Source organism: Micromonospora parva, assembly GCF_040649675.1.
Lineage (GTDB): Bacteria > Actinomycetota > Actinomycetes > Mycobacteriales > Micromonosporaceae > Micromonospora > Micromonospora parva.
The window spans coordinates 1-57,671 of record NZ_JBEZFX010000020.1 but is presented as its reverse complement, the minus strand read 5'-3'; the positions used below and the strand labels follow the sequence as shown (position 1 = coordinate 57,671).

Here is a 57,671-nt window from a genome sequence, read left to right as displayed (position 1 = left end):
GATCCGGAGCTGGGCGGACGGTCAGATCGCCCTCATCTGGGGGCAGCCCGACCCGGCCGAGCAGGTACGCCTGGCGCAGGGCCTGCTGGAGTTCTGGCACTACTGTGAAGAGCTGGTCCGCCGACGGGTGGACAGTGGACAGCAGGGCGACGACTTCATCAGCCGGGCCCTGACCTACCGCGACGACGACGACAGCGTCCTGACGGTGCCCGAGGTGGCGAGCCTTGCCTTCAACCTCCTGGTCGCGGGGCACGAGACCACCGCCGGGTTGCTCGCCCACACTCTCGACCAGGCCCTGTCCGACCCCCGGCGGTGGTCGGCGATCGCCGAGGATCCGGGGCTCGTCCCCGCCTTCGTGGCCGAGACGCTCCGGTTCGCGCCGGCCATCGACGGCTGGCTCCGGGTGACCACCCGCGACGTCACAGTGGGTGCGGTGACGATCCCCGCCGGGGCACGCTGCCTGCTGTTGATCGGCGCGGCGAACCGGGACCCGGCGGCATTCCAGGACCCGGACCGGTTCGACCCACACCGACCCGATGTGGGCAACCACCTGTCGTTCGGTCACGGTCCACATTTCTGCATCGGCGCGGGATTGGCACGACTTGAGGCCGGCATCGCCATCAGCCGACTCGCCCAAACCATTCCCGGCCTCCGACTGTCGCCGGAGCAACATCGTTCATACAAACCCAATGTCGCGTTTCGTGCGCACCGCAGACTGCTCGCGACAATCGATATCCCGGCGTCCTCGGACGAGCCGGTGGCACGCGGTGGCGCGACGGCCGAAGTGCGCGCCGGCTGAGCGCCGGCGATGTCGACCTACCGACGGGTCGAGGGGTGGGGACGTGCGAGGGTTGTCCGCTCCGCCCGGCGCATCTCCGTGCCGGCACCGGTCCGGCCCGCGCCGTTCGCGCTTTGCCCGACGATCCATGCCGGTGAACGTCTTCACACCCACCGCATCATGGGTTAAGAATTGCTCTCTGCGAATGTCCCGCTCATTGGCCGGCCTCGATCCCTCATCGGTCGCTGAATGTCCGTTCCACGAAGGTGAGCGCATGGAGCACACGTCCCCGTCGAGCTCGGCTCACTCCGCGGCCAGTCAACGGTTCCGGTGGGAGTTGCGCAACTGTCGCGTCAAACGGGGCCTGACCCAACGGGCCCTGGCGGATCTGGTGCGGTTCAGCCGGGAGACGGTCGCCGCGGTCGAGTCAGGTCGCCGGTTCGGCAGCCACGAGTTCGCGCTGCGCTGCGACGACGTGCTCGGCACCGGCGGACGACTGGCCGCGCTCTGGCCGCAGGTCGCGGCCGAGCAGTTGGCAGCCGATGGTCGCCGGGGCCCGCGCGGGCCGGAGCCGGCCCGGCTGGATCGGCGGGTGCCGCGTCAGCGTGGGCGGCGCGACGCGCGGGACCCGGAGGCCGTCGTGGACGCGATCGACGAGTTGCGCGAACTGATCGGCCAGGTGCTCAACGGCCAACCCGAACCGGACGACCCGCAGCGGCGGCACCCACCGGTCGGGCCCCCCGACAACCAGCGCTGACCCGGCGGATCCGCCACGACCGCGCGGCGTCACCGGTCGCTGACGTTGGGTACAGATGCTGGTACGGGCAGTTTGTACCACGGCCAGGTCTGGTCTACGAGCGCGGCTTCCGGCCGAATGGGACTTGCATTCGGCAACGTGCGGATAGACCGTCATCGACGAGTCGTGGGAGTCAATCTTGGCGTCGAGCACCCGGTCCCACGCGGCCAGACCCTACCCGACGCGCCGACGCGGCTGGAAGATAGCCGGTCGGATGCGCCTCATCGTGGCAGCCCCGCTCATCGCGGTGATCGGCTTCGCCGGTCTCGCACTGACCGAGAGCGCACGCCAGACGGCCCGTGCCAGCGACCTCCAGCTCCTGACACAGGTCGGTGCCGAGGCCGGCGACCTGGCCCACCGGCTGCAACGCGAACGCATCGCCGCCGCCGACCTGCTCACCTACGCCCGGCCGGAGCAGCAGGACGCCTTCGTCGCGGAGGTGGCCGCCACCGACGAAGCCGTCGCCCGCTACCGCGCGCAGCGAGGCCGGCTGTCCGCCGACAACGACGCCAACCCCGAGCTGATGCGGCGCATCGACGCGGCGCTGAACGGCCTCGCCCCGCTGCGCACCCAGGTCCGCACCGCCACCCACGCGTCGGTGTCCGCGATGACCTTCAGCTACCGCATCGCCATCGCCGACCTCATCAACCTGCGGGAGAACGTCTCCCACGGCGTGGTGGACGCCCAACTCGCCGACGGGATCCGCGCCTCGGCAGCACTGTCGAAGACGGCCGAGGCCATCGGTCAGCAGCAGGTGGCGGTGCTGCGCGCCGTCGCGGGCGGCGAGCTGACCCCGGCCATGCAGCAGGACATCACCGCGGCCCGCACCAGCTACACCGAGTCGAGCCTGTCGTTTCTGGCGCTGGCCCCACCCGAGTGGAGCCTCTGGTGGGAGCAGGCCGGCACCGGCAAGGAGGCGCTCGCCCTGCAACGGATGCAGGACGAGGTGTCCCGGGCACAGCCGGGTTCGCAGCTGAAACTGGAGACCGACGACTGGGTGTCCACCACCCAGACGCGCGCCACCCGCCTGGCCGACCTGCGCGCCCGGGTCGACGACGCGGTCCGCGACGACGTCCGGGCCGCGCACGCCGACCAGCGCCGTCGGGCCGTGGCCGAGGCGGCCGGCGTCATCCTGGCCCTGATCCTGACCGCGTTGGTGACCTGGGCCGTCGCCCGGCAGATCACCCGACGGCTACGCCGCCTACGGGACGCGGCAAACGCCGTGGCGTTCGAACAGCTTCCCGCCGTGGTGGCCCAGCTCCAACAGCCCGGCAGCGCCACCGTCGACCCGCAGAAGCTGGCCCACCAGCAGTCCAGTGCCGCCCTCGAACCGTCCAGCGACGACGAGATCGGCGAGCTGGGCCAGGCCTTCAACGCCGTGCACCAGGCGGCTGTGCGGACCGCCGCCGAACAGGCCGTCATGCGCGCCAACACCGCCGACATCTTCATCCACCTGAGCCGCCGCGAACAGCGGCTGGTCGACGCCGTCCTGGCCCAGGTCGACCTGGTGGAGCGGGACGAGACCGACCCCGACCGGCTCGACCAGCTGTACACGCTGGACAACCTGGCGACCCGGATGGGCCGGATCAACGCCAGCCTGCTGGTGCTCGGCGGTGTCGGCGTGGGTCGTGTACGCCAGCGCGACGTCCCACTGCAACAGGTGCTCCAGGCGGCCCTGTCCCAGATCGAGCACTACGCGCGGGTCCGGCTCGGCATGATCGACGGGGACGTCGCGGTGGCCGCCAAGACCGTCGACGAGGTCGTGCACCTGCTCGCCGAACTCATGGACAACGCCACGACGTACTCGCCACCGGGCAGTGAGACCTGGGTGAGCGGTCGGAGCCTGGGCGACCGCGTCATCGTCCAGATCAGCGACGAGGGCGTGGGGCTGTCCGCACAGCGGATGCAGCAACTCAACGAGCTGCTGGCCCACCCACCGGCCATCGACGTCGCCGCCGTACGGGCGATGGGGCTGGTCGTGGTGGGTCAGCTCGCGGCCCGGCTGGGCGCCACCGTCCAACTGCGACGCGGCCCCCGACGCGGCGTCCTCGCCGAGGCGACACTGCCCGCGGCGATCATCCGGTCCCTGCCACCGGAGGAGTACCTGCTCGCACCCGGACGCCTGTCGCGGCGAGCGGCGCGCACGGCCAACCCGCCGCCGCCGTACCAGCCGCGCCCCGAACCCACCGCCGGACGCCCGGCGGCGGAGCGGACCCTGCCGGCGGCGCCGGTGTTCCGGTCGGCTCCCCCACCGCCGGACCGGGGTGACGCACCCACCGAGGAGCTCCTCATCTTCGAACAGGTCAACCACTGGTTCCAGAGCGACGTCGTCGACGTCCCGAACGGTCAGAACGGCCGGCAGTGGTCCAGCCCCGCCGACGACGCCTGGCGTACCGCCGCCCAGGCGCAGACCCCCGAGGTCGCCACCACCACCCACTCCGGCCTGCCCAAACGGCAGCCGCAACGGCACCTCGTGCCCGGCGGTGTGACAGTGCCCCAGCAGCAGCAACGGTCCGAGTACCGCGACCCGGCGCAGGTGGCGACAGCGATGGCCGCGTACGCGCGGGGCGTGGCGAACCGACGGCGCACCCCGATCAACAGCGGCAACTCATGACGCGACAGGAGAGCACGTGAGCGACCAACAGGATCTCGGCTGGCTGCTGGACAACTTCGCGGCGCGCGCGGCCGAGGTCAGCCACGCGATCGCCATTTCCAGCGACGGCCTGATGGTGGCCGCCACCCGCGACCTGCCACCGGACCGGGCCGACCAGTTGGCGGCCACGGGTAGCGGGCTGGTCAGCCTGCTGCGCGGGGCGGCGGCCTTCTTCGACGCCGGCGCGGTGATCTCCAACGTCACGCAGCTCGAGGGCGGGTTCATGTTCTCGATGGCTTTCAACGACGGCGCCTCGCTGCTGGTGCTCGCCGCCCCCGAGTGCGACGTGGGCAAGGTCTCCTACGAGATGACCGAGCTGGCCAACCGGATCGGGGACGCACTGACCCCGGCTGCCCGAGCGGCGCTCGCCCGCACTCGCTGACCACCCCGGCACCCCCCACGCCGGAGACCCCTTCCCCTTCCTCTGGAGTCAGACATGCCTCTCACCACGCCTTGGCGCAGCCGTGCCCTCACCGCCGCGCTGCTCGCGGCCGTGCTGACCACCGGTACGGCCTGCGGCGACGACGCGCCGGGCCCGAGCGCCGGCGGCTCGATAAAGATCGGCCTGCTCGCGTCGCTGTCCGGGACGTACCAGGCCGTCGGTACGGAGATCCGCGACGGCTTCCAGCTCTACCTGGACACCCACGACGGCAAGTTGGGCGGCCGGCAGGTCGACCTCATCGTCGCCGACGAGGGCAACGGCGCCCAGACCGCCGTCCCGGCGGCGACCAAGCTGCTCAAGCAGGACCGGGTGTCGGCGCTCACCGGCATCGTCGGCGGCGGCTCGGTCGCCGGAGTCACCCCGGTGCTCAACGAGACCAAGGTGCCACTGGTCGGCTCGAACGGTCGGCCGGAACTCAAGGACGTCTCCCGCATCTGGCACACCTCGTACCTGTCCGACGAGCCCGGGGCGGCGATCGCCCAGCACGTCCGCGACAACGTGAAGGGCTCCGTGTACGCGATCGGCCCGGACTACCAGGGTGGTTGGGACGAGCTGCGCGGTTTCACCGACGCGTTCAGCAAGATCGGCGGGAAGCTCGCGAACGCCGACGGCAAGACGACCTTCACGCCGTTCCCGGCCACCACGAACTTCCTCCCGTACTTCGCCCGCATCAAGGCCTCCGGCGCGGCGGCCGTCTATACCTTCTACGCCGGCAGCGCCGCCGTCGACTTCGTCAAGCAGTACGCGCAGTCCGAAATCAAGGACATCCCGTTGTACGCGGCCGGGTTCCTCACCGAGGGCGGGGTGCTCAACGCGCAGGGCGACGCCGCCCGGGACATCTACTCGGTGCTCAACTACTCGCCGGACCTGGACAACGCGGAGAACCGCGCCTTCGTGGCGGCGTGGAAGGCGAAGCACGACGGTTCACCGACGACCTACGCGCTCGCCTCGTACGACGCGGCGGCGGTGCTGGACCGGGCGATCGGCGCGGCCGGAAGCGACCCGACCCCCGAGGCCATCAACACGGCCATCGGCCAACTCGGCCAGATCGCCAGCCCGCGCGGCACCTGGCAGTTCTCCACCACCACGCACTCCCCGGTGCAGAAGTGGTACCTGCGGCAGGTCCGCCAGGACGGCCGGGCGCTGTCCAACACCGTCGTGGGTGACCTCGCGACCGTCGGCCGGTGACAGCGGTGGCGGTCGGCACGAACCGGATCGACCCGTACCTGATCCCGGCGTTGGACGGAGTCGCCTACGGGCTGCTGGTCTTCGTCGCGGCGTCGGGCCTGGTCCTCTGTTTCGGCGTCGCCAACATCCTCAACCTGGCGCACGGCCTGCTCTACGCGATCGGCGGGTACACCGCCGCGGCGCTGCTCGACGGTGGTTGGGCGAGCCTGGCGTTGGCGTTGGCGGTCGGGGTGCTGGCCGCCGCCGCGGCGGGGGTTCTGTTGGCCGGTCTGCTCACACCGGTCGCCACCGGCAGTCACCTGAGTCAGGCGCTGCTGACGTTCGGGGTGGCGCTGGCCGGCGGCAGCCTGCTCGTCGCCGGCTTCGGGCCCGACGACCCGCAGGTCCAGGTGCCCGCCACGCTGGAGGGGTCGGTGATGGTCGCCGGTCACCGCTACGCCGCGTACCGGTTGGTGTTCATCGTCGTCGCGGCGGTGCTCGCCGCCGCGCTCTACCTGGTGGTGCGACGCACCAGGGCCGGGATGCTGGTCCGGGCGGCCGTCGACGACCCGGAGATGGTCGCCTGTCTGGGCGTGAGCCCGGCGCGGATCCGGGCCGGTGTGCTCGCCGCCGCCGGTGCGCTGGCCGGCGCGGCCGGGGTCCTCGGCGCGCCCATCATCGGCCCCGGCACGGACACCGCCGACACCGTGCTGCTGCTCTCCCTGGTGGTCGTCGTCCTCGGTGGTCTCGGGTCGATGGCCGGCACCCTGCTGGCCGCGCTCGCGATCGGCGAGATCCAGACGCTGGGCGTGGCGTTGCTGCCGGCCGCCGCACCGTTCCTGCTGTTCGCCGCCATGGCGGCGGTGCTGGCGGCGCGGGCGCGCGGCCTGGCCGTCAGGTGGCGGACGGCATGAGCGGCGAGGTGATCCGACGGGCACGCGGTGCCGTCGCGGCGCTCGTCCTGGTGGGCCTGGTCGTGGCGCCCTGGGTGGTCGACGACTACACCACGGCGCTGCTCGCCCGGACGCTGGCGCTGGCCCTGGTCGGGGTGAGCGTGGCGCTGCTCACCGGCGTCGCCGGCATGCCCACCCTCGGGCAGACCGCACCGTACGCGGCGGGCGCCTACGCCTGCGCCGTGGTCGGCAGCCGGGTCTCCGACGTCGGCGTGGTGCAGCTCGTCGTCGCGGCGGGCGCCGGGGCGCTGTTGGCCGCGCTCATCGTGCCGCTCGTCGTGCACGCCCGGGGGGTGATCGTCCTGATGATCACCCTGGCCATCGGCGAACTCGTGGTCGTCGTCCTCGGGCGCTGGCGGTCGGTGACCGGTGGCACGGACGGGCTGGCCGGTGTCCCCGCGGTCCGCCCGTTCTGGGGGCTCCCGGCGCTCGCCAGCGACCAGGGCCGCTACCTGTACGCCCTGGTCGTCGTGGCCACGCTTGTCGGCGCGGTGCTGGTGCTGCTGCGTACCCGCGCCGGGCTGGTACTGCGGGCCGGCCGCGACGACGAGACGCGGTTGCGCGCCAGCGGTCACCGGGTGGCGGTGCACCTGTCCGGCGCGCACATCGCGGCCGGGGCGATCGCCGGAGCCGCCGGGTCGGTCCTGGTCGTCGCCCAGCAGTACATCTCCCCCGCCGATTTCGGCTTCGACACGTCGGCGCTGCTGCTGCTCGGTGTGGTCATCGGGGGCACCGCCTCGGTGGGCGGCGCCCTGGTGGGCGCGGCGCTGGTCATCGCCGTCCGGGACTGGTTGTTCGGGGTGCTGCCCGGCCACGCGCCACTGGTGCTGGGCGCACTGTTCGTGGCGACTGTCTACCTGCTGCCCACCGGGGTCAACCGGGCCCGGTCTCGGCTGTCGGAGGCCGCTGCGCCACAGCCGGACCCGCCCGCCGCCCAGGAGCGGGCCACCGTCGGGGAGGTGGGCGGATGACCGGCCTGCTCGACGCCCAGGAGGTGAGCGTGCGGTACGGCTCACTCGCCGCGCTCGACGGCGTGGACCTGTGCGTCCACGACGGTCAGCGGCACGCGCTGATCGGCCCGAACGGGGCCGGCAAGAGCACCCTGCTCGACGTGCTCGGTGGGTCCACGCGGCCGCAGCGCGGCACGGTGCGGTTCGCCGGACGGGACATCGGTCGGCTCGGCCCGGCGGCCCGGGCGCGGCGGGGCATCAACCGCATCCACCAACGACCGGCGGTCTTCGCGACGCTGACCGCGGCGGAGAACGTGGTGGTGGCCGCGCTGCCACGGGTCATCCCCCGCCGCCGGTGGTGGCCGGCCGGACGTCGGCGCGCCGCGCAGCAGCTGGCCGGTCCGTTGCTGGAACAGATGGGGCTCACCGCCGTCGCGGCGGTGCCCGCCGGGCACCTCGCGCACGGGCAACGACGCCAGTTGGAGATCGCCATGGCCCTGGCCGGTCGCCCCCGCCTGCTGCTCCTCGACGAACCGGCGGCCGGGTTGTCCGCCGTCGAGGTCGGCCGACTGGTCGAGCTGCTCCAGGCGTTGCCCCGGGCCGTCGCCGTGCTGCTCGTCGAACATCGACTGGACCTGGTGTACGCCCTCTCCGACACGGTCACGGTGCTGCGCGACGGTCGGACCCTGGCCGCCGGCACACCTGACGAGATCCGTACCTCGCCGCTGGTGCGGCAGGCCTACGCGGACGGGGTGGCGTAATGCTCACTGTGGATCGTCTCTGCGCCGGCTACGGCGGGGGAACCGTCCTGCACGAGGTCACCCTGCGGGTGCGCCAGGGCAGCATTCAGGCCGTGGTGGGCCGCAACGGGGCGGGCAAGAGCACGCTCGTGCACACCATCGCCGGGCTGGTCCGCCCGTCCAGCGGTCGCATCGAGGTCGGCGGGGTGCACGTCGCCGGCCGGCAACCGCACCGCATCGCCCAGGCCGGCGTCGGTCTGGTACCGCAGGGCCGGCGGGTCTTCTCCCGGTTGACAGTGGCCGAGCACCTGCACCTGGCGGCCGCGCCGTGGCGGGCCCGCACCTCCGGCGGCGAGGGCTGGACGGTCGCCCGGACCCTGGACCTGCTGCCGAGGCTGGCGGCGCGGCTGCGACACCGCGGCTGCGAACTCTCCGGCGGCGAGCAGCAGATGCTGGCGATAGCCCGTGCGCTGCTCGGCCAGCCCCGGGTGCTGCTGCTCGACGAACCGTGCGAGGGCCTCTCGCCCGATCTGGCGGCGCGGGTCCGCGAGCTGGTCAACAAGCTCGCCGCCGACGGCCTGACCGTGCTGCTGGTGGAGCAGCAACTCCAACACGCCATCGAGATCGCCGACCGGGTGGCGGTGCTGGAGTACGGCCGGATGGTCTACGACCGGCCGACAGTGGAGGCCCGCCGCGATCCGGCCCCGCTGGCGGCGATGGTGAGCATCGCCGCCGTCGCGCCGCCCCCACCCAACCGACCGACCCCTCGGCTGTGGGCCGACACCCCGTAGGCACCCGACAGTGCTCGAGTCACCCGACCCTTCTCGGAGAGGTAGACACCGATGACAACCGTCACGAGCGACGACACGTACACGTTCGACAACGGCGCACCGGACGCCGTCGCGCAGATGCACGCGCTGGAGTCCTTCCTGGATCCGATCACCACGCGACGGTTGGCCGGCCCGGTGCTGCGACAGGGCGCGAGCTGCTGGGAGGTCGGGGCGGGCGGCGGCTCGATGGCCCGACGGATCGCCCGCGCGGTCGGCGACGACGGTCACGTGCTGGCCACCGACATCGACCCCACCCACCTGGTGGCCGAGGGCAACCTGCGGGTACGCCGGCACGACGTGCGCACCGAACCGCCACCCGGTGACGCGTTCGACCTGATCCACGCCCGGCTGGTGCTGCTGCACCTCCCCGATCGCCGCCGGGTCCTGCGCACCCTCACCGGCGCGCTGGCGCCGGGCGGGTGGCTGGTGGTCGAGGAGTTCGACTGCACCGCACCGCAGCGGGTGCTCACCGCACCGACCGACGACGCCGCGAAGCTCTTCGCGCAGGTCATGGACGCCATGATGGGTGTCCTGGAGGAGCACGGCGCCGACCTGGGTTGGGCGCAGGACGTGCACACCGAGATGGCCCTCGCCAATCTGACCGACCTGGACACCATCACCCACTCGCAGAGCTGGGCCGGCGGGTCGACCGGAACGTCGCTGTACGAGACCAACTCCCGCCAGTTGGAACCGGACCTGCTGGCCGCCGGGCTGTCGCCCCAGCAACTGAACGCGTTCCGGCGGCTGCTGCGTGACCCCGGGTTCGCCGTCATGTCGTACCACTTCGTCTCCACGCGGGGCCGCCTGCCGAGCTGAGCAGGTGAACCACCGCGCGGAGCGCGGTCGCGCCGTCCGTACCTCTCCCGCCGCAGCACCCCCCGACTGCCGGCCGGACAGCCCGCCGACGGCCTCGACCGCACCGGCCGGGCTCCCCCGCGAGGGAGCCCGGCCGGCCCGCCCCCGCGCCCCCGCGCCCCCGCGCCCCGCGCCCCGCGCCCCGCGCCCCCGCGATCTTGCAGTTTCGGTTGCCGAGAGGCGTGGAATGACCCCTATGTCGGGACAGAAAGTGCAAGATCGCGGCATGGGGGTGGGGTGGCCTCGTGGGGCCGGGGCCTCGCTCGCTCAGCGGGGGATGGTCTCCTGGTCGGCCAGGACAATCAGGTCGTCGGGGCTGGCCGACAGCGGCGCCGTCGCCCCGTCGAGCCACACGAGATAACCCACCGGCGGACCTGACCGACCCCACCGGGCACCGGTGATCGTGGCCGACTTCCCGTGATGTGGCTGCGGAAGCAGGCGTACCCGGGTGCCCGGCGCGTGTCCGTCGTCGGCGACGATGAGCAGCGCGTCGAGGATCTGCCGGGCACCGGCGACCGGCAGCCCCGGAACCCACGGCTCGCCCGCGTGTCCCAGACGCGGCGTCATCATCGTGCTCAACAGCGCGGTCTGCCGGACCGCCTCCTGGCGGACCTGCCCGTCCACGCTCCGTTCGGCGGTGGTCAGCGCCCTCTGGATGCGCGACCAGAGGGCCATCGGCTCCTGGTCGAGCAGGCGACGGGCCTCGCGGTCGATGTCGGCGCAGGCCGTGTCGAGCGCGGTGTCCTCGCCGAGTTCCGCGATCCAGGCGAGGTCCCCCACCTCGGGTAGCAACCCTGGCGACTCCGCCACGACCACTATGTACAGCATCGCGAGCAGTTCCTCGCGGCCCTCGCCGTGATAGAGCGGGCCGACTCCGCTGCCGGTACGCCCCCGGCTGGGCGGGAACCGCTCGACGAGATGCCGCGCCCGGCCGTGTGGCAGGATCGCGGCCCGCCTGCTGTCCGACAACCGCTCCGCGAACGACCGCCGCTCACGACGTTCGACGAGCAGTTGGCGATGCGGGTCGAACCCGATCGGATAGATCGTCCGCCCGTACCTGGAGAGGGTTTCGCCGGGCCGGAGGCCGACCGACTCCAGTTGCCGGGCGGCCTCCGAGTAGGCGACGCCGGCCCGGACGGCATGTTCGCGGATGGCGCGCTTGCGGGCGCGTCCCGGGGCTGGGGTCCGTCGGGGGATGGAATCAGACATGACGCCTCCGGTGCAGCCCCACGCACTCCACCGAACAGGCGGCGCGACCGGCACGCCGGGAGTCGACAGATCGGCGCGGAGTCGGAGACTCTTGGCCCCGGGCATGCGGTTGGGCGTGGGCCACCACATCGGGCGCTGGCAGGCGCTCTGCCGTCGTCAGCATATCGTGCCGCCGACCGTCGGCGTGGCGGTGCGGGCCCCGGCCGCCCTCACCCGCGCGCCCGATGTCAGCCCATGTCGGTGGCGTGTCAGGGCGGTGTCAGCCGGCCCGCGCAGACTCGGCGCATGACAGCTGACCTGGTGATCGAGGCCGAGGGCCTCGTGAAGACATTCGGGAAGACGAGGGCGCTTCAGGGCGTGGACCTCGCCGTACCCCGCGGGACGGTGCTCGGGGTGCTCGGCCCCAACGGCGCCGGCAAGACCACCGCCGTGCGCATCCTCTCCACCCTGCTCACCCCGGACGGCGGAACCGCCCGGATCAGCGGTTTCGACGTGGTCCGGGACGCCGAGCGCGTTCGGCAGAGCATCGGCCTCACCGGCCAGTACGCCTCGGTCGACGAGGACCTGACCGGCCGGCAGAACCTGGAGCTGTTCGGCACCCTGCTGGAGCTGGGCCGCTCGGGTGCCCGGCGACGGGCCGCCGAACTGCTCGACTGGTTCGACCTGACCGACGCCGCGAACCGGCCGGCGAAGACCTACTCCGGCGGCATGCGGCGGCGGCTGGACCTGGCCGCCAGCCTGGTCGGCTCCCCCGACGTGATCTTTCTGGACGAGCCGACGACCGGGCTCGACCCGGCCAAGCGCGAGGACATGTGGGACGTGGTCCGGTCGCTCGTCAACAATGGCTCGACGGTGCTGCTCACCACCCAGTACCTGGAGGAGGCCGACGCGCTCGCCGACGCGATCACGGTGATCGACCACGGCCGGGTCATCGCGCACGACACCCCGGAAGGGCTCAAGCGGGTGGTCGGCGGGCAGACCCTGGAGGTTCGCCCGTCCGACCCGGCGCACCTGCCCCGTACCGCGGAGATCCTGACCCGGGTCGGTTCCGGCGCGCAGGCCGACGAGATCCGCAAGGGCGTGCTCGCGGTGCCGGTCAGCGACGACGCGGCCCTGACCGAGAGCGTCGCGCGGTTCGCCACCGCCGGCATCGCCGTCACCGAACTCTCCCTGCACCTGCCGAGCCTTGACGAGGTGTTCTTCACCCTCACCGGGCGTACGGCGTCCGACGACGACACCACCCGCCCCACGGAGGTCGCGGCATGAGCACCCTCACCGACACAGCGCCCACGACCCGCCGCGGGCTGTCGACGACCGCCCCGAACCCACGGCCGTTGCGGCTGGTCCGGCACTCGTTGGCGCTCGCGAAGCGCAGCCTCATCAAGACCTGGCGTACGCCCGAGGCGCTCATCGACGTCACAGTGCAGCCGGTGCTGTTCCTCGTCATCTTCGTGTACATCTTCGGCGGCGCGGTCGCCGGCTCGACCCACGACTACCTGCAGTTCCTGCTGCCCGGCATCCTGGCGCAGACGATCGCCACCGGCGCCATCGCGATCGGCGTCAACCTCAACACCGACATCGCCAAGGGCATCTTCGACCGGTTCCGGTCGTTGCCGATCCCCCGCTCCGCGCCACTTGTCGGCGCGGTCCTCGGCGACGTCGTCAGGTACGTCATCGTCACCGTGTCGACCCTCGCGATCGGCTACGTGATGGGTTTCCGGATCGAGACCGACCCGTTCCGGGCGGTCGCCGGATGTCTGCTCGCGGTGCTGTTCGCGCTCTGCCTGAGCTGGTTGCCGGTGCTGGTGTCGATGAAGGTGCGCACGCCGGGCGCCGTCCAGGGTCTGATGTTCGCGCTGATCATGCCGCTGAGCTTCGCGTCGAACGTGTTCGTCGACGCGGACACCCTGCCGGGCTGGATGCGGACGTTCGTGGACGTCAACCCGATGACCCACCTGGTGGCGTCGGTACGCGGGCTGTTCCTCGGCACCCCGCTCGGCTCACACGTGTGGTGGACGCTCGCCTGGTGCGCCGGCTTCGTGGCGCTGTTCATGCCGTTGGCGCTGCGGGCGTACCGCAAGAAGATCTGAGTCAGGCGAGCAGGTCGTCCATCAGTTCGCGGATCCGGTTGACGGCCGCGGCGGGCGGCCGCTCGCGCCACCCGGTCAGCAACGGCTCACGCTGCTCCTCGTCCCCGAGGATGGCGTTGAGCCGTTCGCTGATCCCGGTGGGGAAGAACATCTCGATGTGGGTGCCGATCCGCTTGGCGAGGACTGACAGTTCGCGGGCGGTGTCGGCGTCGCCCCGGTACGCCGCGAGTTCCGCGCCGCCCGACGCCCACGCCCCGATCACCGGCAGGTCCCGTGAGTTGAGCGCGTCGTCGCGGGTGAGCGACAGCATCGCGGTCGCCTGGACGGCCGGGTCGTCACCCGACGCCGGTCGCGCCTCGGCAACCCGCAGGCAGAGGACGGCCGCCGCGGCCCGGAGCATCGCCCGCGGCTGTGGCTGCGGCCCGGCCCAACCGGCGAGGATGCGGGTCATCTCGTCGACGTGGGTGAGCGCCTCGTCGTAGCGCCCGCGCTGCCAGGCGAGGTGCCCCAGGCCGAGCACCGCCTGCGCGGCGTCCATCTGGTCGGCCTGGCCCGGTGTGGCGGTCTCGCCCAGTCGCCGTTCCGCCTCCGCGTCGCCGGTGAGGGCGAGCTGCACGTCCAGTCGGAGCCGGATCGACCGCGCGTCCTGCGCGGCGCCGACCAGCTCCATGTGGTGCACGCTGCGCGTCAGCCACTCGGCCGACCGGGCGTCTCCGCCCGGGACCAGGAACTGCCCGACGGCACCTGCCGCCATCGCCATGCCCCAGTGGTCGCCGACCACCTCGAAGCGGTGGTACGCCTGCTCGGCGTCACTGATCGACGCTTCCGGCTGGCCGCCGTTCTCGCGTACCGCCGCGCGTGCGAACAACCCGAGCCCCTGCACGTACGGGTCCGGGTGGGCGACCAGCTCGGTCGCGTTCTTCAGGCTCTGCTCCAGGTCGGACGTGTCGAAGCCGGGCAGCGCCGCCGCGAGGGCGGTCAGCCGGGAAGACACCTCGGCGGGTCGTTCGGCCTGGACCAACCGCAGGGCCCGGCGGGCGAGCACGGCGGGCCGCAGGTCGGCGCTGATGCCGGCGTTCACGCTGATCACCACGCACGTCCAGGCCAGCCGGTCGGCGTTGGGCAGTGGCCGGCCGCTGGCCGCACCCCGCAGGATCGCCGACCGCAGCCGCCGCCGGGGGTCGTCGATGTGCAGCAGTCCGCGCGCCCAGCCCAGGACCTCAAGGTGCAGGCCGCGCACCGACCAGAGGTGGAACAGCGCGGTGGCGACGTCGACCGAGGCGGGCTCGTCGTCCTCCCGCATCGCCCAGCGCAGGCCCGCGACCAGGTTGTCCTGCTCGGCGGCGCACCGGTGCAGCGCCTCCACCTGGTCAGGTCCGATGAAGCGGCCGGCGAGCGCGACGGCCTGTTCCCGCGCCCAGCCGACCAGGCCGGCCATGGCCCGGCCCCGGTCGCCGGCCGCGTCCAGCCGGGCTTCGCCGTACTCACGGACCGTTTCGAGCATCCGGTAGCGGGGCGGACCGTCCCCCTCGACCAGGGTCAGCAGGGACTGCTCCACAAGGGTCGCCAGGCCGCGACGGACGTCCGGGACCTGCGCGACGGCGGCGGCGAGGTCCGCGGTGAACGGCGCGGGAATGACAGCTACCCGCTGGAGCAGGTCGCGGTCGTCCTCGGCGAGCAGTTCCCGGCTCCAGTCGACCAGCGCCCACAGGCTGGCGTGCCGCTCGGGTAGACCCCGCAGGGCGTCGTCGAGCAGCGCGAACCGGTTGGTCAGCCCGGCGAGCACGTCGTCGATCGGCATGTGCCGCAGTCGCGCGGCGGCCAGTTCGAGCGCCAGCGGCAGGTTGTCGAGCCGGTGGCACAGGACGAGCGCCCGTTCGGTATCCCAGGTGGGCACGGCGCCGCCGGCCCGTGCCCGCGACTCGACGAGCGCGAGCGCGTCGGGGTCCGGCAGCGCGGTCAGCCGGTGCACCAACTCGCCGACCAGGCCCAGTGGGGCGCGGCTCGTCGCGAGCACCGCGACCTCCGGCGAGGCCGCGGCCACCAGGTCCGCGACGACGACGGCCACCGCGTCGAGCACGTGCTCGCAGTTGTCCAGCACCAGCAACCCGTCCAGGTCCGGCGCGACGGCACGCAGCCGCTCCCCGGGGTTGAGGACCCGACGTTCCAGACCCAGGTTGCCGCCGGTCGCCGTGGTGTCCGCGCCACCGAGCGCGGCGAGCACAGTGGGCAGCACCTCGTCCGGCGAGCGCAGGCCGGCGAGTTCGATCACGCGCACCGCCCGTCCGGCCGCCGCCGTACGCCTGGCCACCTCGGCGGCGAGCCGGGTCTTGCCCGCCCCGCCGGTCGCCACGATCGTCACGACGGGTGCCTCGGTGAGAGCGCCGGTGATGGTCTCGACGTCCCCCTCCCGCCCGACGAGGGCTGCCATCGGACGACGCCACGCGGCGGGCAGCGTGATCCGCGCCGGTTGCCGGGGTGGCGTGGCGACGGGCGGGGCGGTGAGTTCCCCGCGCAGCAACGCCAGGTGGGCGGCGGTGATCACCGGTGACGGGTCGGTGCCGTACCGGTCGGCCAGCTCGGCGCGCAGCCGCTCGACCAGCTCCAGCGCCTCCGCCTCCCGCCCCTGGGCGGCCAGCACCCGCACGAGCAGGGCGGCGGACGGCTCGTCCGGTGGCGTACGCGCGACGAGCCGGCCCAGGTCGGCCTCGTCGAACGGGCCCACGCCGGCGAGTGCCGCCTCGGCGCGCAGCGCGGCGACGTCGGCGAACAGGCGGGTGTCCTCGGCGCCGACCAACTCCGGCACCTCGGGGAACAGGGCACGGGCCTGATCGGCCAGGCCCCGGGCGGCCCGGACGTCACCGCACCGGAGCACGGTGCGCGCCTGGTCGGTGAGCGCGCGCGCCTCGACCGCGTCGACGGTGATCTCCTCGGCGGGCAACCGGTATCCGCCCGGCACCGCGACCACTGGCAAGCCGAGGCGGCGTACCCGGGACACGAGCGCCTGGACGGCGCCTGTCGCGTCGTCGGGTGGCGCGCCGTCCCAGACGGCGTCCACGAGCAGGGTGACGGAGACCGCCCGCCCGCGCGCGTCGACGAGCGCGCGGAGCACCGCCGCGAGCCGTTCACCCCGAACGGGCTGGCCGTCGACGGCCAGGGGGCCGAGGGTCGCGATCTGCACGGACCCAGCATCCCCCACGTGCGCACGGACCCGATGACCACCGGTGCGCCCGGCTGGTCACGCGCCCACGACCGGCTTGACAGGTGATCGTTTGGTTAGGTTAGCCTAACCTCATGCAGAACGAGTTGGCGTCGGCCAACGGAGCTTGCCGCCTGTCCGGCGTCGACCTCCGTCTGGGTTATCACGGTGTGCCGGTGGTGCACGGTGCCGTGATCGACCTCCGCGAGGGCGCCGTCACCGCACTCGTGGGGCCCAACGGCAGCGGCAAGTCCACCCTGCTGCGGGCCCTGGCCCGGCTGCACCCGATCGAGGCCGGCACGGTGCACCTCGCCGACGGCGTCACCGCCGCCGGTCTCGCCGCCCGGGAGTTCGCCCGGCGGGTCACCCTGCTCGCCCAGAGCCGGCCGGTGCCCAGCGGGGTCACCGTCCGCGACGTCGTCGGCTACGGCCGCCACCCCTACCGGGGGCGCTGGCGCACTGAGGACCCGGACGGTCCCGCCGCCATCGCACGTGCCATGGACGTCACCGGCGTCGCCACGATGGCCGATCGCCCGGTCGACGAACTGTCCGGAGGCGAGTTGCAGCGGGTGTGGTTGGCCACCTGCCTCGCCCAGGACACCCCGGTCCTGCTCCTCGACGAGCCCACCACGTTCCTCGACCTGCGGTACCAGGTGGAGATCCTCGACCTGGTCCGTGACCTCGCGGACGATCACGGCGTCGCCGTCGGCGTCGTGCTGCACGACCTCAACCAGGCGGCGGCCGTGGCGGACGAGGTGGTCCTGTTGCACCAGGGCCGGGTCCGCGCCACCGGCACCCCGGCCACCGTGTTCACCGAGGACGCCCTCACCGAGACCTACGGCATCCGCATCGAGGTGACCACCGATCCGGTCAGCGGACTGGTCACCACCCGCCCCGTCGGGCGGCACCAGATCCGCGCCCTGGTCTGAACACCCCTCATCCCCAGCAGAGAAAGACCGTCATGACCCGTACCCGTTTCACCGCCCTCATCGCCGTCGTGGCCGCGCTGACACTCGGCGCCTGCGGCACCACCGAGAACGCCGCCGCCCCCGAGGCCTCCGCCCCGGCGTCCGGTGGCCCGGTCACCGTCACCGACAGCCGGGGTAAGGAGATCACCCTCAAGGCGCCGGCGACCAAGGTCGTCGGCCTTGAGTGGGGCGAGGTCGAGCTGCTGGTCAGCCTGGGCGTCATGCCCGTCGGTGTCGCCGATCCCAAGGGCTACGGCACCTGGGTCACCTCCGCGAAGCTCGACCCGACCGTCAAGGATGTCGGCGTCCGCGGCGAGCCCAGCGTCGACTCGATCGTCGCCCTCCAGCCCGACCTCGTCGTGATGGAGGACGACCGGGGCGGCGCCATCGTCAGTCAGCTGGAGAAGTTCGTGCCCGTCCTGGTCGCCAAGGGCAGTGACGCCACCGACAACCTCGGCCGGATGCGCACCGACCTCAACATGATCGCGAAGGCGGTCGGCAAGACCACCGAGGCGCAGAAGCTGCTCGCCGACTTCGACACGGCCATCGCCGACGGCAAGAAGAAGATCGCGGACGCGGGGGCCGCCGGCCGCCCGTTCGCCATCGCCGACGGCTGGAAGGAGGGCAGCACCGTCAGCATCCGGATGTTCGGCCAAGGTGCGCTGGTCTCCCAGATCGGCATCCAACTCGGCCTCACCAACGCCTGGACCGGCAAGACCGACGAGGTGTGGGGTCTGGGCCAGACCGACGTCGAGGGCATGACCGTCCTCAAGGACCCGAACACGCACCTGTTCTACAACGCCTCCGACGGCGAGGACGTGTTCGCCGACGGGCTCGCCGGCAACGCCATCTGGACGTCGCTGCCCTTCGTCAAGCAGGGCAACCTGCACAAGATGCCCAACGGCATCTGGACCTTCGGCGGTCCGCTCTCCGGCAAGCAGTACATCGACGAACTCGTCAAGACGTACGCGGTGTGAGCGTGCTGAACGCGCCCCCACGCCCGGAGCCGGCCACCCGGCCGGCTCCGGGCGGACGCCTCGCCGCGCCCCGCGTCGCCGGTGTCTTCGTCGCCGCGGCCCTGCTGCTGCTCGTGGTCGCCGCGGTGCACCTCACCCAGGGCACCTCGAACGTCGGCGCACTCGACCTGCTGCGGCTCGCCACCGGCGCCGACGACGAGGCGGCCCGCGTCCTGGTCGCCTCCCGGTTGCCCCGGCTGCTCGCCGGGCTGGCCATCGGGGTGGCGCTCGGTTTCGCCGGGGCGGCGTTGCAGTCGATCGCCCGCAACCCGCTGGCCTCCCCGGACACCCTCGCTGTCAACGCGGGCGCCCACCTGGCGATCGTCGCCTTCGCCGCGTTCGGCGTCTCGCTGCCCGCGCTGCCCGCCGGCGGCCTCGCCTTCTGCGGCGGGCTGGCCGCCGCCGGCCTGGTGATGGCGATGTCCTCCGGTGGGCAGGCCGGCACCACCCGACTGATCCTCGCCGGCTCGGCGACCGCGCTGGCGCTCGGGTCGGTGACGACACTGCTGCTGCTCCTGTTCGAGCAGGCCACCATCGGGCTGTTCGCCTGGGGGAACGGCTCGCTGGTGCAGAGCGACCTGACCTCGCTGACCCAACTCGCCCCGGTGATCGTCGGCGCCGTCATCGTGCTCGTACTGCTCGGGCACCGCCTCGACATTCTCGCCCTCGGCGACGACACCGCCACCGTGCTCGGCCTCGACGTGCGGCGCACCCGAGTCACCGTGCTGGTCCTCGCTGTGCTGCTGTCCGCCGCGGCCGTCACCCTCACCGGCCCGGTCGGCTTCGTCGGCCTGTGCGCCCCGGTGATCGTCCGGCTGCTCGCGCCAGTGGTGCCGGGGGTGCACCGGCACCGCGTCCTGCTGCCGCTGTCCGGCATCGCCGGGGTCATCATCGTGCTCGGCTCCGACGTGCTGCTGCGGGCCGTGCTGGGCGGGCAGGCCGGTGTCGACATCCCCACCGGCGTGGTCACCACAATGCTCGGCGCGGCGATCCTCATCTGGCTGGCCCGCCGGCACCGCGACGCGGGTCCCACCCGTCGTCCGCCCGGTGGGCACGCGGCGGTCCGCTCCGCCACCTTCCACCGCGGCGTCGTCGCCCTCAGCGCCGTCCTGACCGTCGCCGCCGTCACCGTCGGCATGCTCGCCGGGGACACCTGGGTGCTGCTCGGCGACGTGCTCAACTGGGTCAACGGCAGCACCGGGCCGGCGTACACCTTCGTGCTGGACCAGCGGTGGCCGCGCGTCGCCGCGGCGGTCCTGGCCGGCGCGGCGCTCGCGGTCGCCGGCACCACGGTGCAGGCGGTCTGCCGCAACCCGCTGGCCGAGCCGGGCATCCTCGGCATCACCGCCGGGGCCGGGCTCGGGGCGGTCGGGCTGCTCACCTTCGTGCCGTTGGCCGGTGTGTGGGCCGTCTCCGGCGTCGCCGGGCTCGGCGCGATGGTGGCGTTCGCGCTGGTCTACGGCCTGGCCTGGCGCGGCGGGCTGAGCTCCGACCGGCTGGTGCTGATCGGCTTCGGCGCCTGGCAGGGCGGCCTGGCGGTCATCACGTACCTGGTCGTCGCCTTCGACCCGTGGAACACCGGGAAGGCGTTGACCTGGCTGTCCGGCTCCACCTACGGCCGGATGCCCGCCCAGGTGCTGCCGGTGCTGATAGCCCTGCTGGTGTTCACCCCGGCCGTGGTCGCCGCCCGCCGGGAACTCGACCTGATGGCACTGGACGACGACACCCCCCGGGTGCTGGGTGTCCGCCTGGAACGCACCCGGTTGATCGCGCTCGGCGCGGCGGCACTGCTCACCTCCACCGCCGTCTCGGCCGTCGGGGTCATCGGCTTCGTCGGCCTGGTCGCCCCGCACGCCGCACGGGCACTCGTCGGCGGCCGACACTCCCGGGTGCTCCCGGTGGCCGCCCTGCTCGGCGCGGCGCTGGTCAGCATCGCCGACACCCTCGGCCGGACGGTCATCGCTCCGGCCCAGATCCCCGCCGGCCTGGTCACCGCCATGATCGGCACCCCGTACTTCATCTGGCTGCTGTGGCGCTCCCGCGCCGTGGCGAGCACCACCCGGTAGCACGCCGACCCGAGTCGAGAGAGGCACCATGACCGAGACCCTGCCCATCGCCCCGTGGCGCGTGTTCACCGTCACCGTCCGCGCGGTACGCCGACTCAGCCCGTCCTTCACCCGGGTGACCTTCACCGGGGCGGACCTGGACCGTTTCGCCGACAACGGCTACGACCAGCGGATCAAGTTGGCGCTGCCGCTGGCCGGTCAGCGCGCGGCGACCCTGCCCCACGGAGCGGACTGGTACGCGCAGTGGCGGGCCCTGCCGGAGCACCTGCGCAACCCGATCCGTACCTACACGGTGCGGGCGGTCCGACCACACCTGGCCGAGGTCGACGTCGACCTGGTGCTGCACGGCGACGGTGGCCCGGCGACGCGCTGGGCCCGGCGGGCCACCGTCGGCGACGAGATCGCACTCGTCGGGCCGGACGCCGGCTACGACGGCAACCACGGCGGGGTCGAGTTCCGACAGTCGGCCGGCAGCACCCTGCTGTTGGCCGGGGACGAGACCGCCGTGCCGGCGATCAGCGGCATCTGTGCCCGGCTCCCGGTGGACGCCCGCGGCACTGTTGTGCTGGAGGTGCCGGAAGCGGCCGACGTGTTGCCGCTGGTCGCGCCGCCCGGCGTCGAGGTCCGCTGGCTACCTCGGGGCACCGGCGGGTACGGCAGCCGGCTGGTGCCCGCCGTCACCGCCGCGGCCGGGGAGCTGCTGGCCAGCGAGGCGTCGAGGGCCGCCCAGCCCGTGCCGGACGTGGACGTGGACACGGAGATCCTGTGGGAGGTGCCGGAGGAGGTGCCCCCGGTGCCGCTGTACGCGTGGCTGGCCGGGGAGGCCGGCGTCATCCGTACCCTGCGCCGGCACCTGGTCGCCGAGCGGGGGCTGGACCGGCGGGCGGTGGCCTTCATGGGCTACTGGCGTCTCGGCCAGGCCGACGTCAGCTGACCGCGCCGCGCACCGGCCGGGCAGGCGCGAGGTGCGTCGGAGGCCGTGAGGCGCGTACCGTTTCGGGTCGGACTTGGGGCGGGCCGGCTGGAGCCGGCACGGGATACGGGACGAGACAACGACGCATGACGGTGGACAACATTACCGAAAACGGTCAGCACGGTATTGACCGGAGCCGGCTGGAGGCCTGCCTCAGCGTCTTCGATGAGTTGGAGGCACTTCCCTCCGACCATCCCGACGTGGTGCGGGTGCAGCGGGCCACCGCCCGGCTCTACAAGGTGATCAAGCAGCGGCGGCGGGAGGAGCGGCGCGACGCCATCCTCGCCGCCGACCGGGCGGTGACGGAGGCCACCGCCACCGGCGCTCCCGGGCGGATCGACGACGAGACGCAGGGCATTCCGTTGGCGTCCTCGGTGGCGGGCGAGACGGCGGGCTTCCTGCACAACCCGCGCGGGTGCTACGTCTGCAAACAGCGCTACCGCCAGGTGGACGCGTTCTACCACCAGCTCTGCCCGTCCTGCGCCGCGCTCAACCGGGAGCGCCGCGACGCCCGTACCGACCTGACCGGCCGGCGCGCGCTGCTCACCGGCGGACGCGCCAAGATCGGCATGTACATCGCGCTGCGGCTGCTGCGCGACGGCGCGCACACGACGGTGACGACCCGGTTCCCGCACGACGCGGTCCGCCGCTTCACCGCGATGCCGGACAGCGGGGACTGGCTGCACCGGCTGCGCATCGTCGGGATCGACCTGCGTGACCCCGCCCAGGTGATCGCCCTCGCCGACGACGTCAGCAGCCAGGGCCCTCTCGACATCCTGATCAACAACGCGGCGCAGACCGTCCGCCGGTCCCCCGGGGCGTACGCGCAACTGATCGCCGCGGAGGCGGCGGCCCTGCCGGACGGTCCGCTGCCGGAGCTGCTCACGTTCGCCAAGCCGGACGGCCCGGGCGGCCCGGTGGGCAGCCTGACCGCCGGGCCCCAGTCGACAGCGCTCACCCCGCACGCGTTGACCGCGCTGGCACTGACCAGCGGCTCGGCCTCACCGGACCGGATCGCGGCGTCCACCGCCATCGACGCCGGCGGGCTGGTGCCCGACCTCGACTCGGTCAACAGCTGGGTCCAGCGCGTGCAGGAGGTCGATCCGGTCGAGCTGCTCGAGGTGCAGCTGTGCAACGTCACCGCGCCGTTCGTGCTGGTCAGCCGGCTGCGCCCGGCGATGGCCGCCGCGTCGGCCCGGCGCAAGTACGTGGTGAACGTGTCGGCCATGGAGGGCCAGTTCGGCCGCGGTTACAAGGGGCCGGGGCATCCGCACACCAACATGGCCAAGGCGGCGTTGAACATGCTGACTCGCACCAGCGCCGAGGAGATGTTGACCGACGGCATCCTGATGACCAGCGTCGACACCGGCTGGATCACCGACGAACGCCCGCACCCGACGAAGATGCGGCTGGCCGACGAGGGCTTCCACGCCCCGCTGGACCTGGTCGACGGCGCGGCCCGGGTGTACGACCCGATCGTCCGCGGCGAGCAGGGCGAGGACCTGTACGGCTGTTTCCTGAAGGACTACGCGCCCTGCGCCTGGTGATCGACCGATGATCGCCTCTGCACCATGAGGAGAAGAGACATGTCAGCTGACAGTGCATCGTGGCCGACGCTTGACGAGCTGCTGCGCGAGGAGAGCGAGCTGGAGCTCGCGGGCCTGTCCGAGACCGACGCGTACGAGCTGGGGATGCTCGCCGTCACCGCCGCCACCGAGCAGCGGCTGCCGGTCTCGGTGGGCGTGTGGCGGGCCGGACGGCAGCTGTTCCACTGTGGTCTGCCGGGGTCGACGGCGGACAACGACGCGTGGCTGCGCCGCAAGGGCCGGGTGGTGATGCGGTTCGAGCACTCGTCGCTCTACATGGCCCGACTGTGCCAGGACAAGCAGGTGACGCTGGCCGAGCGGTTCGGCCTGCCGGCCTCGCGGTACGCGGCGGCCGGGGGCGCGCTGCCCCTGCGGGTGCGCGGCACCGGCGTCGTGGGCTGGGTCGGTGTCTCCGGGCTGCCGCAGCTGGACGACCACCGCTTCGTGGTCGACATCCTCCGCAAGCTCCCCCGCTAGGGCCGTCCCGGCGGCCTCGCGACGAGGCCGCCGGGCACCATCCAGCGGCCTCGCGACGAGGTCGCTGGGCACCGCTCAGTGGGCGCGACGGTTGGCCCGCAGTGCGCCCAGCAGCACGCTCGGCCGGGCCAGTGAGCTGGGGTGCTCGCGCATGGAGACGACGTCGTTGAACCGTCGCGCGGTCGGCACGTCGGTGACTGTCGCGGCGATGACCTGCCGGCTGGCCCAGCTGGAGAGCCGGTGGCCGCGAGGGTAGGGCCCGTCGACGTGGGGCAACGCCAGGTCCGCCGAGGTCGACAGTGACCAGGCGGCGTCGACCACGACCTTCTGGAGCGCGAGGTAGTGGCGCGCGGGCGCCCGCAGGTCCGGGTGGGACCGGAGGTACGTCGACAGGCACGCCGCGTGCAGGGCCGCCGCCGTCATGCCCTGCCCGTACACCGGGTTGAACGACGCGACCGCGTCGCCGACGCTGACCAGGCCGGCCGGGAACCGCTTGAGCGCGTGGAAGTCCCGTCGCCGGCTGTCGGCGTGGTGGTAGGTCTGGACGTCGCCGATCATCTCCTGGTCGGCGACCTCGCCGAACTCCGGTGGGAACTGCTCCCGCAGGCGGCGGACGAAGTCCTCCGCGGTGCGGCCCGGACGGTCGTCGCCGTAACCGGCCATCATGGCCATCCACCGGCCGTCCTCGATGGCGAAGAACGCCGCCCCGGCCACGTCCAGCCCCGTTCCCGGTGTGTTCAGGGCCAGCACGACGGTGGAGGCCGGGGTGGGCTCCGGACGACGGAACAGGGCGGTCGCGTAGTTGAGGTGCACTGTCATCCGCCGGGTGACCGGTCGCTCCCAGTCGGCCCGCTCCAGCCAGTCGGACAGTTTGCTGGACCGCCCCATGGCGTCCACCACGAGGTCGCCGCGCTCGACACCGGGCACCCTGGCGACCTCGCACCGGACCCCGGTGACCGCGTCGTCGTCGAACGTGAGGCCGGTCGCACGGGCGGTGATCGTCTTGACGTTGGGCAGTCGGAGCACCTGCTTTCGGATCAGGCCCTCCAGCAGCGGCCGACTGCCCGCCAGGCTGTCGGCGTCGTCGGGGACGACGACCTTCAGCCGCCCGTCGAGGTAGTTGCGTCGGGCCGTGGGCGGCGCCTCGATCGCGCCGCGTGCCAGTGCCTCGTCGCGGAAACCGGGAAACAGCCGCTCCAGCTGGAAGAGGCCGCCGGGCAGCAGCGCGTGCAGCTGCGTCCCCTGGGGTACGCCGGGACGCGCGCCGGTCACCTGCGGGTCGTCCCGGTCGATGATGACGACGGTGTCGGCGTGGTCGGACAGCACCCGGGCGGCGAGCAGACCGGCGACGCTGCCGCCGACCACGACGGCCCTTCCCATCGTCGGTGCCGGCTGGTCAGGGGGTCGAGCCGCGTTCAGCTCAGCGAAGACCCGGGATGGGGAGAGGGACATCGTGCTCTCCAAGGGGGTAACGAGGTGTGTGCCCTCCCCGGTCACTGCCCGCGTCCGTGCGCGGGGCAGGCCGGTGGACGGTCGTTCGACGTGATGCCCGCCGATCGTCGCACAACCAAACGAACGGCAACGACCTGTGTCTGCCAGCTGACGCCGTGTCGACCGACGCGTCCAGGGGCTCGGTGTACGGACGGGGCGTCCGACCCGGGTCGGCGGACCGTGCGGTGTGGACCATCGCGCCACACCCTGACACGATACTTGCGCTAGCAGTGCAAATACTTCGTCCGTCAGGTGGAGGATCGATGCACACATCTCGCCGGAGACTGCTCTCCGTGCTGGTCGGGGTCGGGGTGGCCCTCGCCGCCAGCCTGTCCGCCGTCGCCGTCCCCCGCGCCGCCGAAGCCGCCGCCGCACCGACGTACCGTCCGGTGATCTTCATCCACGGCAGCGCGGGGTCGGCGGCCCAGTTCGAGTCCCAGGCCAAACGGCTGGCCAGCAACGGCTACCCGATCGACATCATCGAGGCTCACGAGTACGACTCCCCGAACGTCGCGGCGGTCCTGCCCCAGCTGTACGCGGGACTCGACGCGCGGATCTCCCGCCTGCTGGCGGCCAGCGGCGCGGACCGGGTCGACCTGGTCGCGCACTCGCTGGGCACCTTCGTCACCCAGGGCTACCTCACCAGCTCGCCGGAGCGCGCCGCCCGGGTCGCGCACTACGTCAACCTGGACGGTCGCACCGCCGCCGCCCCGCCGGGTGGTGTGCCCACCCTGGCGATCTGGGGCGAGGGCGACCCGACCCGCGCCATCGTCGGCGCGACCAACGTGCACCTGCCGGACCAGTCGCACACCCAGACCGTGTCGTCGGCGGAGTCGTTCTCCGAGGTCTTCCGGTTCCTGCGGGGCCGCGCGCCGCACACGACGCGGATCGTGCCCCAGCTCTTCGGCACCGCCCTGGTCTCCGGACGCGCCGTGCTCTTCCCGAGCAACGTCGGCGTCACCGGTGCCACGCTTGAGGTCTACCCGGTCAGCCCGCTGACCGGCGGCCGGCTGTCACACCGGCCCGCGCATCGGCTGTCGCTCGGTGGCGACGGCTCGTTCGGCCCGCTCCCGGTGCTCGCCACGGCCCGCTACGAGTTCGCCATCGTGCGCCCCGGCGCGGCGACGCACCACTTCTACTTCCAGCCGTTCCTGCGCTCGGACTCGTTCGTTCGCCTCGCGACCAGCGTGCCGGGCGAGGGCCTCAGCGCCCTGGTCGACACCAGCGACCGGCACACGGCGCTCACCATCCAACGGCAGAAGGAGTGGTGGGGCGACCAGGGCGACGCCGGTGACCGGCTCTGGATCAACGGCAGGGATGTCCTGAACGCGGCGAACACCCCGCGCGCCAAGCGGACGATCGGCATCTTCGCCTTCGACGACGGCAGCGATGGCGTGACGGACCTGACGGCCCCGCTGCCGGAGTTCTTCAGCCAGACCTTCATCACCGGCATGGACGTCTTCATCCCGGCGACGCCGGCACACCTCGGCCTGGTGCGGATCACCGTGGGTCAACGCGGTGGTGGCCATGAGGTGATCAACGTGCCGAACTGGAAGTCGAGCACCGACCGGGTGACGGTCACGGTGGACGACTTCTGACGGCGTCCCCCGGGGCGGCCCGGCCACCTCGAACCGCGAGGATGGCCGGGACCCGCCCGGGGGGTTGTCAGACGGTGGCCGGGACGCGCACCCGCTGTCGTCGTCCGACGGCGAAGCTGACCAGCCCCAGGACCAACCCGACGACCGCCAGGACGACGCCCACCCGGGCCGGCGCGAGGTAACCGAGGCCGGCGGCGATGGCAACGCTGCCCAGGGCGGCGCCGAGGCTGTTCGCGATGTTCATTGCCGACTGGTTGAGCGCCGCGCCCATCAGCTGCGCTCCCGGTGCGACGGTGATCAGGCGCGCCTGGAGGACCGGACCGAGATAGAGGCTGGTCGCGCCGACCAGGAACGCGCCCACGAACAGACCGACGCGGGTCGACGCCACGAGGCTGAACACGGCGATGCTCACGATCATCGCCACGAAGCCGATGACCATGCTGCGCCGCAGGTCGCGGTCCGCCAACCAACCGCCCAGGGCATTGCCGACGGTCATCCCGAGACCCACCGCCACCAGGGCCCACGGCACCGTCGCGGCGGAGAGACCGGTGACGTCGGTGGTGACCGGCGCGATGTAGGTGTTCACCGCGAAGAAGCCGGCGAAACCGACAGCGCCGGTCGCGGCGACCAGCCAGACCTGCGAGGTCCGCAGCGCCCGCAGCTCGGCCGCCGGCGAGCCGTCGACCGCCGCGGCGACCTCCGGCACGACCGCCAGCACCGCCAGCAGGGTGAGCAGGAAGAAGCCGGCGATGACCAGGTACGCCACCCGCCAGCCGGCCGCCTGCCCGAGCCGCGTGATGAGGGGTACGCCGACCAGGTTGCTCACGGTCAGACCACCGAGCACCGTGGCGAACCCACGGGCCTCGTTGCCGGGGCCCATCAGGGTCGCCGCGAGCAGACCGGCCGCACCGAAGTACGCGCCGTGCGGCAGCGCCGCCGCGAACCGTGCCACCAGCACCAGGTCGAAGGTGGGGGCGAGCGCGGAGGCGACGGTGCCGACGGCGAACAGCACGAGCAGCCCGAGGACGAGCTTCTTGCGGGGCAGGCGCGCGCTCAACGCGGCGATCAGCGGCGCGCCGACGACCACACCGAGCGCGTACGCGGTGATCATCCATCCGGCGCGGGCGACCGCGTCCGACGACGACTGCGCGTACTCGTGCGGAAGCAGACCGCGGGCGATGTCGGGCAGCAGCCCCATCGCCACGAACTCGGTCAGGCCGACCGCGACGCCACCCAGTGCCAGCGCGGCCAGTGCCGCCAACCGCCGACCTCTGCTCAATTCGATCACCGAAAAAATTTAGCAACAGCGTTGCGTAATAGGGTGGTGAGATGACTCGCGTCACTGCCGACGTCACCTTCCTGCGCGGCTACAACCAGGCACTGGTCATGGCGGTGGGGCGTACCGCCGGCACCTTCGAGCGCGCCACGGTGGTCGAGGCCACCGGCCTGACGCCACAGGCGGTCTCCAAGGTCATCGCCCGGCTGACCGCCGACGGCCTGATCCGCCCCGCCGGTGTCCGACGTCCGGGCATCGGCAAGCCCGCCGTCGTCTACGAACTCGTCCCGGACAGCCGGTACGCCATCGGCGCGCACGTGGCCCGGCGCACACTGCGGCTCGTCCTGGTCGACCTGGCCGGCACCGTGCACCACTCGGCGGTCAGCCCACTGCCCCGCGACTTCACCCCGGAGCAGCTCCTCGACGCCCTGGCCACCGGCGTCGACACGATGGCCGGCGTCGGCGACCTACGGGGCCGGCTCACCGGGCTGGGCATCGGCATGATCGGCCCACTCGACCACGCCAACGGCCTGGTCCGCGACGCCCACGGCCTACGGCACTGGCACGACGTACCGCTGCGCGAGATCGCCGAGAAGCACCTGGGCCTCCCCGTCCACCTGGACAAGGACGTCACCGCCGGGATCACGGCGGAGGCCTGGCGGCACGGCGCGACGTTCGGCGACGCGGCCCTCATCATGGTCGAGTCCGGCATCGGCGCGGGCTTCCGGCTGGGCGGCGCGACCCACCGTGGGGCGCACACCAACGCGGGCGAATTCGGCCACACCGTCGTCGACCTGACCGGGCCCCGCTGCGTCTGCGGCCGGCACGGGTGCCTGGAGATCGTGCACCAGCACGCCGCCGAGGCCGGGGACGTCGCACACGCCGCCCGGGTGCTGGCCGTGGGCGTGGTCAACCTGCTCCAGACCCTCGACCTCGCGCACGTGGTGCTGGCGGGCGCGGACCTCCTCCGGCACCCGCAGACCTACCTCTCGGCGGTCACCGGAGCCGTGCAGGCCGACGCACGGCGTGCGGCCTGGCTCAGCACGAGGGTGACAGTGTCCAGCCTGGGCGCGGACGTGATCGCCGCGGGAGCCGCGATACAGGTCCTCGACCAGCACTACGGCATCCCGGCGCTGGCAGCGAGCTGACCGCCGACCACCGGCGCCGCTACGAGTCCGGTGTACCGGTGTCCGTGTAGGCGCAACCGCTGGCCGGGCCCTCGCTGAGCGCGATGACCCTGTCGAGCCGCTCGCGCGCCTGCTGGAGTTGGGTGATCTGCCGCTCGATGCGGTCGCGTTCGGCGCGGAGCATGGCCCGCGACTGCGGTGTGTTGACCTTCGCGTCGACGCAGGGCAGCAGGTCCAGGATGGTCCGGCTGGACAGGCCGGCGGCGTACAGCATCTGGATCAGGCGTACCCGGTCGATGGCCTCGTCGAGGTAGTGGCGCTGGCCGCCACCGCTCCGGGCGGCGGTCAGCAGGCCCTGCTCCTCGTAGTAGCGCAGGGCTCGTACCGACACCCCGGTCTTCGTGGCGAGTTCCCCGATCCGCATGGACCCCTCCCCCGGCTGGTGACGCCAGTCACCCAACCTCGCCCCTCACATGAACGTCAGGTTTCACCGTAGCTCGCGTACGGCTCGTCCCCAACCGGCCCGGAGGCCGTCAGGTGGACCCGCGACGGCGCGGTGCCTCACTGGCAGACGCGCCACTCGCCGTTTTCCTTGACCAGCGTCATCACCTGGCTGAACTGCGCGCCGGTGACCTCCTGGACCGCCTCGATGTGGGCGGTCGCGGTGACCCGACCGTTGTAGTTGCTGACGTTCACCCCGGTGATCTCATAACTGCGGACCTTCAACTGCGCGCCCTGGACCCGGGCGAAGTAACGCAGCACACCGCCGGCAGGGCGCCGACGACGATCAGGACGGTTCGAAGCGTCCGGTTGGGCCTCGGGCCGGGCACCATCATCGGCTCGTACGTCATGGCCCGGAGGGTAGAGCCGCCGGACAAGCGGTGCGTCCGCCGCCGGACGCCGGTTGGTTCAGCCGCCGGCGGCGGACGGCCCCGGCGTCGGTGCACCGTCCGCTACCGCGCGGGCCGGCGGCGCCGCTCGAAGATCCGTGGGTACGGGTAGTGCGCTGCCCTTGATGAACTGGGCCCAACTGGTGTTCCAGGCCGTCCAGCCGTTGCCCGGCTGGAGCCGGACCTCGGTGCCGGTGACGGTGACCAGGTCACCGACCTGGGTGACGCCCATCAGCCAGTCGGCGTTGGCCGGCGAGATGTTCGTGCAGCCGTGCGAGACGTTCCGGTGTCCCTGATCCGACACCGACCAGGGCGCCCCGTGGATGAACTCGCCGCCCCAGGTGAGCCGTTGGGCGTCAGCGACGTCCACCACGTAGCCGCCGTTCGGCTCGCCGCGCGTGTCGAACGTGGTCTGCTGGTGCTTCTCCATGATCACCATCTTGCCGCTGGACGTGGGGGTGCCCCGCTTGCCCAGGCTGACCGGGATCGTGCGGATCAGCTTGCCGTCGCGCAGCACGCGCATCTGCTTGGTGGCGTTGTCGATGTCGAGCGCCACCTGCCGTCCGATCCGGGACGTCGCGGTGCGGTCGGCGTCACCGATGTGACTCCCGCCGATCGGCAGACCCGCCAGGCCGGCCCGGACACTGATGGTCGTGCCCGGCCGCCAGAGGTCGCGAGCCCGGTAGTAGACCTGACTGCCGTCGTCCACCCAGGACCACACCCCCGGCTGGGGTGGGTTCGTGGTGACGAACAACCGACGCTGCACGTCGGCGCGGGCCTCGCGGGCGATGGGTGGCTCGAAGCCGATGGTCACCGGCATGGCCGTGCCGTAGGTCCGCTTGTCGGCGATGGACAGCGTGCTGGTCACCTGCGGCTTCGTCGACGCCGCCGCAGTGGTGAAGGTGGTGGTGCGGGTGGTGGTCCGCCCGGAGTCGGCGGTGGCGGTCACCATCGCGGTGTAGGTGTGCCGCGGCCGCAGCGCAGCGGTCGGCACCCAGGCCGAGCGGTCCTCCCGTGGCTCCGCACTGACCAGCGCGCCGGTCTCGTCGACCAGGCGTACGGCGGTGATCTTCCCGCCCGTGACGAGCGGCACCACCTCGGCGCTGAGCGGCACGTCCCGGGACAGGTCGGCGGGCGCGACGGTCAACTCCGGCGCCGGGGCCACGCGCTCGGCGGGGCGGGCGGCAGGCTTCCGCTCGGCGGTGCACCCGCCGAGGACCAGAGGTGTCGCCGCGACGGTCACCGCCACCAGCGCCATGCGCCTTCGTATCCCCATCCACCGTCCCCCGGCCTTCGTGTTCTCCGTGGCGGCAATTCTCTCCGCGTCGACGACGCGGTGCGCTGTTTCTCGGGAATCACGCAACGAAGGTGGGACCGTCCGGCGGAGACGGCCGCCGGTGCGCCGCCCTTTCGTGACCCGCGGGACAACGAAGCGTGATGGTGCCATGGAATGCTGCCGACATGCGGAGAAGACGACGTCAATGGATTCTGCTACCGCTCCCCCTCCTCCTGCTGACCGCCTGCACCCCGGCGGATGAGCCGCTGGTCGCTCTCGCCGTCCAGGATGGCCGACCGGTCGGCGTGCTGGTCACCTGCGACGACGATTTCGCTCAGCTCGACGTGTTCGAGAACGACCACCCCAACGATGCGTCCGCTCACCCCTTCATCAGGTGGAAAGTCACCGGCCGGCCCACGACCGAGGTCGTGGAGGTCGCCCTGCTGGGCCAACCGCCACAGGGCTGGGAGGTCGCTGACCCTGTCGACCTTCCGGCGGCCGAGGCAGGCATGGACGTGGACGTCGAGCCACTCACCGAACTTCGACCCGAGGTCACCTACAGCGTCAGCGGGTCGAGTCGCCGTGACGCCATCTCGGTGGACTTCACCCTCGCGGACCTGCCGCGCATCGGGCCGGACCAGGTGCTCGCGCCGCACGGACGTGACTCGACGAAGGTCGTCTCCCGGGACGCGTTCCTGCGCAAGGCGCGCGACAGCTGCTGACCGGGCCCCGCCGACCGGCCCGGAAGGTGGAGTGCCGCCGCAGCCGCCGATTACAGTTTTTCGAAGAGAGACAGAGAATTGAGACGGAGTCGACATCGAAACGACTCCACAAAGCCGAACAGGCAATCGCTGAGCGCTATTTAAGCGAGAATTAATCGTTTCAGTAGGAAACGAGCAGGGGGCCGACTCGTATTCTTCGGGCTCGGAAGAAAGGTGCGCCCCCATTGATGAATCACCCATCCACCCCTCGACACCGCCGTTGGGTCACCGCCCTGCTGGTGGTGAGCGTGGCGCTCGTCGGCGGCTGCAAGGAAACGCCGGCCGCTCCTGGCGCGTCCGGCCCGTCCAGCGGCACCGGCACCGGCTCGCCCGGCCCGGCCGCGCCGACGGCCACCGCACCGGGCGACCCGTCGGCCACAGCCGGCGCCCCGGGCCCGTCGGCCACCCCGTCCGCGCCGGGCACACCGGCGACCCCGGCGACCAGCACCGCCCCACCCACCGTCTCCGGCGGCTGGATCACCATCGACGCGGCCGCGCAGGCCGCCGCGACGAAGGCGTTCTTCGCCCGCAAACCCAAGCCGGTGACCGGAAACCCGGTCACGGTGCCCGAGTTCAACGTCGGCTGTACGACCAGTCACCACAACAGCGACGACCCGATCGTGCTGCCCAACCTGGTGGGCGCCTCGCACAACCACACCTTCTGGGGCAACAGGTCGACAGACGCCACCTCGACCGCCGAGTCGCTGCGGGCGTCGAAGGCGACCACCTGCAACTCGCCGGACGACCAGTCCGCCTACTGGGTGCCGACGATGTACCAGAACGGCAAGGTCGTGGACCCGAAGGAGGTGACCGTCTACTACGGTTCCCGCCTGAAGGACCCGAGCAGAACCCAGCCCTTCCCGTTCGGCCTGCGAATGATCACCGGCGACGCCAAGAACCAGGTCGACACCCCGGACAAGCAGGGTAACCATTTCTGGTGTGCCGGCATCGGCGGCGAGATCGGCCGCAGCGCCGACAAGACGTTCCCGGTCTGCGCCAAGACCGCGAACATCGTCCGGCAGATCACCTTCCCGGACTGCTGGGACGGCAAGCACCTGGACAGCCCCGACCACAAGGCACACATGGCCAACGGGGACCACACCGGAGCCTGCCCGAAGAGCCACCCGGTGCCCGTGCCGTCGGTGTCCTTCGTGATCTCGTACCCGTTGAGCGCGAACACCGACGGCATCACCCTCGCCTCCGGCACGTCCTTCTCCATGCACGCGGACTTCTTCAACGCGTGGCGGGACGAGGCGCTCGCCGCACGGGTGCGCAACTGTCTCGACCAGGGCGTGAAGTGCGACTCGGCAGGCAACTTCTGAGCTGACCTGGCCCGGCCGACCCTCGCGGGTCGGCGATCGTCGAGGTCTCCGGTGGACGGTTCAGCGATCCTGCCGAACCGGACACCGGAGACCTCCGGCCAGCCGGGTCAGAAGGTGGCGATCGGGTTGACCGGGCTGCCGGACGTGCCGGCGAAGCGGACCGGCGCGACCGCCAGTTGGAAATCCCACTGGTCGAGTTCGGTGGCCGTGGCCGCGCACGCCTCCAGGTCGCAGTTGTCGAGCAGCCACAGGCCCATCGCCACCAGGCTCACGGCGTGGACCGGCATCAACACGGCGTCGTACCCCGACGGCTGAACGTCCTGCGGGGTGTCGGCGCCGATCAGCGCGACGCCGCGTTCGTGCAGCCACGGCAGGCAGGACGCGTGCCAGCCTGCCTGGGTGAAACCGCTGGCCGCACCGTTCTCGTGCCGGAAGCGGCCGTAGCCGGTGCGCAGAAGTACCGCGTCGCCGGGACGCACCCGCACGCCCTGGCGACGCTCGGCCTCGTCCAGATCGTCGGGAAACACCCCCTGCCCCGGCGTCAGCCACGGCACATCGCGGGCCGCCGCCACGTCGAGCAGGACACCCCGGGTGACGATCCCGTCCGCCGCCGCCGTGACGGCCGCCCACGCCGAACCCGTCGCGGCGTCGACAGACGAGTGCGGCCGTCCGTTGTACAGGGCGCCGTCCCAGAAGATGTGGCACGGCGAGTCGAGGTGGGTGAGGGTGTTGCCGTGAAACGTGATGCCGAGCCGCTCGGACGAGAAACCCCAGTGCCGGTCGGCGTGGAAGTGCGCCGGCATGTTCTCGGCGCCCGGCATGTCGGCGGCGCACGGGCAGACCGTCGTCGACCGGTCCATGTCGCCCGGTACGGCGACCTCCCACGCGCAGGACACGCTTCTGCCGTGGCGTACGGCCCGCGCCGCCGCCAGCCGCACGTCGTCGGTGATGTGGTTCAGCGTTCCGCGCTCGTCGTCGTCGCCCCACCGTCCCCAGTTCGACAGCGTGTCGAAGTATCCGAGCACGTCGTCCTGCGTCGGGATCGGTCGCCCAGTCGTCATCCCCGCATCGACTCCTCCGGTCACGTGGTGCGCGGCACCGCGGGTCAGGGTATCCGGCCGCGACACAGGCACAGGCCGGGTGGCGGCACGGGTCCGGCCAGGGCGTCGGTCGACTAGGGCTCGGCTCGGGCGGACCGGCACTGTTGCTGCACTGCTGGATTCGGCAGCTCGGCATCCCTGGTCCAGCCGAGGAACCGGCGGTGCAGCACCCCGGCCGGTGTCCACGGCATGTCCTCGGTCGCCTGCACGAGGTAGGACCCGAGGTAGAGGGCCAGCGACACTGGCGCATCCGCGTACTCCGCGCGTAACTCGCGCTTGCGGGTCCGGCAGGGCCAGGGCAGGCCGCAGCCACCGCAGCTCCAGATCGGCATGACCGGGCCGTGCACGGTCACCGCACACCCGCCAGGAAGCGATCCGTGATCGCCCGTGCCTGCCGGCTGGTCGCCCAGTCGACCTGCCAGCACGGGTACGGCGTGAGCCGAGCCCACCACGCCCGGCAACCAACACACATGCCGTCCAGCCCTCGGACGTGCACCGCGAGGATCGTCTGCTCCTGGCCGCCGTTCATTCCTCGTCCACCTGCGGCCAGTGCCCTCGACTGATCGGGATCCGGTGCCGGCCGCGACAGGGCAGGTCGGCTCCGCAGCGGCAGACACGCCGCCAGAGCTCCCACGACCACACCGGCCGATGCCGCCGGGCAAAAGTCAACGCGGTGGCCGAGAGGTACTCGTCGTACGAGACGCGCCGGCCGCTCACGGTTGACCGGCTGAACGAGTTGGCCGCGCGTCGGGTCACCGGAGGTCCTCCGGCCGGCGCGCGCTGAGCTGGTCTGCTGATTCGTGATGGCCCGGGCACCGCCGCAGTTGCCTCGCGTGGTCGAGTAGACGCTGCTGCGCCGCTGCCTGCTCAACGTCCTGGTAACGCTGCCCGGTCCCGGGCGGTGGCGGCGGCTGAGGCCGCCGAAGCAGCCACCGCATCAACGCACGCAGCTCAGACCAGATCGACACAGACTCGCCCCCTCGATCGACCAACAGGGGCGGCGACGAGACTTTGTCAGGTCTCAACCAGGCACAGACTCGCCGCCGCCAGTGACCGGGACGCTACGAGTGGTCACCGGCTGCGGCAGGGAGAGTTTGTACCTCGGGGAGAGTTACCCGATCATGCCGATGGCGAGAGCCAACTCTCGGGCATCCTCACCGACCGTGCCCGGCCGGTTCGACAGCTCCAGGGCGACAGTGCGGGCGTACGGGTTGTGTCGTACCGTGTCGACGCTCTCCCGCAGTGCCCGGCCGAGCAGGTGCACCGCCGCTACCTCCCCCCGGTCCAGCATGTGCGCCCGAGCGGCATCGATCAGCGCGGCGGCCCGGCGGGTCTGCGAGGGCAACGCCCGATAGTCGGTGGTGTCGGCCCGCCGCACCGCCTCACCCGTGCGACACAGGTCCGTCTCGATGGAGACCGCGTACGCCGCACACGCCGCCGATCCGAACATCAGCCACGGATGGACATAGCCGTCACCGAGCCGGCTGGCGGCCGAGTCGGCGGCATCCCACGCCCGCCACGCCCGACCGGCCCGGCCAGCCTTGCTGTGGCCCAACGCGATACCGAGCTGCACCTGACCCCACCGCGCCAACTGCTCGCCACCCGCCGCCGGGTCAACCAGACCCGCCGCCTCGACCAGCACCTGCTCGGCGGCGTCCACCTGATTCGCGCCCCGATAGACGTGCGCGTAGTACCAGGCAGCCACCGCCATCGCCGCCGGGTCGTCCGCGTCCTTGGCCGCCGACATCGCCCGGTCGGCAGCCAGCCACACCAGCTCCGGCAACGGCTGGTGCGCCAGATACAACTGCACCAGGTGATACACCCGCGCCAACTCCACCGACGCCAGCCGACGGTCCCCGCCGTCAAGCATCCGGGCACTCCGCTGCGCGTTCGTCAGCAACCCCGGAAGCACCGCCGCCACCGCCGTACGCTCGGTCGTCGACCGATGCCACAGCCCCCACGCCTGATCCACCAGATCGCGCATCACGGCAACCGGCGTCACCGCGCCCACCGGCGCCGACGCTTGCTGCATCACCGCAACCACCTTGCCGACCTCAGAATGCCCAGCCCTGGTCACCGACGCCACCGGCAACGACTGATCACCGGTCAGCTGCGCAAGATCCGGGATGTCGAGCACCTCGGCCAGCCGTAGCAGCATGGGCAGGCGGGGCGGCAGTAACCGGCCATTCTCCAACGCCTTGACCCACTCCGCGCTACGCCCGACCAGCCCGCCAAGAACCGGCCGAGTCTTTCCCGCACGCTCGCGATACATCCGTAGGCGCGCACCAAAGGTCGCGGAGTCGCTCATCATCGCCTCCCAGGTAGCGGTCTGGGCAGCGGACCACCAGCCGTTACGCCTACGGACCACCACAGTCGACGGTACTCCCGCCTACTCGGAATCGATGGAACACGCGGCAACGTCAGCCCCAAATGAACCCGCGCGACTTCGGCAGGCTCGCGATGTTCGCTTGAGCGGTGCGCGTGTAGGGATGTTCCGGCCCAAGGACACGGGTGTAGTCCGACACGACGGCGCTGAGGATCAGGCGGGCCCGCTGACGCCGCCCGGCGGTTGCCAGGGCCAGGCCGAGGTTGCGCCGGGCGTTGAGTGACGACGGGTGATCGATGCCGAGGACGCGCTCCCGGTCCACGACCGTTCGCTCGAACAGCGCTAGTGCCTCGGTGTGACGTCGACCGGCGAGCAGCGCCCGTGCCAGGAACAAGCGGAGTCGGATCGCCCGCGGGTTGTCATGCGGTAGAACATCGTCCGTACGTCGCACGAGATCACGGAGCTGGTCGATCGCCTCATCGTGTCGACCAGCGGCGGAGTACGCGGCCGCGCGGTACTGCGGCCACCAACTGTGGTGGATGTCGGCCCGTTGCTCGTCGGTCTCGAGTGTCGCGTTCTCCTCATGCAGTCGGACGCCTTCGTCGGCCCGTCCCGTCCGCACATAGCTGCGTGCCAGCTCACCCCGAGCGTTGATCGTCGATCCATGGTCAGGGCCATAGACCCTCAGGTTCTCGGCGAGGTTCTCCTCGAACAACGGGACGGCTTTGGCGAAGTCGCCCATCGAGCGGTAGGTGCTGGCGAGATTGATCCTCGCGCCCATGGTGGATGGCGCGTCCTCGCCGCAGACACGAATGCTCTCGACGAGGTTGTACCGATGGATGGTCAAGGCGCGGTCCAGTTGACCCCCGGATTCACAGCAGTAGCCCAGGCGGTTGCGGGCGCTCACCGTACTCGGATGGTCGAGGCCGGCCAGGCGTATCCGGTCCGCCAGGGCCTGCTCCGCGTAGGGGACAGCCTCATTGTGACGGTCGGAGGCCACATAGGCGTCCATCAGTGCCTGTCGAGCCATGGCGATGGAGTCGTCGTCAGACGGCGCGAGCGTCCGGTGCTCGGTGAACACCGTGATGCCCGTGGCAACCGCGCGGCTGAACTCCCCCATGCTGGTCAGCCGTTCGACGCTCCACCGCCGCAGCCGCAACAGCTCGACGCGCATCTCATCGTCCTCGCCGTCACTCACCAGAACCGTTTGCGTCTCGGCCCAGACCTCGGCGATGTGGTCCACCAGGTCGACGCCGGACGAGGGTTGCGCTTCCGTGGCACGGGTCAACAGCGTCAAAGCATCCCGGACCACGTCGCGGATTCGTCCCTCCGCTCGGGCCCGCGCCAACACCACCTGGCGGGTGAGCCGATGCATCGCCACCCGTGTGCCGGTGACGTCAAAGCCAACAACGGAGGCGTTCGCCAGCCCGCCCAAGGCCTCATCGACGCTCGCCGGCTCAGTGTGGAGGTTGCGCAGTAGGTCACGACGAACTCCCGCCTCCGACAGCACGGCCATGAGATCGATCAGACGGCGGACCAGCCCGTTCGGATCGCTGTCCTCAACCTCGTTGACGGACAGCAGCGTGGCTTCTTCCAGAGTGCGTGGATAGTCGTCACCGGGCACACGGGGAAGCAGCGACCTCAGTGGCATCGATCGAAAACCGGCCAGGTACTCGGCGAACGACCACCGGTGGCGGCGGATCACGGCACCCGCCTGCGCCAGTGCGAGCGGCAGTTGACCCAACTCTCGCGCGACCGGCGCGGCGGCCCCCGGGTCGTCGAGGCCAGCCCGCGAGCACAAGAACGTCACCGCCTGCACGGGCGTGAAGACCTCGACGTGCACCGTGACGCCGAAGACAGCGAACTCCTGATTCGTTGTCGTGATGAGCGTGTGGACATTTCCGCGCTGCGGCATCCACCGAGCGATCGCGTCGGCATCCAGCGCGTTGTCGAACACGATCACGGACCGTTCCGGTTCGTTCTCAAGCCAGCGGAGTGCGGTGCGCGCGGCCGGCTCGGTGTCGACAACCTCGTCCACCACGCCCGCCTGCCGCGCGAAGTCAGCAAGCGACGTGACCACGGCAGCGACGTCGTCCGCGACGACCCAGACCACCCGGGGGACGTTCGCGCGCAATTGGTCGCGCACGTGCGTGGCCGCGAGATGCGTCTTCCCGACCCCACGCCCTCCCATCAGTACGCACACCTTGCTGGTCGCCAAGACCGTCCCGACCTCAGCCAACAACTCCGCACGACGCAGGTGCGACACCGGCTCACGCGGGACGTCACCGACGACGAGCGGGCCGCGTGAACCCCGATTGCCCCTCACCGCCGCAGCGGGCGGGGTCGACACAGACGAGGCGGGCGTTCGTCGCAATTGCAGGAAAGCGGCAACGGTCCCCAGAACGGCGAGGGCCGCGCTCAACGCGCCGATGGCTACCTCCGCATCCACGGCATCTACGGAACCACAACCGGTAGCGACTCGGGTACATCCGATCGATCACCGTCGTGGCGGTTGACGCGGCACCGCTCATGCTTCCCGACGCCCAGCCTCTCGGCGTGCCGCCGGGCCGGACGCCTGGATGGCGTCCGGCCCAGCGTGCGGGGTGGAGCTACTAGAGCCGGGCAGCGCCCGCCTCGGTGGCCTCCTGTACGGCCGAGGTACGGCGTACCTCGGCGCGCTCGTCGCCGGCCTCCTCGCGGTCCGGTGCGGCCACCCGCGCCGCCCGGTTGGTGGTGGCCGCGGCCTGGTCGCCGGTCACGCCGCCACGGATCCGGTTGTTCGCGGCGACCTGGGCGGCCGGGTCGTTGGACGTCACCGCCAGCTGACCGTTGATGATGTTGTCGTCGACCGTGACGCCACCGGTCGTGCTGGTGACGCTCACGTCCCCGCCCCAGTAACCGCCGGAGGCGCAGCTGTCGAGGGTGCCGTTCGGGCCGAGCTGCACACCACCCAGGTTGCCGGCGAAGGTGGCCCGGCCCTGGACGGCACTGCCACACACCACGCTGCCGGTGGCGCTGTTGAGCACCGACAGCGTGCCGTCGACGAACGAGTCGTGCAGGTCGGTGTAGTAGGTGCCGGTGCTGCTGACGTTGCGCTGCACCTGGGTGCCCCGGTCCAGCCGGACCTCACCGGCACTGACGTTGACGTGCCCGCTGACCGTCGAGGCCTCGGCGAAGAGGAAACTGTCGATGGTCGTGGAGCCCTTCGGCCGGACGGTGAGAGTGCCGGTGCTCGCGTCCTTCAGAAAGATCCCGTAGCCCCCGGCGGCGAGCACCACCTGGCCGGCGACTGTCGTCTCGGTCGCGTCCAGGTACCCGTCGGCCGCGACGCGTACCTCGCCGCTGATCCGGCCACCGGTCACCACCAGGTTGCCGCCGGCCGCGACGGTGACGTTGCCGGTGATCGTGGTGCCGGTCAGCGCGCAGGACTCGCCGGCGGGCACGAGCAGGTCGTTGGGCACGGTGACCGCACCGCCGGTACCGATGCAGTGGGTGACCAGGTCGGCGTGTGCGGTGGGCGCCACGGCAAGCACCGAGGCCGCGATGACGGCGCTCACGGTGGCCAGCTTGGCGACGGTACGTCCGGGCATCGTGTTTCTCCCTGTCGATGAGGTTCGAGGACTCATGCGCCGACGTCCGATCGGGCCGCGGCCCGGACGATGGCGCCCTGCTGCCGCCGGTCGAGCGTGCCACCCGTCACCAGCGCGGTGGTGACCGCTTCGACGTGTCGGACGAATTCGGCGTGGCCGGGGTAGTCGGCGTGTTCGTCGATCAGATCGTTGATGGTGCAGCCGTTGCCGGTGTCGACGTTGCGGACACCGGTGTCGTCACCGTCGATGACCACCGTGGCCCGGGTGTCGGACTCCGGGCAGGCGTCGGTGCCGTCGGCCACCACGGTGAACGTCGTCGACTGCTCGGCGGCGGCGTTCCCGGCGGTGTCGGTCGCCCGGAAGCGCACCGTGTGCGCCCCGGTGGCGCGAACGGTGACCGGAGCCGAGTAGGCGGTCCACGCACCGGTGTCGAGCGCGTACTCCACGCTCGCCACACCCGAGTCGGCGTCGGTGGCGGTGACGGTCACCGTCGCGCCGCCGACGTACGCGCCGTCGTCGTTGCGGTCACCGGTCACCGTGGCGGTGACGGTGGGTGGGGTGGTGTCGGCGGCCTGCGGCTCGACGACGGTGAAGTGTTCCATCTGCTCGGCCGAGGTGTTGCCGGCGACGTCGGTGGCCCGGTAGTGCAGCATGTGCATCCCGACCGCGGTCACGACGATCGGGTTCGTGTACGCGGTGAAGGCCGCTCCGTCCAGCGCGTACTCGATGGTGGCGACACCGGATCCGGCGTCGGTGGCGGTGAGCGTGGCGGTGGCCGTACCGACGTAGTTGCCGTCGTCGTCGCGGTCGCCGGCCAGCGTGGCCTTCACCTCCGGCGCGGTGGTGTCCTGCTCCCCGGCCTCGACGATCCGGAACTGCACCGAGCCGACCTCGCTGGTGTTGCCGGCCTGGTCGGTGGCGCGGAACTGCACCGCGTGGTCGCCGACCGCTGTCACCCGCACCGGTTCGGTGTACGGGTGGAAGCTGGTGTCGTCGACCTGGTATTCGACTGTCGCGACCCCCGAGTCGGCGTCGGTGGCCGTCACCGTCACGGTGGCCGCGCCGAGGTAGTTGCCCTCCTGGTCCTGGTCGCCGGAGACGGTGCCGGTCACTGTGGGCGCGGTGGTGTCACCGCCACCACCGCCGTCGGTGACCACCAGCTCGCCGACCATCGAGCTGTGGCCGGGGATCGAGCAGAAGTACCGGTACCGGCCCGGGGTCAGCGTCACTGTCGCCTGGTGGCGGCCGTCGTTGGCGTCGAACGGGCTGGCCAGGATGTTGACTGTGACGTCGTGGTTGTAGCCCTCGGTGCTGGTGTCGAAGGTCAGGGTGTGCGGCATCCCGGTGGTGTTGCCGGTGGCCGCGCTGTTCTCCCAGATGATCGTGGTCGCCCCGGCCACCGCCGTGGTGGGCGCGGACTTGTAGCGGGTGATGCTGTCGTCGGCGGTCCAGGTCAGCACCTGGTCGGCGGCGACGCGCGGGGCGGCGGAGGCGGGCACCGCTGCCAACGGGATCACCGTGAGCAGGAGCGCCGCCAGCGCGGCCTTCAGTCGTCGGGTCATCGTCTCTCCTAGAGTTCCCGCACGCGGATGTTGCGGAACTCGGCCAGGTCGTTGTCACCGTGGTTCTGCAGGCCGATGAAGCCGCGCAGGAACTGCCGCAGGTCCGTCGGTGGGTCGCCGGCACGCGACGACTGCTTGCCGGGTGTGTTGTCGAACTCGTTGATCACGACGCCGTTGCGGATCATCGTGTAGTGCTGCCCGACGGCGCGGATCTCGTAGTCGTTCCACTCGTTCTTCGGGGTGACGCCGGCCTGGGCGAGCGGCACCGGGTCGAAGTTGTAGACCGAGCCGGTCTTCTGCGGTTCACCGGTGTCACCGTCGTAGATCTGGATCTCGTGTCCGCAGTAGATCGCCATCCAGGCCTGCGAGGTCCGGGCCGAGCCGACGGTGCCGCAGCTGCCCGGCGGTCGCTGGTCGAGGGGGGTTCGCAGGTCCGGGAACCGGATGAAGACGCCGGTGTTGGCCCGGCCGGTGCCCGGGGCAATGTCGCGGAACTGCACCTTCAGCGAGAAGTCGCCCAGCTCCTTGGTGTGCCAGAGCATGCCCATGCCACCGCTGGAACGCAGCGACCCGTCCGGTTCGATGCCGAACTTCCCGTCCGGCGCCTGCTGCCAACCGCGCAGCGACTCGGCGGTGCCGTCGAAGAGCGGCTCGTACCCGGTGTGGCCGTCCCGGCCGATCTCCGACGCGGCGGCCAGCCGGGTGAGGGTGCCCGACTCGCGGGTGTTGAGCAGGTCGTCGTCCTGCAACGCGCGGGCCACAGCGGTCACGTGCCGGACGAAACCGTTGTGGTCGGCCCAGGTGCTCTCGTCGTCGATCAGGTCGTTGGCCGTGCAGCCCTGCCCGACCGTGCGACTGGGCACCCCGGTGTCCGTGTCGCCGAGCCACACCGTCGGCCGGTCGTCGGGCACCGCGCAGCCCACCGTCACAGTGGTCTGCACCGTCGCCGTCTCACCGTCGGCGTAGGTGACGGTCAGCTTCGCGGTGTAGGTGCCGACCCGGGCGTACACGTGCCGGGGGTCCGCCTCGGTCGACGTGGCGCCGTCGCCGAACTCCCACCGGTGGCTGACGCCGCCGGAGCGGGAACCGGTGAAGGCCACGGTCAGCGGCTTGTTCTGCACGGCGACCGACGTCGCCGCCGGTGCCGGGGTGGGCGCCCCGCCGGTGTAGGTGATCCGGATCAGTTTCTGGTTGGCGTGCAGGCTGAAGAACCCGCCGCCGTAGTCGAGCAGGTAGAGCGCGCCGTCCGGGCCGAACTTGGCGTCCATCCAGCTCTGCAACCTGGTGTCGCCGTTACCGCCCGGGATGATGGCCCGCAGCGACTCGGCGTACACCGGTGGGGCGGCCTGTGGCACGCCGGCCGGGTCGACGGTGACCGCCACCCGGTTGGCGGCGTTCGACTGGTCGCCGATGAACCACTTGCCGTCCCAGTGCTCCGGCCACGCCACGCCGCTGTCGGTGTCGACGAGGTCGCGGTGGTACGTCGGACCGGACATGATGGCCTGGCCGCCGCCGCGCAGGTACGGCTGGGTGTAGGTGGCGTCGGCCGCGACGTAGGTCGGCAGGCCGCTGCCGTCGGTGCGCTTCGGGAAGACCGGGCCGCCGCCGTCCGGCGAGTACCAGATCATGTTGTCCCGGGCCGCCGGGATGTCCTCCAGCCCGGTGTTGCGCGGCGAGGTGTTCTTCAGGTTGTCGCAGTCGTACCAGCCGGTGAGCACTGTGGCGTCGGTGTTGCTGCGGTCGCGGTACGGCTGCCGGTTGCCCATGCAGTACGGCCAGCCCTGGTTGCCGGCCGAGGTGATGATGGTGGCCGTCTCGTACTTCGCCGGGCCGAGGGTGGGGCTGGGCGACGAGGCGTCCGGGCCGACCCAGCCGGCGGTCAGCCACTGGTGCTTCGGGTCGACCTGGAGGCGGGCGATGTTGCGCACGCCCATCACGTAGATCTCCGGTCGGGTCTTCTCGGTGCCCGGCGGGAACAGGTTGCCCTCCGGGATGGTGTACGTGCCGTCCGGCTCCGGGTGGATCCGGATGATCTTGCCGGCGAGGTCGTTGGTGTTACCCGACGTGCGGCGGGCGTCCTGGAACGAGATCCCCTCGTACTCCTGGGTCCAGTTGTTGCCGGCGTAGCCCTGCGACCCCTCGGAGGAGTTGTTGTCGCCGGAGCCGACGTAGAGGTTGCCCTTGGCGTCGAACGCCATGCCGCCACCGGCGTGGCAGCAGCTGTGGACCTGCACGGGGAACTGCAACAGGTCCTTGCGGGTGGCCTGGTCGATGGTCTGCGCCTGACGGTCGTAGGTGAACCGCGAGATGGTGCGCTGACCGACCCGCTTCACCCGGTCGACCGACTCGTGCGGCATCCAGTAGACGTAGAGCCAGCCGTTCTCGGCGAACGCGGGGTCGGGCACGATGCCGAGCAGGCCCTCCTCGTTCTTCACCAGCTCGGAGCCGCTGCCCCGGTTGCCCATCACCTCCAGGGTGGTGAGCAGCTTGACCTGCTTGGTCCGCGGGTCCCAGGAGTGGATGGTGCCGCAGCCCAGGCCGACGTTCGGGTTGTTCCAGTCCGCGATCGGGCCGCTCGGGCAGGCCGCCTTGCCGACGTAGAAGACGGTGCCGTCGGGCGTGATGGTGAGCCCGTGCGGCTCGCCGATCTGGTCCAGCTGACCGGTCTGGTTGGCGGCGGTGAGGCGCTCCACCTTGTAGTTCGACGCGATGGTGGCCTGGCAGTCGCCGCGTACCCGACCGGTGGTCCAGTTCAGCGCCCCGGTGAGGTGGGTGCGGAACGCCTCCTCCCCGTAGCTGCCCTCGGTGTGGCCCATGCCGGTGTAGAACGACCGGCCGCCGTCGTAGTCCCGGCACCAGGACACCGGGTGGAACGGGCCGTTGGCGGCCGCCCCCGGGTTGTAGTGCCGCTCCTCGACCTGAGCGAGCGTGTGCACCGTGCCGATCGGGTTCGGGTCCCAGTTCTCCCAGCGGTCGGACCGGGTGATGGTCATCGGCAGCGACGCGGTGGCCGGGTGCTTGCGGTCCAGGATGTTCACCACCGCGCGGTTCACCGCGGGCGGCTCCGGGGCGGTGGTGCTGCCGGTGAACAGGCGCAGGTCGGCGAGTTGGACCAGCGGCTCTCCGCTGTTCGCCGTGACGTTGAGCCGGTAGCGGGTGAACTCCTGCGGCGTGGCGATGTCGAACCGGCGGGTCTGGAAGCGGTCCGGGAAGATCTGCCCGGTGCGACGGTCCAGGTCGGTCCAGCTCTGCCCGTCGGTGGAGCCCTGCAGGGTCCAGTCCTTCGGGTCCCGGCCGGCGGAGTCGTTGGCCGAGGTGAGCGCGTACCCGGTGACCCGCTTCGGCGCGGCCAACTCGTACGCCACCCAGCCGGTCGGGGTGCGGACCAGCCATTTCGTGTTGGCGTCGCCGTCGGTCAGCTTCTCCTTGGTCTCGTTGGGCGGGTTCTCGCCGCTGGCGGTCACCCGGGCCACCGGCTCGGCCACCGGGATGGCACCGGCCGGGCGGGTGCCGATCAGGCCGGTGAACCAGGTCGAGTCGACCTGGGCGCGGGCGGCGTCGGCGATGCCGACGAAACCGCCGCCGGCCTTCATGTAGCTCTGTAGCGCCGACTCCTGGTCGCGGTTGAGCGCGGCGCCCGTCGCGGAGAGAAAAACCACGCTGCGGTACGCGGACAGCCCCGCCATGGTGAACACACCGGGGTCGGTGGTGGCCGTGACATCGATGTCATGACCGGCAGCAAGCTGTTTGATGGTGTCGACCGCACGGGACACCGGGTCCTGCTGCTCGGCCACCGGCCCGTGGAACACCAGGACAGCTGTCCTCTGTGGTTGCGCCGCCTGCGGGGCGGCGGCCGTTCGTGGCGCGGCGGCGGCCGCGGCCGTCGTCGTCGCCGGGAGCAGTGTCGCGAGGGCCGCTAAGGCGGCGAGGGTTCGTCGTAGGTTTCTGGTCATGCCCGTCCCCACTTTCGGTTCGGTCAGCTTCCGTGCGTGTGGGTGTGGCCCTGGAACCGGTGGATGGCCTCTTCGGCGCCCGGCGGCATGCTGCCGTCGGCGTTGCGCACCAGGAAGATCCCGGCCATGCCGCCGTCGGAGTGCGTCTGCACGTGGCAGTGGTACATCCAGGCGCCGGGTCCGACACCCTCCCCGGCCAGCACCTGGAAGCCGAACGAGCTGCCGGGGTTGAGGTCCTTGTTGTCGACCACCAGGCTGGGGTCGCTCGGCCCCTCCAACATCCCGGTGCGGTTGTCCGCCCACCGGTGCGCGTGCAGGTGGAAGGTGTGGAACAGGTTGCCGTGGCCGATGGCGATCCACTCGACGCGCTCGCCCAGGTTCGCCTCGAACATCGGGGTCGCCGGTGCCATCTTGTTGTTGATCATCATGTCGTGGAACACGGCGGTGAACTGCTTCGACGGCAGGATGTCGCCCCGCCGCCGGACGATCAACGCGCCGTAGAGTCCCTTCGCGACACCGCCGGTGCCGTGGTCGGTGCCCATCGCGTGATCGTGGTAGTGCCAGTAGCCGGCGCTGCCTGGCATGTACCGCCGGCCCGCCGCGGCCACCATCTCGTGCGAGCGCCAGACGTACGTCCGGGTCTCACCGGGGTTGTTGAACGAGGCGTTGAACGGGCTGCCGTCGGATTCGGTGCTGTAGTCCACCCCGTGCGGGTGGATGGAGAGCCGCTGGTCGGTGGTGTTGACCAGGGTGATCTCCAGGGTGTCACCCTCGTACATCTCCAGGATCGGGCCCGGAACGGTGGCCTGACCGGGTGCCAGGCCGTACCCGAACAGGTTGCCGGGCAACTGCTCGGCGTAGATGGTGATCTTCTTGGTGACACCGGCGGCGGCCCGGGCGGGGCTGCCGCCGAACGCGCTGCCGATCGCCGGGGCGGACGCGCCCAGTGCCCCGGCGGCGAGCGCACCGGTGGCGATCAGCGATCTACGGGACAGGTGGCGGTGAGGGCCACCAGCGTGATCGTCCATGGGTCTCCGTTCCCGACCGGGCGAAGACGCGACGAGGGCAGGGTGCATCGACCCGAGCACGGGGGCGGTGGCACGACTGAGGGTGAGGCTCGTCGCGTACTTTGCTCGGAAGACTCAAAGCTTTCGATGGATGACAGCAACTTATGTAATCCATCGACGAAAGTACAGCTCTGATTGCAAAAAGATTACCTTGACATCACGATGTCTGTCGATTGACATGAAGCTGACACACAAGCGGACGCCGGGCTGCCGTCACTGCGGCAACCCGGCGTCAGCCGTCCGGAAGATGTGGATCAGAGCTGGTGGCGGTCGTCCGCAGGCAGGCTCGGGGCCTGCGGTGGCTCGGGCGCCTGGTCCGGCTGGCCGAGCTGTGCGACGTGGGTCGGGTCGAGGACCCGGGAGAGGAACGCGCGGGTCCGTTCGTGCTTCGGCGCGCCCAGCACCTCCTGCGGCGGCCCCTGCTCGACCACCACCCCACCATCCATGAAGACGACCCGGTCGGCGACGTCGCGGGCGAACGCCATCTCGTGGGTGACCACCATCATCGTCATGCCGTCCTCGGCCAGCTTGCGCATCACGGTGAGCACGTCGCCGACGAGTTCCGGGTCGAGCGCCGAGGTCGGCTCGTCGAACAGCATCAGCTTCGGCTCCATCGACAGCGACCGGGCGATCGCCGCGCGCTGCTGCTGCCCACCGGAAAGCTGGGCCGGGAAGGCGTCGGCCTTGTCGGTCAGCCCGACGCGCTCCAGGTTGGCCCGGGCGATCCGCTCGGCCTCGGCCCGACCCCGCCGGAGCACCCGACGCTGGGCGATGGTGAGGTTGTTCAGGACGGTCAGGTGCGGAAACAGGTTGAACGACTGGAAGACCATGCCGATACCACGGCGAACCTGGTCGATCTCGACGTCCGGGTCGGTCATCTCGACCCCGTTCACCCAGATCGTGCCGGCCGTCGGCTGCTCCAGCAGGTCGACGCAGCGCAACAGTGTCGACTTGCCGGAGCCGGACGGCCCGATGACGCAGACCACCTCGCCCTGGCCGACCTCGAAGTCGATGCCCTTGAGCACCTCGAGCGGACCGAAGGACTTGTGCAGGTCGCGGATCTCCACGGCGGGGCGGGAAGGCGTGGTCGTCATGGGGTCACCGAGCCTTCGCGTAGCGGAGTTCGAGGCGTCGTACCACCTGCGACAGCGGCAGGGTGATCACCAGGTAGGCCAGGCCGGCCACCAGCAGTGGCGTCGCGTTCACCCGGTCGTTGAGCATGTCCCGACCGAACTTGGTGATCTCGATGGTCTGCGCCGTCACGCCGAGCACGTAGGCCAGTGACGAGTCCTTGGTGAGCAGGATGAGCTCGTTCGTCAGTGGCGGGATCACGATCCGGAACGCCTGGGGGATGACGATCGTGCGCATGGCGGTGAAGTGCGACATGCCGAGGGTCCGCGCCGCCTCCATCTGCCCCTTCGGCACGGCCTGGATGCCGGCCCGGATGGTCTCCGCCATGTACGCCGCGGCGGTCAACCCGAGGCCGATCGCTATCGAACCGAACACCCCGCCCGGAATCTCGCGCTCCGGGAAGGCGATCGGGATGCCGTACCCGACGAGGAAGAGCACCAGCAGCGCGGGCAGACCCCGGAACAGCTCGATGTACGCCGTCGCCACCCAGCGGTACGGCGCCACCCGGGACAGCCGCATCAGCGCCAGGATGGTGCCGAACACGAGGCCGAAGGCGAACGCGCCGAGCGTGTAGAGGACCGTGTTGCGCAGCGCCACGGTGATGATCGTCGGGAACATCGACGTGATGATGTCGACGCGGAAGAACGCGTCGGCCAGCCTGCCCCAGTCCGCGGCGAAGGCCACCACGGCGATGACGGCGATGAAGATCAGGTACTGGATCCCGAGGGACAGCCGCTCCCGCTGGCGGCGTCGCAGCTTCACGTTGGCTCGTTGCCTTCCCGGAGGTCTACCGACACGGAGGGCGCGCGGGACGCGCGCCCTCCGGTACTACGTGGTGCTCAGGCGCTCGGCCGGCTCTGCGGCTCAGGCGTTCGGCCGCTTGCCGATCCACTTCTCGTAGATCGTGTCGTACGTGCCGTCCTGCTTGGCCTTGGCCAGCACCTCGTTGATCTTCTTGAGCAGCTCCGGGTTGGCGTCCTTCTTGACCGGGAAGCCGTACTGCTCGCCGGTGTCGAACTCGGCGGCGACCTCGAACCCGCCCGGGTTCTTCTTCAGGTACTCGGTCCAGACCGGCAGGTCGTTGATGGCGGCCTCGACCTGGCCGTTGGCGACGGCCTGCTGCAGGGCGGCGAGGTCCTCGAACTCGACCAGCTTCAGGCCCTTCTCCGCCTCGAGCTTCTTGGCGTAGTCACGACCGGTGGTGGCCGCCTGGACGCCGAGCTTCTTGTCCCGGAGGTCGTCCAGCGACTTGTACGTCTTGCCGGTCTTCACCAGCATCGCCTGGGTGGCGTCGAAGTAGGGATCGGAGAAGTCGATGACCTTCTTCCGCTCCTCGGTGATCGTCATGCCGGCGGCGGCCGCGTCGCACTTGCCGGTGTTGAGGTCCTGGCCGGACTTGATCCCCTCGAACGGGGTGTCGATGATCGTCTGCTCGACGCCGAGCTCCTTGGCGACCAGGTCCATGATCTCGACGTCGAAGCCGGTCACCTTGCCGCTCGCGTCCTTGGACTGGAACGGCGGGTACGGCAGGTGGGTGCAGACGGTCAGCTTGCCCGCCGCGACCAGCTTGACGCCGCTGGCCTGGACCTCACTGTCGTCCTTCTTCGCGCAACCCGCGGTCAGTGCGAGGGCGGCGACGGCCACGACGAGGCCGGCCTGACGGACGGCGCTTGGGAACCTCACGGCTGTGTCCCTCCGATTCGGCTTCCCTTGCACAGAAAGCCAATCTGGTTCATAGACTTTGCGATAAGCGACCGTACCCGATCGGGCGCGTCGCCCCCAGATCACGCCGTGGTCACCCGGGCGACGCGACACCTGGGTCACCGCCGGCGAACCGGACACTCACGCAGCAACCTGCCTCAACCACCGGTTCCCTCGGCCGCCCCGTCCGGGGTGAGGGCCCCACCGTGCGGGTCTGTGTCCAGGAACACGTGCTGGTGGCCGTGGCCGGCGTCGACGCTGACCTGGTCGAGCTGGGTCGCCGCCACCGACCAGATCGTCGCGGCCTCGGCCGCCTGCCGGGCCGCGACATCCAGCACGGCCGCCCGCTGCGCGGCCGGAACGCCGGCGGCCAGCGCGTACGCGTCGACAGCCAGCGACGCCTGCTGGACCGCTGCGCGCAGCCCGCCGCGCGCCACGTTGGTGGCGGTGGTCCCCGACGGCGGGTCGGCGAACGGTTCGGCCGCCCGGCGCATGACCTCCTGCCACTGGCGGGTCTGCGCGGCGTCCGGTGCGCGTCCGCCGGTCGTCTCCGTCTTGATGGCGGCCAGGACCGGGGCGACCTGGTCGCGGACGCGCCGCGCGGTCTCGGTCAACTCCACGATCTGCTGGGCGTCCCGCTTCGCCTCGGCCTGCTTGATGCTCGCGATGGTCGCCTCGGTGGCGTCCGGACGGCCCACCTGGTAGCCGACCAGTCCACCGAGCAACGCGGTAACCAGTGCGATCACGCCCGCGACGGCCGCGTACCGCGCGGTGCGGCGACGACCCACAGCGGCAGTGTCCAACTGGTAGGAGGGTCGGCCGGTGCGGCGCGCCATCGCATCTCCTCACATCGATGGGGTGGGGCCAAAGATTAGCCGCCCCTCGTGACGTCAGTCGATAGCGCCGCCGATACCCGCACCGGCACACCCGTGTCGGCGGGAACCGCTAGACCGGATAGCCCCACTCGACCAACGGCTTCTCCAGCACCCGTTCGATGGCGGTGACCTGCGCCGGGCTGAGTTCGTCCCGGTACGCCTCCGCCCGGCCCACCGTGAAGTCGTACCGGGAGAAGCCCTTCTCGAAGGCGGTCGACCAGCGCAGACCGAGGAAGTCGAGCATCCGGGCGACCTGCTCACGTGGCTGCTCGACCAGGTCCTCGTAGCGCACGTCGAGCCACTGGTCGGCCGGGTGCCGCAGCCGGGCCTGGGCGAAGGCCTCCATCAGCATCTTCCACCCGAGCGCGGCGAGCACCGGGAACGAACGGCCGGACTCGATCCACTCCTCCCGCAGGTCGGACGGGAGCGGGCCGTAGATCCAGTTGTCCGGCCCGCGCCACCCGTCCCACCAGCCCATCTGGAGCCACGAGTTGGCCACCGCGCGGCCGTCGCGGACCACGTTGACCACCCGCAGATCCGGGTACGCGGCGTGCAGCAGACCGGTGCGCGGCCACCCGGTGACGTGCTGCACCAGCTGTTGACAGCCCTGCCGGGCGATCCGCTCGTCGAAGAAGGACCGCAACCGCCGGGACACGAACGGCGTCAGGTCCTCGGCGACCAGGTCCCGGCACGGCCGGGAGAAACCGGCGAGCACCTGCCGGTCGAGCAGGTGGTACGCCTCCGACGGCGCCACCCGGAGCCGACCCCGCTCCAGCAACCGTCGACTGTGTCGCAGCGAGGTCATCCCCGCCGGGCGTGGTGCCGAGCGCCGGTAGAGCAGGCCGTTGAACCGGCCCTTGGGGTTGAGCCGGGCCAGTTTGTCGTCCAGGCCGGAGACGAAGCCGACAGCGGGATGCCGGGAGAGCAACTCCTGGACCAGTGTCGAACCGCAGCGACCGGTGCCCACCACCAGTGAGAGCATCGTTCAGCCTTCCTGCCGGGTGGCGGGTGACGGGGAGACGGCCGGGTCCGCGGCGCGGCGGACGGCTGACGAGGTGGCCGCCGGGCGGCGTAACGGGTAGCCGAAGCGGGTCAGGGCCACGGCGGTCAGCCCGGTCACCACCGCGTACGCGCGGGTGGTGAGCCCGGTCAGCCACTCGGTGTCGGCGACCACCTCGACCAGCCCGGTGCGGTGCCGCGAGGGGTTGCCGGCCACCGAGTGGGTCGGCCGGAGCCGCACCGTGGCCGGCGTCGGGAACGGAAGCTCGTCGGGGGTCGCGCCGACGAAGCCGGCGATCTGGGCGGTGGTGCCCGCCGGGTCGGCCACGAAGTCCTCGTACCGCACCCGCAGGTAGCGGGCCGGCGCACCGCGGCGACCACCCCACAGGCGTACGGTCGCGGTGTTCCAGACCAGCCAGAGCAGCGCGGCCTTGCCGACGGGTGGTCGGCTCATCAGCTGGTCGTCGGCCGGACCGTCCAGGAGGCGTCGACGACGCCAGGAGTACGCGGTCGCGCGCGGGTCACGCACCACGTGCAGGACGTACAGGTCGATGCCGGGCAGGCTGCCGAGCAGGGCGCCGTACGGCGGCAGCTTGGAGGAGTCGACGATGACACCGTCGGACCGGCCGGGCAGTGCGTGTTCGGCGATCGAGGCGTAGAGCCGGGCCAGGTGCCTGTCATCGGGGTGGCCGGGGACCGGCGGCTGGCCGCGACGGTGGCGGCGCAGCAGCGCTGGCAGCCGCCGCAGCCGCAGCCGCTGGGCCAACCGGGCGGCGATCCCGGCCGGGTCGGCGTCGCTCAGGTCGGCGCGCACCCGGGCCCAGAGCGGGCAGTCGACCACCGGGGAACCGCAGCCGCACTGCCGGTTCTCCAGGATGCCGCGCCGCCACAGGTACCGCAGCTCGCCGGCCGCGAAGAAGCCCGGCAACTGGCCCAGGACTGTGGTCACCAGGGTGCTGCCGCTGCGACCGCTGCCGGCGAGGTAGAGCACCCGTACCCGGCTCACCGGGCCGCTCCCCCACCGGCCGTGGCACGACCGGTCCGCCGCCGCGCCGGCAGCGCCGCGGCGGCCTCGGCGTACAGCCCGCGAATGCGCTCCAGGTGCCGGTCCGGCGCGAACTGGGCGGCGATCTTCGTGCGGCCGGCCCGGCCCATCCGGTACGCCCGCTGTGGGTCGGCCAGGATGTCGGTCAGCGCGGCGGCGAGGGCGGTGGGCTCGTCGGCGGCGACGATGCGCCCGTCCACCTCGGACTCGACCAGCTCGGGCAGCCCACCCAGATCGGTGGTCACCACCGGGACACCGCAGGCGAAGGCCTCCAGCACCGCCATCGGTTGGTTCTCGTGCCACCGGGACGGGACGGCGACCACCGCCGCCGACCGGATCAGCTCGTGCAGGCGGGGCTTGTCGAGCCGACCGTGGAACCGGACCCGGCCGGGCACCCGCCGGGCGGCGAGCACCTCCAGCTCCGGGCGGGCCGGGCCGTCCCCGGCGACGTCCACGCCGACCCCGTCCGGCAGCGCGGCGGCGGCCTCGATCAGCACGTCGACGCCCTTCTCCGGGGCCAGCCTGCCGGCGAAGACGACACCGCCGCCGGGCGTCTGCTTGGCGGTGACACCGGTCAGGTCGACGAAGTGGTTGACCACCCGCAACCGGTCCGGGTAGACGCCCGCGCGGCGCATCACGTCGGCCAGGAACCCACTCGGGCTGACGAAGAGCTGCACCGGGTCGTACGCGTTGAGCCGCCGGTGCAACCAGGACTCGACGGCGAGCAGTCCGCTGCGTGACAGCGAGCCGTCCTTGCAGCGGCGGCGGGCCGCCTGCAACGGGCCACCGGTGACGCACGCCTGGCAGGGCCGGCCCCGGTCCAGCAGTTGGTAACTCGGGCAGGCGAGCTTGTAGTCGTGCATGGTCAGCACGCACGGCACCCCGGCGGCGCGGGCCGCGGCGAGCACCGACGGGGAGAGCTGGTGGTAGATGTTGTGCAGGTGCAGCACGTCCGGCCGGAAGTCGTCGATCACCTGGGCCAGCCCGCGCCGGCTCGTCGGCGACCACAGCATCCGCCCGACGGCCACCGCCCGGGGCCGCACCCCGCTCGGCGCCGGCTCCAACTCCACTTCGGACGGGAACCGCGCGGCGTACGGCAGCGGCGACTCGTTCTCCGGGTGGCTCATGCCGAAGTAGGCGACAGTGTCGCCGGCGGCCCGTTGCAGGTCGGCGAGATCGAGCAAGTACCCCTCGGCACCGCCACGGCGGTAGAGGAACTTGTTCACATGCAGCACGCGCATCGACTCGGCCTGCTCACGTCGATCGGGCGAATCGGGCCCCGAGGTGATGACCGGGATCCGCCCGCCCCGGCCACGGCCCACGGTATGCAGGCCGGGTCAGCGAGTCCAGTTCACATTAGCCATGTGGCTGAACGGGTGATCTTCGTCTGCCCGTGCGGTCCGCAGCCTGGCCTCCCGCCATGATCTCCCGATAGCCTGGCTGCCGCCGGTCGTACCCGCTCTGCTGCGGGGCCGGGCCGGTGCCCCGACAAGGAGGACCCGTGGCAGCCGACGACGAGGTCTCCGCGCTCGCGTACACCGCGCGGCGGGTCCGGCGGCACCTGCGCTGGGCGCGTACCGAGGGGATCGGACGGCTGATCGAGGAGGACCGCCTCAACCCGGTCGACCGGATCGGCACGGCACTGGCGAAGCGACGCTGGCGGCGGCGGGCCGGCAGCACGCCCGGCTCGGCGATGCCGGTCTACCTGGTCGGCCTGCAACGCTCCGGCACGAACATGCTGGTCCGCGGCCTGGACGCCACACCCGAGGTCGAGGTCCGCAACGAGAACGACAGCACCCTCTTCCACCGCTTCCAACTCCGCCCGGACCCGGTGCTGACCGCCGTCATCCAGCGCAGCCGTCACGCGTACGTGCTGGTCAAGCCGCTCTGCGAGAGTCACCGGGTGGACGAGTTGCTGGCCCTGCCGGGACTGACCCCCGGGCGCGCGCTCTGGGTCTACCGCGACGTCGACGACCGGGCCCGCTCCGAGGTCGCCAAGTTCGGTGACGCCAACCTGCTGGCGCTGCGGGCGATCGCCGACGGCAGCATCGGGCGACGGTGGCAGGGGCAGCGCCTCGACGCCGACGCCGTCGAGCTGATCCGGGCCCACGACCCGCAACGGTTGGATCCGCACAGCGGCGCGGCGCTGTTCTGGTACGTCCGCAACTCGCTGGTCTTCCGGCTCGGCCTCGACCGGCGCAGCGACGTGTTGCTGTGCCGCTACGACAGCCTGGTCGCGGACCCCGCCGCACAGCTCCGGCGGCTCTGCGCCTTCCTCGACTTCCCGTACCACCCACGGCTGCACGCGCACATCGGCCCCCGCCAGTCGCACGGTCCGGCGGAGCACCGGCGGCTGCCGATCGACAGGCGCGTGCGGGCCCGCTGCGACGAGCTGACCGACCGGCTCGACCGCGCCGCGGCCGACGCCCGACCCGAGACCACGAAGGCGGCCGACAGTGGCTGAGACCGGAACCCGTACCGCGCCGATCTTCCTGGTCGGCTGCCAGCGGTCGGGCACCACGATGGTGCGTCTCGTCCTGGACTCACACTCGCGGATCAGCTGCGGCCCGGAGACCCGGTTCCTGCCCGACCTGCGACGGATCGTCGGCCGGGACTGGGAACGGCTGGCCCGCTTCGGGTTTCCGCGCGAGGACTGGCTGCGCCGGATCCGGGACTTCTTCGGCGGTGTGCACGCCGACTACGCCGCCGCCCGGGGCAAGGCCCGGTGGGCCGACAAGACCCCGCTGTACGCGATGTCGCTGGACTTCGTCACCGAGGTCTTCCCGGACGCCCAGATCGTGCACCTCATCCGGGACGGCCGCGACGTGGTGGTCTCGCACCGCAAACGGTTCGGCTACTGGTCCGCCGTGAAGTGCGTGGTGAAGTGGCCGCGCTACATCCGGGCCGCGCGGGCGGTCGGCGCCACCCTGCCGGCGGACCGCTACTACGAGCTGCGCTACGAGCAGGCGGTCAGCGAGCCGGAGAAGACGATGCGGGCCTTGTTCGAGTTCCTCGGCGAACCGTGGGAGGACGGCATCCTCGACTACGACAGCAAGCAGCACGACGTGGCCCAGAAGTACACCACCGAGGCGGAGCGACGACGGGCGGCGGCGAGCGTCACCGAACCGATCTACGGCTCCCGGGTGGGCACCTACCGCCGCGAACTCGACCCGTTCCTGCGCCTGCTGGTCTGGGTCTTCTCCGGTCCGACCCTGCGCGCCCTGGGTTACCGGTGACCCGCCCGAGCCGGCGGCGCGCGATCGCCACCGTCGCCATCGCCGCCACCCTCCTGCTCACCGCCGGCTGCACCGGCGGCGACAACGATCCGCCGCCGGCCGCCACCCCCTCCGCGACGGCGGCACCCGCAACCGGCGCGCCGGCGCGCACCGGCGAGCAGGTGAGCAACCCGTTCGGCGCGCACTGGGACTGGTCGCGGTTTCAGCAGTTCGGGCCGTACCTGCGCCGGCTCGCCGGTTCGGCGACGTACGAGGAGATCTCCTGGTGCGAGATCGAACGGACCCCCGGTAAGGCGGACTGGGCCGGGCTGGACGAGATCGCCACACGCAGCCGGGACCTGGGCATCACACTGCACCTGAAGATCCGCACCGGCGTGTGCTGGGCGACCGGTGGCACCGCACGCTACACCCGGGGCGCGGCCAACAAGACCGAGTCGGCGATGCCCACCGACCTCGGCGCGTACCAGCGGTTCGTCGGCGAGGTGGTGCACCGCTACGGCCCGTACGGGGTGCGGGAGTACGCGATCGAGAACGAGGTCAACGCGCCGAGCTACTGGGCCGGCAGCCCCGAGGACTACGCGCGGCTGGTCCGGGCCGCCGCCGAGACGATCCGCGCGACCGACCAGAAGGCGCGGGTTGTCGACTCCGGCATCAGCAGTGTCGCGTACGGCATGGGTGTCGCCGACCGGCTGCTGCGCGCCGGCCGGGTGCCCGAGGCCGTCGCCGCCTATCAGGCGTACTTCCAGCGTCGGGTCGGCACCCGGGGGCAGCAGATTCCGGCGGTGACCGGGGAGGCGCAGCTACGTCGGGCGCTCGGCACCGAGACCAACAGCCGCAACCTGCGTTTCCTGGCGGTGACCGAGTCGCTGCTGACCGACCGCACCGTCGACGTCCGGCAGGTGCACTTCTACGAGCACTTCAGCGGGGTGGCCCCGCTGCTGGACTACCTGCGCGCCACCACACCGCCGGGCACCCCGATCCAGGCGTGGGAGGTCGGTCAGTTCTGGCGCGACGGCGACGGCGACCCGGCCAGCCGGGCCACGGAGATGGTCAAGACGGTCACCCTGCTGGCGGCCGGTGGGATCGGTGAGATCAGTTGGTTGCCGTTGGCGTACAACCCGAACAACGCGGCCGGCAGCGAGGTCCGCTACGGCCTGCTCGACCCGGACGGCACCGAACGGGAGGCCGGCCGGATGCTGGCGGCCCTGGCCGACGCCGCCCGGGACGCCACCGTCACGCCGCTACCCGCCTCGGTGGCCGGCAGGCTGAACGGGGTCGCGTTCGTCCGGGGTGGTCAGAGCACGCTGGTGCTCTGGTCGGCGTCGAACACGCCGGTGACGGTGCCCGCGGCACCGGGCGCCCGGGCCGGGGCGGTGGGTTCCCCGCTGGGCGTGGCCGGCGGCGGCACCACGATCACCGACGTGCCCGTCCTGCTCCGCGCCGACCAGCCGGTGGACCGGGTCCTCGCCGCCGTCCGCTAGGGCCTGTTTCATAAGGGCGGCCGAGCCGAGGCGGAGTCCGGGCGGCGATCCGGCAAGGCGCGGTTTCGTCCGGATACCGGTGTCGTATCCGGACGAAACCGCAACGCCGCCGGTCG

At 71.6% G+C, this 57,671-nt stretch carries 47 protein-coding genes and 1 pseudogene (1 of these 48 running past the window's edge); 25 read left to right on the top strand and 23 right to left on the bottom strand.

All coding sequences use genetic code 11. The features are described from left to right. The 10 genes from AB0C03_RS31940 to AB0C03_RS31895 all read left to right on the top strand — a co-directional run. Window positions 1–799 carry the 3' portion of a cytochrome P450 gene (locus tag AB0C03_RS31940; protein ID WP_357641006.1) on the top strand. It extends 494 nt beyond the left edge of the window, so the window shows 799 of its 1,293 coding nt (coding positions 495–1,293); the start codon falls outside the window, past its left edge; its stop codon occupies window positions 797–799. A gap of 253 nt (window positions 800–1,052) precedes the next feature. Next, the gene (locus AB0C03_RS31935; RefSeq protein WP_030336264.1) at window positions 1,053–1,535 is read left to right on the top strand and encodes a helix-turn-helix transcriptional regulator; all 483 of its coding nucleotides are present in this window, start codon (window positions 1,053–1,055) and stop codon (window positions 1,533–1,535) included. A 253-nt stretch (window positions 1,536–1,788) separates the two neighbouring features. Continuing rightward, the gene (locus tag AB0C03_RS31930; protein ID WP_357641002.1) at window positions 1,789–4,188 is read left to right on the top strand and encodes a sensor histidine kinase; all 2,400 of its coding nucleotides are present in this window, start codon (window positions 1,789–1,791) and stop codon (window positions 4,186–4,188) included. A 16-nt stretch (window positions 4,189–4,204) separates the two neighbouring features. Further along, a complete protein-coding gene (locus AB0C03_RS31925) occupies window positions 4,205–4,609 on the top strand; it encodes a roadblock/LC7 domain-containing protein (protein ID WP_030336260.1) in 405 nt (134 codons plus the stop codon). 54 nt (window positions 4,610–4,663) lie between these two features. Further along, window positions 4,664–5,857: an ABC transporter substrate-binding protein gene (locus AB0C03_RS31920; RefSeq protein ID WP_030336258.1), complete on the top strand. Its 1,194-nt coding sequence runs from the start codon at window positions 4,664–4,666 to the stop codon at window positions 5,855–5,857. Beyond that, window positions 5,854–6,750 (top strand): ABC transporter permease subunit, encoded by an 897-nt coding sequence (locus AB0C03_RS31915; protein WP_051708784.1) that lies wholly within the window; start codon window positions 5,854–5,856, stop codon window positions 6,748–6,750. Before AB0C03_RS31920 ends, AB0C03_RS31915 begins: the two co-directional genes overlap by 4 nt. Then, on the top strand, window positions 6,747–7,760 hold the full coding sequence (locus AB0C03_RS31910; protein ID WP_357640998.1) for a branched-chain amino acid ABC transporter permease: 1,014 nt from the start codon (window positions 6,747–6,749) through the stop codon (window positions 7,758–7,760). Before AB0C03_RS31915 ends, AB0C03_RS31910 begins: the two co-directional genes overlap by 4 nt. Continuing rightward, window positions 7,757–8,500 carry an ABC transporter ATP-binding protein gene (locus AB0C03_RS31905; protein ID WP_210859933.1) on the top strand — a complete coding sequence of 248 codons (744 nt, stop codon included), beginning with the start codon at window positions 7,757–7,759 and terminating at the stop codon, window positions 8,498–8,500. The genes AB0C03_RS31910 and AB0C03_RS31905 overlap by 4 nt, the downstream gene beginning before the upstream one ends. Further along, a complete protein-coding gene (locus AB0C03_RS31900; RefSeq protein ID WP_357640994.1) occupies window positions 8,500–9,270 on the top strand; it encodes an ABC transporter ATP-binding protein in 771 nt (256 codons plus the stop codon). The genes AB0C03_RS31905 and AB0C03_RS31900 overlap by 1 nt, the downstream gene beginning before the upstream one ends. Window positions 9,271–9,321: 51 nt before the next feature. After that, the gene (locus tag AB0C03_RS31895; protein ID WP_210866868.1) at window positions 9,322–10,125 is read left to right on the top strand and encodes a class I SAM-dependent methyltransferase; all 804 of its coding nucleotides are present in this window, start codon (window positions 9,322–9,324) and stop codon (window positions 10,123–10,125) included. A 306-nt stretch (window positions 10,126–10,431) separates the two neighbouring features. Here the strand turns inward: AB0C03_RS31895 and AB0C03_RS31890 are convergent, their stop codons facing one another. Beyond that, on the bottom strand, window positions 10,432–11,373 hold the full coding sequence (locus AB0C03_RS31890; RefSeq protein ID WP_357640991.1) for a hypothetical protein: 942 nt from the start codon (window positions 11,371–11,373) through the stop codon (window positions 10,432–10,434). 285 nt (window positions 11,374–11,658) lie between these two features. On the opposite strand from AB0C03_RS31890, the gene AB0C03_RS31885 reads away from it, so the two are divergent. Both AB0C03_RS31885 and AB0C03_RS31880 read left to right on the top strand, forming a co-directional pair. After that, a complete protein-coding gene (locus AB0C03_RS31885) occupies window positions 11,659–12,639 on the top strand; it encodes a daunorubicin resistance protein DrrA family ABC transporter ATP-binding protein (protein ID WP_030337638.1) in 981 nt (326 codons plus the stop codon). After that, window positions 12,636–13,463, top strand: a complete 828-nt coding sequence (locus tag AB0C03_RS31880; protein WP_357640987.1) for an ABC transporter permease — start codon at window positions 12,636–12,638, stop codon at window positions 13,461–13,463. The genes AB0C03_RS31885 and AB0C03_RS31880 overlap by 4 nt, the downstream gene beginning before the upstream one ends. Window position 13,464: 1 nt before the next feature. Here the strand turns inward: AB0C03_RS31880 and AB0C03_RS31875 are convergent, their stop codons facing one another. Further along, window positions 13,465–16,644, bottom strand: a complete 3,180-nt coding sequence (locus tag AB0C03_RS31875) for an ATP-binding protein (protein WP_357640984.1) — start codon at window positions 16,642–16,644, stop codon at window positions 13,465–13,467. Window positions 16,645–16,757: 113 nt separating this feature from the next. Here AB0C03_RS31875 and AB0C03_RS31870 point away from each other — a divergent pair, with 113 nt between their 5' ends. The 6 genes from AB0C03_RS31870 to AB0C03_RS31845 all read left to right on the top strand — a co-directional run bounded on the left by AB0C03_RS31870 (window position 16,758) and on the right by AB0C03_RS31845 (window position 23,748). Next, window positions 16,758–17,591 (top strand): ABC transporter ATP-binding protein, encoded by an 834-nt coding sequence (locus AB0C03_RS31870; RefSeq protein WP_030337641.1) that lies wholly within the window; start codon window positions 16,758–16,760, stop codon window positions 17,589–17,591. Between the two features lie 32 nt (window positions 17,592–17,623). Next, entirely contained in the window at window positions 17,624–18,607 is a 984-nt protein-coding gene (locus AB0C03_RS31865; protein ID WP_357640980.1) for an ABC transporter substrate-binding protein, read from the top strand. A gap of 5 nt (window positions 18,608–18,612) precedes the next feature. Beyond that, a complete protein-coding gene (locus AB0C03_RS31860) occupies window positions 18,613–20,712 on the top strand; it encodes an iron ABC transporter permease (protein ID WP_357641033.1) in 2,100 nt (699 codons plus the stop codon). Window positions 20,713–20,740: 28 nt separating this feature from the next. Beyond that, window positions 20,741–21,646, top strand: coding sequence for a siderophore-interacting protein (locus AB0C03_RS31855; protein WP_030337644.1), 906 nt, complete (start codon window positions 20,741–20,743; stop codon window positions 21,644–21,646). Between the two features lie 125 nt (window positions 21,647–21,771). After that, entirely contained in the window at window positions 21,772–23,232 is a 1,461-nt protein-coding gene (locus AB0C03_RS31850; protein WP_210866863.1) for an SDR family NAD(P)-dependent oxidoreductase, read from the top strand. A 39-nt stretch (window positions 23,233–23,271) separates the two neighbouring features. Then, window positions 23,272–23,748 carry a heme-degrading domain-containing protein gene (locus AB0C03_RS31845; RefSeq protein WP_030337646.1) on the top strand — a complete coding sequence of 159 codons (477 nt, stop codon included), beginning with the start codon at window positions 23,272–23,274 and terminating at the stop codon, window positions 23,746–23,748. A 75-nt stretch (window positions 23,749–23,823) separates the two neighbouring features. On the opposite strand, the gene AB0C03_RS31840 is transcribed toward AB0C03_RS31845, so the two are convergent. Continuing rightward, window positions 23,824–25,200, bottom strand: a complete 1,377-nt coding sequence (locus AB0C03_RS31840) for an FAD-dependent oxidoreductase (protein ID WP_210866862.1) — start codon at window positions 25,198–25,200, stop codon at window positions 23,824–23,826. A gap of 302 nt (window positions 25,201–25,502) precedes the next feature. On the opposite strand from AB0C03_RS31840, the gene AB0C03_RS31835 reads away from it, so the two are divergent. Next, entirely contained in the window at window positions 25,503–26,837 is a 1,335-nt protein-coding gene (locus AB0C03_RS31835; protein WP_357640974.1) for an alpha/beta hydrolase, read from the top strand. 67 nt (window positions 26,838–26,904) lie between these two features. Here the strand turns inward: AB0C03_RS31835 and AB0C03_RS31830 are convergent, their stop codons facing one another. Continuing rightward, window positions 26,905–28,125 (bottom strand): MFS transporter, encoded by a 1,221-nt coding sequence (locus tag AB0C03_RS31830; protein ID WP_036412593.1) that lies wholly within the window; start codon window positions 28,123–28,125, stop codon window positions 26,905–26,907. 41 nt (window positions 28,126–28,166) lie between these two features. On the opposite strand from AB0C03_RS31830, the gene AB0C03_RS31825 reads away from it, so the two are divergent. Continuing rightward, window positions 28,167–29,261 carry an ROK family transcriptional regulator gene (locus tag AB0C03_RS31825; protein ID WP_210859827.1) on the top strand — a complete coding sequence of 365 codons (1,095 nt, stop codon included), beginning with the start codon at window positions 28,167–28,169 and terminating at the stop codon, window positions 29,259–29,261. Between the two features lie 19 nt (window positions 29,262–29,280). On the opposite strand, the gene AB0C03_RS31820 is transcribed toward AB0C03_RS31825, so the two are convergent. The 3 genes from AB0C03_RS31820 to AB0C03_RS31810 all read right to left on the bottom strand — a co-directional run bounded on the left by AB0C03_RS31820 (window position 29,281) and on the right by AB0C03_RS31810 (window position 31,406). Then, window positions 29,281–29,664, bottom strand: a complete 384-nt coding sequence (locus tag AB0C03_RS31820) for a MerR family transcriptional regulator (RefSeq protein WP_030337651.1) — start codon at window positions 29,662–29,664, stop codon at window positions 29,281–29,283. A gap of 137 nt (window positions 29,665–29,801) precedes the next feature. After that, window positions 29,802–30,002: a nuclear transport factor 2 family protein gene (locus tag AB0C03_RS31815; RefSeq protein ID WP_357640970.1), complete on the bottom strand. Its 201-nt coding sequence runs from the start codon at window positions 30,000–30,002 to the stop codon at window positions 29,802–29,804. Window positions 30,003–30,149: 147 nt separating this feature from the next. Further along, the gene (locus AB0C03_RS31810; RefSeq protein ID WP_247681205.1) at window positions 30,150–31,406 is read right to left on the bottom strand and encodes a L,D-transpeptidase; all 1,257 of its coding nucleotides are present in this window, start codon (window positions 31,404–31,406) and stop codon (window positions 30,150–30,152) included. A 185-nt stretch (window positions 31,407–31,591) separates the two neighbouring features. Here AB0C03_RS31810 and AB0C03_RS31805 point away from each other — a divergent pair, with 185 nt between their 5' ends. Then, the gene (locus AB0C03_RS31805) at window positions 31,592–32,128 is read left to right on the top strand and encodes a hypothetical protein (protein ID WP_357640967.1); all 537 of its coding nucleotides are present in this window, start codon (window positions 31,592–31,594) and stop codon (window positions 32,126–32,128) included. A gap of 227 nt (window positions 32,129–32,355) precedes the next feature. Further along, window positions 32,356–33,489 carry a DUF1996 domain-containing protein gene (locus AB0C03_RS31800; RefSeq protein ID WP_357640964.1) on the top strand — a complete coding sequence of 378 codons (1,134 nt, stop codon included), beginning with the start codon at window positions 32,356–32,358 and terminating at the stop codon, window positions 33,487–33,489. A 107-nt stretch (window positions 33,490–33,596) separates the two neighbouring features. Here the strand turns inward: AB0C03_RS31800 and AB0C03_RS31795 are convergent, their stop codons facing one another. The 16 genes and pseudogenes from AB0C03_RS31795 to AB0C03_RS31720 form a co-directional block, all read right to left on the bottom strand. Further along, complete coding sequence (locus AB0C03_RS31795) at window positions 33,597–34,550, bottom strand: cyclase family protein (RefSeq protein ID WP_357640961.1); 954 nt, start codon at window positions 34,548–34,550, stop codon at window positions 33,597–33,599. Between the two features lie 113 nt (window positions 34,551–34,663). Next, entirely contained in the window at window positions 34,664–34,942 is a 279-nt protein-coding gene (locus AB0C03_RS31790) for a hypothetical protein (RefSeq protein ID WP_357640958.1), read from the bottom strand. Continuing rightward, window positions 34,939–35,301 (bottom strand): annotated as a pseudogene (locus AB0C03_RS31785) (hypothetical protein); the annotation flags it as partial. The pseudogene AB0C03_RS31785 and the gene AB0C03_RS31790, both read right to left, overlap by 4 nt. 399 nt (window positions 35,302–35,700) lie before the next feature. Then, window positions 35,701–36,900, bottom strand: coding sequence for a helix-turn-helix domain-containing protein (locus AB0C03_RS31780; protein WP_357641030.1), 1,200 nt, complete (start codon window positions 36,898–36,900; stop codon window positions 35,701–35,703). A 109-nt stretch (window positions 36,901–37,009) separates the two neighbouring features. Then, entirely contained in the window at window positions 37,010–39,364 is a 2,355-nt protein-coding gene (gene fxsT / locus AB0C03_RS31775; RefSeq protein ID WP_357640955.1) for an FxSxx-COOH system tetratricopeptide repeat protein, read from the bottom strand. Window positions 39,365–39,527: 163 nt separating this feature from the next. After that, window positions 39,528–40,505 (bottom strand): hypothetical protein, encoded by a 978-nt coding sequence (locus AB0C03_RS31770; RefSeq protein ID WP_030337662.1) that lies wholly within the window; start codon window positions 40,503–40,505, stop codon window positions 39,528–39,530. Window positions 40,506–40,537: 32 nt separating this feature from the next. Next, window positions 40,538–42,067 carry an OmpL47-type beta-barrel domain-containing protein gene (locus tag AB0C03_RS31765; protein WP_357640950.1) on the bottom strand — a complete coding sequence of 510 codons (1,530 nt, stop codon included), beginning with the start codon at window positions 42,065–42,067 and terminating at the stop codon, window positions 40,538–40,540. An 8-nt stretch (window positions 42,068–42,075) separates the two neighbouring features. Next, window positions 42,076–46,020: a ThuA domain-containing protein gene (locus AB0C03_RS31760; RefSeq protein ID WP_357640947.1), complete on the bottom strand. Its 3,945-nt coding sequence runs from the start codon at window positions 46,018–46,020 to the stop codon at window positions 42,076–42,078. Window positions 46,021–46,043: 23 nt separating this feature from the next. Then, complete coding sequence (locus AB0C03_RS31755) at window positions 46,044–47,048, bottom strand: multicopper oxidase domain-containing protein (protein ID WP_030337665.1); 1,005 nt, start codon at window positions 47,046–47,048, stop codon at window positions 46,044–46,046. Window positions 47,049–47,341: 293 nt separating this feature from the next. After that, window positions 47,342–48,181 carry an amino acid ABC transporter ATP-binding protein gene (locus AB0C03_RS31750; RefSeq protein WP_030337666.1) on the bottom strand — a complete coding sequence of 280 codons (840 nt, stop codon included), beginning with the start codon at window positions 48,179–48,181 and terminating at the stop codon, window positions 47,342–47,344. A 4-nt stretch (window positions 48,182–48,185) separates the two neighbouring features. Further along, window positions 48,186–48,980, bottom strand: coding sequence for an amino acid ABC transporter permease (locus AB0C03_RS31745; protein ID WP_030337667.1), 795 nt, complete (start codon window positions 48,978–48,980; stop codon window positions 48,186–48,188). 102 nt (window positions 48,981–49,082) lie between these two features. After that, window positions 49,083–49,901 (bottom strand): basic amino acid ABC transporter substrate-binding protein, encoded by an 819-nt coding sequence (locus AB0C03_RS31740; protein WP_030337668.1) that lies wholly within the window; start codon window positions 49,899–49,901, stop codon window positions 49,083–49,085. 176 nt (window positions 49,902–50,077) lie between these two features. Beyond that, window positions 50,078–50,755 carry a hypothetical protein gene (locus tag AB0C03_RS31735; protein ID WP_030337669.1) on the bottom strand — a complete coding sequence of 226 codons (678 nt, stop codon included), beginning with the start codon at window positions 50,753–50,755 and terminating at the stop codon, window positions 50,078–50,080. A gap of 109 nt (window positions 50,756–50,864) precedes the next feature. Further along, a complete protein-coding gene (locus tag AB0C03_RS31730) occupies window positions 50,865–51,776 on the bottom strand; it encodes a sulfotransferase family protein (protein WP_357640942.1) in 912 nt (303 codons plus the stop codon). A 3-nt stretch (window positions 51,777–51,779) separates the two neighbouring features. Then, window positions 51,780–52,799 carry a sulfotransferase gene (locus AB0C03_RS31725; RefSeq protein ID WP_357640939.1) on the bottom strand — a complete coding sequence of 340 codons (1,020 nt, stop codon included), beginning with the start codon at window positions 52,797–52,799 and terminating at the stop codon, window positions 51,780–51,782. Beyond that, entirely contained in the window at window positions 52,796–54,079 is a 1,284-nt protein-coding gene (locus tag AB0C03_RS31720) for a glycosyltransferase family 4 protein (RefSeq protein WP_357640935.1), read from the bottom strand. Before AB0C03_RS31720 ends, AB0C03_RS31725 begins: the two co-directional genes overlap by 4 nt. A gap of 260 nt (window positions 54,080–54,339) precedes the next feature. Here AB0C03_RS31720 and AB0C03_RS31715 point away from each other — a divergent pair, with 260 nt between their 5' ends. The 3 genes from AB0C03_RS31715 to AB0C03_RS31705 are packed head-to-tail and all read left to right on the top strand — an operon-like array spanning window position 54,340 to window position 57,555. Then, window positions 54,340–55,302: a sulfotransferase family protein gene (locus AB0C03_RS31715; RefSeq protein ID WP_357640931.1), complete on the top strand. Its 963-nt coding sequence runs from the start codon at window positions 54,340–54,342 to the stop codon at window positions 55,300–55,302. Further along, window positions 55,295–56,074, top strand: a complete 780-nt coding sequence (locus tag AB0C03_RS31710; protein ID WP_030337674.1) for a sulfotransferase family protein — start codon at window positions 55,295–55,297, stop codon at window positions 56,072–56,074. The genes AB0C03_RS31715 and AB0C03_RS31710 overlap by 8 nt, the downstream gene beginning before the upstream one ends. Then, complete coding sequence (locus AB0C03_RS31705; RefSeq protein WP_357640928.1) at window positions 56,071–57,555, top strand: hypothetical protein; 1,485 nt, start codon at window positions 56,071–56,073, stop codon at window positions 57,553–57,555. Before AB0C03_RS31710 ends, AB0C03_RS31705 begins: the two co-directional genes overlap by 4 nt. Window positions 57,556–57,671 lie beyond the last annotated feature (116 nt).

Coding starts and splice junctions, on each gene's coding strand:
- AB0C03_RS31935 (WP_030336264.1), top strand. CDS start 1,053: ATGGAGCACACGTCCCCGTCGAGCTCGGCTCACTCCGCGGCCAGTCAA.
- AB0C03_RS31930 (WP_357641002.1), top strand. CDS start 1,789: ATGCGCCTCATCGTGGCAGCCCCGCTCATCGCGGTGATCGGCTTCGCC.
- AB0C03_RS31920 (WP_030336258.1), top strand. CDS start 4,664: ATGCCTCTCACCACGCCTTGGCGCAGCCGTGCCCTCACCGCCGCGCTG.
- AB0C03_RS31910 (WP_357640998.1), top strand. CDS start 6,747: ATGAGCGGCGAGGTGATCCGACGGGCACGCGGTGCCGTCGCGGCGCTC.
- AB0C03_RS31905 (WP_210859933.1), top strand. CDS start 7,757: ATGACCGGCCTGCTCGACGCCCAGGAGGTGAGCGTGCGGTACGGCTCA.
- AB0C03_RS31900 (WP_357640994.1), top strand. CDS start 8,500: ATGCTCACTGTGGATCGTCTCTGCGCCGGCTACGGCGGGGGAACCGTC.
- AB0C03_RS31895 (WP_210866868.1), top strand. CDS start 9,322: ATGACAACCGTCACGAGCGACGACACGTACACGTTCGACAACGGCGCA.
- AB0C03_RS31890 (WP_357640991.1), bottom strand. CDS start 11,373: ATGTCTGATTCCATCCCCCGACGGACCCCAGCCCCGGGACGCGCCCGC.
- AB0C03_RS31885 (WP_030337638.1), top strand. CDS start 11,659: ATGACAGCTGACCTGGTGATCGAGGCCGAGGGCCTCGTGAAGACATTC.
- AB0C03_RS31880 (WP_357640987.1), top strand. CDS start 12,636: ATGAGCACCCTCACCGACACAGCGCCCACGACCCGCCGCGGGCTGTCG.
- AB0C03_RS31870 (WP_030337641.1), top strand. CDS start 16,758: ATGCAGAACGAGTTGGCGTCGGCCAACGGAGCTTGCCGCCTGTCCGGC.
- AB0C03_RS31865 (WP_357640980.1), top strand. CDS start 17,624: ATGACCCGTACCCGTTTCACCGCCCTCATCGCCGTCGTGGCCGCGCTG.
- AB0C03_RS31855 (WP_030337644.1), top strand. CDS start 20,741: ATGACCGAGACCCTGCCCATCGCCCCGTGGCGCGTGTTCACCGTCACC.
- AB0C03_RS31850 (WP_210866863.1), top strand. CDS start 21,772: ATGACGGTGGACAACATTACCGAAAACGGTCAGCACGGTATTGACCGG.
- AB0C03_RS31845 (WP_030337646.1), top strand. CDS start 23,272: ATGTCAGCTGACAGTGCATCGTGGCCGACGCTTGACGAGCTGCTGCGC.
- AB0C03_RS31840 (WP_210866862.1), bottom strand. CDS start 25,200: ATGTCCCTCTCCCCATCCCGGGTCTTCGCTGAGCTGAACGCGGCTCGA.
- AB0C03_RS31835 (WP_357640974.1), top strand. CDS start 25,503: ATGCACACATCTCGCCGGAGACTGCTCTCCGTGCTGGTCGGGGTCGGG.
- AB0C03_RS31825 (WP_210859827.1), top strand. CDS start 28,167: ATGACTCGCGTCACTGCCGACGTCACCTTCCTGCGCGGCTACAACCAG.
- AB0C03_RS31820 (WP_030337651.1), bottom strand. CDS start 29,664: ATGCGGATCGGGGAACTCGCCACGAAGACCGGGGTGTCGGTACGAGCC.
- AB0C03_RS31810 (WP_247681205.1), bottom strand. CDS start 31,406: ATGGGGATACGAAGGCGCATGGCGCTGGTGGCGGTGACCGTCGCGGCG.
- AB0C03_RS31805 (WP_357640967.1), top strand. CDS start 31,592: ATGCGGAGAAGACGACGTCAATGGATTCTGCTACCGCTCCCCCTCCTC.
- AB0C03_RS31800 (WP_357640964.1), top strand. CDS start 32,356: ATGAATCACCCATCCACCCCTCGACACCGCCGTTGGGTCACCGCCCTG.
- AB0C03_RS31795 (WP_357640961.1), bottom strand. CDS start 34,550: ATGACGACTGGGCGACCGATCCCGACGCAGGACGACGTGCTCGGATAC.
- AB0C03_RS31780 (WP_357641030.1), bottom strand. CDS start 36,900: ATGATGAGCGACTCCGCGACCTTTGGTGCGCGCCTACGGATGTATCGC.
- AB0C03_RS31770 (WP_030337662.1), bottom strand. CDS start 40,505: ATGCCCGGACGTACCGTCGCCAAGCTGGCCACCGTGAGCGCCGTCATC.
- AB0C03_RS31765 (WP_357640950.1), bottom strand. CDS start 42,067: ATGACCCGACGACTGAAGGCCGCGCTGGCGGCGCTCCTGCTCACGGTG.
- AB0C03_RS31760 (WP_357640947.1), bottom strand. CDS start 46,020: ATGACCAGAAACCTACGACGAACCCTCGCCGCCTTAGCGGCCCTCGCG.
- AB0C03_RS31755 (WP_030337665.1), bottom strand. CDS start 47,048: ATGGACGATCACGCTGGTGGCCCTCACCGCCACCTGTCCCGTAGATCG.
- AB0C03_RS31750 (WP_030337666.1), bottom strand. CDS start 48,181: ATGACGACCACGCCTTCCCGCCCCGCCGTGGAGATCCGCGACCTGCAC.
- AB0C03_RS31735 (WP_030337669.1), bottom strand. CDS start 50,755: ATGGCGCGCCGCACCGGCCGACCCTCCTACCAGTTGGACACTGCCGCT.
- AB0C03_RS31730 (WP_357640942.1), bottom strand. CDS start 51,776: ATGCTCTCACTGGTGGTGGGCACCGGTCGCTGCGGTTCGACACTGGTC.
- AB0C03_RS31720 (WP_357640935.1), bottom strand. CDS start 54,079: ATGCGCGTGCTGCATGTGAACAAGTTCCTCTACCGCCGTGGCGGTGCC.